Raw genomic sequence first — 57503 nt, forward strand, 5'->3', positions numbered from 1 at the left:
TCTCGTAAAGCGCCGAACCGCTCATTATATGCGTCTCCGGTACCGGAAAATCAAAAAGCCGCCAAAGCGGCGGCCTTCTGCGGCTTATCGTGTTTTTCGGTCATGAAGTCAACGAAAACGTCGCGTAGTGGCGCGCGGCAAGCCCCCTGACGCAACGCCGGCTCATGAGCGACCGGGCAAGTTGGGGAAAACCGAAAAAACCGATTCGTGTTGCACTTGGGACTCTTGTCACCGAGTCAGCGTATAGAGTAGTTGTAGTCGAGAAATAACTAGATTTCGTGCGGCGGACCCAATCACCAGATATATGTGGTGTCTGCCCCAGCAGTGGTGCTGGGTCGGGAATGGATTCTGGTTGCCGCACGCTTACAAGGAGCGCGGTCATGAACTGGACTGACGAGCGGGTAGAACTCTTGAGAAAACTGTGGTCGGAGGGTCTGAGCGCAAGCCAGATTGCCGCGCAGCTCGGAGGGGTCAGCCGCAACGCGGTCATCGGCAAGGTGCACCGGCTGAAGCTGTCAGGCCGCGGCCGTGCGACAGCGACGCCGGCACGCCAGAAGAAGGCGACGCAGGGATCGACCGTCCAGAAGTCGGTGGCGCGCGCCGCGAGCACGGCACGCCATGTCACGACTTCGATCGGCGCGACGGCCCTTCAGACGCAATTCGACGCCGAACCCGTGGCAAGACACTACATTCGCCCGGTCGAGAACGTCGTGGTCCCGATCTCACGGCATCTGCAACTCGTCGAACTGACCGAGCGCACCTGCAAATGGCCGAATGGCGATCCGCTTTCGGAGGACTTCAATTTCTGCGGCAACGAAGCCGCCGAAACCGGTCCTTACTGCAAATACCATGCCCGGGTGGCGTTCCACCCAGCGGCGGAGCGGCGGCGGAATCGCTGAGCGGAGTGAGTAGTGAGTAGTGAGTAGTGGTGATCCCACCAATCACTACTGACTACTGACTACTGACTACTGACTACTGACTACTTCACAACCATCCATTCTTGCGAAACCGCCAGTACAAAAAAGAGCAGATCAGCGCGATGATGGCCAGCACCATCGGGTAGCCATATTCCATCTTCAGCTCCGGCATGTCGGTAAAGTTCATGCCGTAGATGCCGGCGAATGCGGTTGGCACCGCCAGGATGGCCGCCCATGAGGCGAGTTTCTTCGAGATCGCCGTTTCCTGGCTCTGACCGACCAGAAGACTGGCCTCGAAGGCGAAGGCCAGCACCTCGCGCAGGCTGTCGACCTTCTCCTGGACGGTACGGATATGATCCGTCACGTCGCGGAACAGCGGGTGCATGGCCGAATGGATCTGCGGCAGCTCGGCGCTGGTCAGCCGGCGGCAGACTTCCACCAATGGCAATGCCGCGTTGCGCAGGCGCAGGAGGTCGCGGCGCAGCATGTAGAGGCGTTCGATGTCGGGACCGGTCATCGGCTTCAGCAGGACCTTGTCCTCGATCGCCTCGACCTCGTCCTCGATCTGCTCGAGCACGGGCATGTAATTGTCGACGATGAAGTCGAGAATGGCGTAGAGGACGAAATCCTCGCCCTTGGCCAGCGAATGCGGGCAGCTTTCCCAGTGCTGGCGCACGGCGGCATAGGATGTCGACGGGCCGTGCCTGACGCTGACGATGTAGCCTGAGCCGACAAACAGATGTGTCTCGCCGAAGGTGACGCGCCCTTCGATCAATTGCGCCGTGCGAGCAACGATGAACAGCGCATCGCCATATTGCTCGATCTTTGGCCGCTGGTGCGGATGCTCGGCATCCTCGATCGCCAGCTCATGAAGATGAAACTGCGCCTTGACGCGCAACAGAAGTTCGCGGTCAGGTTCAAGCAGCCCGATCCAGACGACATGCCCCGATTTCTTGGCCCATTCGCCGGCTTCCTCGATCGGAATATCGGCGATCCGGCGCCCGGCGGTATAGACACCGCAGGCGATGATGCCCGATGACGGCGGCGAGGGCTTGAACTCGCGGACATATTCCATCGCAGCCTCCCGAAAGCGTTGCCTTCCCTGGGGAACCAGCAAGTTTATCTCGGGATAGTTTAGCGCAATATGATTAAGCGTTCGAGAGGACGTGCGTTCACTTCACTGGCAGCGCCGCGGGGAGGCCGATCTTGTCCGTCTTGTCGCTCTTCGGCCGCTCGGCCGGCATCTGGTCGCCGGTGACGATGTAGTAGATGGTCTCGGCGATGTTGGTGGCGTGATCGCCGATACGCTCGATGTTCTTGGCGCAGAACAGCAGATGCGTACAGGGCGTGATGTTGCGCGGATCTTCCATCATGTAGGTCAGCAATTCGCGAAACAGCGACGTGTACATGGCATCGATCTGGTCGTCACGGTCGCGCACGAAGCCGATCTTGTCGACCGAACGCGACGCATAGACGTCGAGCACTTCCTTCAGCTGGGTCAGCGCCAGGTTGGCCAGAGCCTCCAGGCCGCGGAAAAGGCTGGTCGGCTGACGGCCGTCGGTGACGGCAGCCACCCGCTTGGCGACGTTCTTGCCGAGGTCTCCGACCCGCTCGAGGTCGGCCGAAATGCGGATGGCGCCGACGATCTCGCGCAGGTCCGTCGCCATCGGCTGGCGCTTGGCGATGATGATGATCGCCTTGTCGTCGATCTCACGCTGCCCCTCATCCAGCACGGCGTCATCGCGAATGACTTTCTGGGCCAATCCCGGATCGGCATTGACCAAGGCGGCGACCGCCTGCTCGACCATGCGCTCGGCATGGCCGCCCATCGCCGCGATGCGCTTGGAGAGATCTTTCAGTTCCTCGTCAAAGGCGCTCATTGTGTGAACGGATTGCATGGACGAAATGCCTTCCCACGGGGTGTCTTGTCTTTGAGTCGTTTCCTCGAATCCCCGCTGATACGCTAACCGGATGACAGAAAAAAGAAACGGTCCCGTGGAAAACTAGGGCAGTATCAGTGCGCCGGCAAATGGACCGAGAAGGCGGCGCCCTTGCCGACCTCGGACCTGATCGTCAGCCTGGCGTTGTGACGCGTCAGGATGTGCTTGACGATCGACAAGCCAAGACCCGTGCCTTTCTGCGTGCGGCTGGTCTCGACATCGATGCGATAGAAGCGCTCGGTGATGCGCGGGATATGCTCCTCGGGAATGCCGGGGCCAAAATCCCTGATCGTCACGTCGATGCCTGGTTCGGCACCATCTTCGCCGCGTGCGATCGACACCACGACGCGGCCGCCCGACTGGCCGTATTTGCAGGCATTTTCCAAAAGGTTCTCGAACACCTGGAACAGCTCGTCGCGATCGCCCGGCACATCGAGCGGCCCCTCGGCGAAATCGCGCTCGATGACGACATTGTTTTCCCGGGCGAGCGGTCCGAGCGAATCGATGACGCCGTCCACGGTCTGGCGCAGATCGACTTCGGTTCCCGGCTTCAGATAGGGCTTCATCTCCAGCCGCGACAGCGACAGCAGGTCATCGATCAGGCGCGCCATGCGGCCGGTCTGGTTCTGCATGATCTGGAGGAACTGCTCGCGCGCCGCCGGATCGTTGCGGGCCGGTCCGCGCAGCGTTTCGATGAAGCCCGCGATCGAAGCCAGCGGGGTGCGCAACTCATGACTGGCATTGGCGATGAAGTCCGCGCGCATGCGGTCTATGCGCCGCGCCTCGCTCTGGTCCTTGAAGACCAGCACATAGAGGTCGGTGCCATGCCCGACCGAGGACGCGCTGACCCGGTAGGCCCGTTCGACGGGCAGTTTCTCTGTGTAGTCGACAACATCCGAGGCGACGGTGCCCGACAGGACACTGTCCAGCAGCGCCTGCATTTCCGGCGCCCGGAATTTCAGCGGCAGCGATATGCCGGGCGCGATGCCGCCAAAGGCGGCAAAGGCGGCGGCGTTGGCGTGGACGATGGTGGCGGCATGGTCGAAGATGATCAGCGGATCGGCGACGGCGGCCGCCAGATATTCGCCGGACAGGCGCAGCAAGCCCACCGCCTCGATTGCCACAGCGCCCTCGGCGGAATGGCGCGCACCCGCCACCGGCAATATTGCCGCCGCCAGCAGCAGGAGCAGCGCCGGTACCAGCACGTAGGCGGAAATACCCGCGAAGCCATAGGTGATCAGGACCGCCAGGACACCGGCCGCGAGCAGCCAGCGGCTGTTCCACAGCCGGCCGGCGATCGCTTGCCCCGTGCTTTTCTGCTCCGCGCCCAGGTCAGTCATTCGCGCGCCCAGCCTCCACCGGTCACACGGCGGCGAAAACTTCCGCTGGACCGCAAATCAAAAGTGCTACAGCGTCCTTCGCGTGTCCAAATGGACGCGCGGCGCTGTAGTGGCTCCCAATAGCATGAGTCCAGACACTTAAAAGGGTTCGTCTGCATGAATAAGGCCAAGGAAAATTCCGCCACGCCAACAGGTCCGCTGAAAATCCGGATCGGCGGCAAGGAACGGGAGTTCGACATCGAGAATCCCGCGCTTCCGGACTGGGTCGAGGAGAACAAGCTGACCGCAGGCGGGTATCCCTACGACAAGAAGATGAAAGGCGAGGAGTATGACGAAACGCTCGAGCAATTGCAGATCGAGCTGGTCAAGGCGCAAGCATGGCTGCAGGCGACCGGCAAACGGGTGATGGCGCTGTTCGAGGGGCGCGACGCTGCCGGCAAGGGTGGCACGATCTTCGTGCTGCGCCAGTACCTCAACCCGCGCACGGCGCGCAACGTCGCGCTGACCAAGCCGACCCCGACGGAGTTGGGGCAATGGTATTACCAGCGCTATGCCGATCATTTCCCGACGTCGGGCGAATTCGTCACCTTCGACCGCTCCTGGTACAACCGCGCCGGCGTCGAGCCGGTGATGGGTTTTTGCACCCCAGAACAGCACGAGAAGTTTCTCGACGAGACGCCGCATTTCGAACGAATGATCGTCAATGACGGCATGCATTTCTTCAAATTCTGGCTGAACATCGGCCAGGAGACGCAGCTCGAGCGCTTTCACGATCGCCGCTACAGCCCCCTGAAGAGCTGGAAGTTCTCGCCGATCGACATTGCCGGCATCACCAAGTGGGACGATTACACCAAGGCGCGCGATAGCATGTTCGAGCACACCCACAAGGAGTTCGCGCCATGGATCATCGTGCGGGCCAACGACAAGCGCCGCGCGCGGCTGGCGGTGATGCGTCGCATCCTCCTGTCGCTGCCCTATGAGGGGCGCGATCTCGATGTCATCGGCAAGGAAGACAGGAAGATCATCGGCGAGGGACCATCATTCCTCGGCAAGCAGGACTGACGCTTTTGGTGCCGCGCAGCCAAAGGGAGCGCGGCGCAATTTGATAGACGCACTACCGATTCAGGTTTCAGGCCGATTCGACCTGAAACCATCCGACTCTAGGCCGCCAGGCGCGCGATCCGCTGCAACCGTCGCAGCGTCGCGTCGTCTTGCAGCGCCTGCTGGAACAGCGATATCTCCTCATCGATGCGCTCGCAAAGTGCCGTGGTGTTGCCCTTGAGCAGGCCGCGCGTCTGCAGCAACGCCGCAACCGGCTTTTTGACGAGCTGCCTGGCCCGGCCGAGCGTCGCCTCCTCGACGCTGTCCTCCGGGACGATCTCGGCGACGAGGCCGAGCGCCCTGGCGTCCTCGGCACGAAGCGTGTCGCCGAGGCAGAAGAAGCGGAAAGCGCCGGCATAGCCGAGCTTCTGCGGCGCCAGGATGCTGGTCGCCGCGTCCGGCACAAGGCCGAAATCGACGAACGGCACCCGGAACGTGCTTTTTTCCGACGCGATCACCATGTCGCAATGGAACAGGATGGTGCAGCCGACGCCGACGGCATCGCCGTCGACACAGGCCAGGATGGGCTTTGGAAACGTCGCCAGCATGCGGAACATGTCGGTGACGGCGGCGATCAGCTTCTGATGCTTGGTGGCATCCAGGAATTCGGAAAAGTCGCCGCCAAGACAGAAGCAGCCCGCCAGGCCGCGCAGCACGACGACCCGCACCTCGTCGTTCTCGGCGGCTTCGTGGAACGTCCTGGCAAGGCTCTCATAGGCCCGTCTGTCGAGCACCGGCCGGCCGTCATTCGACGATACGGTGACGATCAGCGCGTGGTTGCGCAGTTCAGGCTGCGGATGCGCGTTCATGACGCCCTCCTTTGGCCGAACATGTCGGGATATCCCCTGGCCAGGACGGGTGCATGATGTTTGCGGCGCGAACGCACCACGTCCAGCGTGTGCTCGTTGAAGGTGAGCAGCGTCGCCACGACCTGCTGGTTGCCATAGGTGCGCTGATAGCCCAGCGGCGTCGCCAGGAAGTGCAACTGCAGTGCGCGCAGCACCCACATCGGCTCGAACTCGATGATCACCTTGTCGACGCCGCGCTTCAGACCCCACTCGACGAAACCGGCTATCAATTCCGTGCCGACGGTCGAGACGCCGCGCCGGCCATCGCGAAAACCCGGAGCCACCGCATAGCGGGTCAACTCCCAGATGTTGGGACCCGCCGGCGGCGTTCCTTCGGAGAGATCGGTCAACACCTCGGTCAAGAGATGCGGCCGCGTGGTCGGCAACATCCGCTGATAACCCGCGACTTCATTGCCCCTGATGACGATCTGATGCACCGCCTCGTCATGATCGAACTGGTCGACCTCGAACCCGTCGGGGCGACGCAGGTCCTCCCATCCCATTTCCTCGACGAATATCCGATAGCGCAGCCGATGGACGGCCTCCCAGAGGTCGGGGCGTTCCATCAATTCTTTGGTCGAAAGACAAAAAAGCATTCCGTAGTCTCCTGTGTTTCAGGGGAAGATACGGCCGTGCTTCGATGCGAAAATTGCGTGATCACGTAGGCGAGAAGTTCTAGGCCGGCACGGCCGACCTAGCTAATGTATCCCCGCCTTATCGCCTCGGCGACTGCCTGCACCCGGTTGACGGCACCGAGTTTGCTTTTGGCGTTAAGAAGATGTTTCTCCGACGTGTGTTCGGAGATGCCGAGGATTTGCGAAATCTCCCATTCGGACTTGCCGACGGCGGCCCATTGCAGGCACTCGCGTTCGCGCGGCGTCAGTTCGATGTGATCGATGGTCGTGGCCGCCATGGTGTGGAGTTGCATGGCGCGGCCAACGGCATAGGTCGAGACCAGCGAGACCAGGCCGAACTCGGCCGCCGACAGTTCCACGGCCTCGCCACCCAGCGACACCATGACGATTTCGCCGTCGAGCGTGATCAGCGGAAAGGCCAGCCCATCGCGAAGCTTGAAGGCGCCGGCGTCGCCCATCACTTCGCCACTGCCCTTGTCGATGCGAAGCCCCTGGGCGGCTTCCCGCCACTGGAACGGCGCCTGCAGCTGTTTCATGTGACTGACGACGGGATCGTGATCGACATAGTTGCGCGTCACATAGCGCTCGAGCCATTCGACCGGCCAGTCGCAAAGCAGCACATGCTGCTTTTGCTGACCCGTGGGCGTGCGCGGCTTCGGAACGGTTCCGGCCATCAGCGCGGTCAGGCCGAACTCCGATGTTACGCCCAACAGTTTCTCGCAGACCGCAGCCGCCGTTGCGGCGTGCTGCAGCTGGTCTATGTATTCCAGCGTCCGATCGAACTGACCCATCGCAACATCAACCCCATGTTGCCTTATGCATTAAAGTCCATGGTCCACGCCTTGCCGGCACTTCGCCACCGACCAGGAATTGCAAAGCGCCCGCTTCCGGTTGTGGTTCTCGACCCTGGTACCCCACCAGGGCAGCCACCGCTGTTTGCAAACCCACCGAACCATATCCTGAAATCGAAGCGTTGAAATCAAAAAGCATTGTGCCTGTACCATTTTCGTACCAAAACCGGCACGAGAACGAGTGCGGCGGAGTTCTATCTTGGCGTTCCAATGGAGGTTCCAGGTCCTGGCAGCGGCGCTCATCGCGGCCCTGGCTTGGGTTCCCGGAGCGCGCGCGGCGGAGCCGCAGGTACCGGTGCTATGGGACGCCAAGGAGCGGCTGCCCAAGCCGGACCTTTCGGCACTGCCGCGGCTGCGGTTCCTGACGACCACGGATTTTCCGCCCTTCAATTTCCTCGACGGTGCGGGAAAGCTGTCCGGTTTCCATATCGACATGGCGCGCGCCATCTGCGCGGAACTCGGCATCGTCGACAAATGCCAGATCCAAGCCTTGCCGTGGGCGGAGCTTCAAGGCGCGCTCGAGAAAGGCGAAGGCGAAGCGATCATCGCCGGCATTGCCGCAACGCCGCAGTCACGCCAGACATACGCCTTCTCGCGCGCCTACCTGCAGTTTCCGGCACGCTTCATCATGCCCAAGAACAAGGCGCTGGCGGAACCGATCCTCGACAAATTACGCAGTAAGCGCGTCGGCGTGATATCAGGCTCAGCGCATGAACGCATGCTGCGCGACTATTTCAGCACGGTCCAGGTCGTCCCCTTCGACAAGCCGGAAGCGCTCTACGGCGACCTCAAGGCTGGCAAGATCGACGCGGCCTTCGGCGACGGCATGCGCTTCGCCTTCTGGCTCGGCGGCTCCGATGCGGCCGGCTGCTGCCGCTTTGCCGGCGGCCCCTACCTGGCGCCCGAATATCTGGGCACCGGCATGGCAATCGCCACGCGCGCCGACAATCCGGCGCTGGCCGCAGCACTCGACTACGCATTGCAGGAGATTTCGATGAAAGGCACTTTCGCCGAATTCTACCTGCGCTATTTCCCGGTCAGTTTTTTCTGAGTCGGCATAACGCTCTCTTCAGGTGAGCGTGCGAAGCCTTGCCTTGGCCGCACGGCCGATGGCCGCCACGGTCAACGTGTCGAGATCGAGCTGACGGCGGATCAGTTGCAGCACGCGCACCTCCTCCATCCGCATCTCCAGATCGACGGCGGCGACCTCGAAGGCGGCGGCGTAGGCGGTGTCGTGCAGCCGCTCCGGCAGCGCCTCCGCAACCTGGGTCAGGACCCCCTCCAGCCCACCCTTTTCCTGGAGCATCTTTTGGCAGGCCTGGGCCACGGAAACCAGCCGGTCCTGCCTGAAATCCTCGAACACCGGCCACGAGCGGACGACCTCGCCGATCCTGGCCAGTTCGATGTCGGTCATGTCCCGGTCTGAGGCCGATGTGATGACCATTAGATAGATCAGGGCTTCATGTGGGGTCGGCGACGGCATTCTTTACTCCTTGACGGGCTCCGAAGGTAGGAAGGAGAGCCCGAGGCCGCAAGGAAAAAGCGCTCCACGCGTTGACGCTCCGGCCACGCGCGCCTAGAGACCGGTTGAAAATCGACACTTGCAGCCAGAGCGGCGAATAATTTTGGAAAACAGGACCATGGCGGGATCAAACATCATCGATCTCAATCCCGAACTGCTGACGGCTGCGGCCGAGAGCAAGGCATGGCCGTTCGAGGAAGCCAAAAAGATCATCGAGCGCTACAAGGGCGCCGACTTTCCCAAAACGATCCTGTTCGAAACCGGCTATGGACCGTCGGGCCTGCCGCATATCGGCACGTTCGGCGAAGTGGCGCGCACCTCGATGGTGCGCCATGCGTTCCGCGTGCTGACGCGGGACAAGGTCGCCACCAAGCTGCTGTGCTTTTCCGACGACATGGACGGCATGCGCAAGATACCCGACAGCGTGCCGGATCGCGCAGCGCTCGAGCCGTATCTGCACAAGCCGCTGTCGTCGGTGCCCAACCCCTTCGGCGGCGACTATGCGAGCTTCGCCGACCACAACAATGCGATGCTCTGCCGCTTCCTCGACACGTTCGGCTTCGACTACGAGTTCGCCAGCGCGACGCAGTACTACAAGGCCGGCCGCTTCGATGCGATGCTGTTGCGCACCGCCGAACGCTACGACCAGATCATGGCGGTCATGCTGCCGACGCTCGGACCTGAGCGGCAGGCGACCTACAGCCCCTTCCTGCCTATCTCGCCGAAGAGCGGGCGCGTGCTTTACGTTCCCATGAAAAATGTGGACGCCAAGGCCGGCACCATCACCTTCGACGATGAAGGCACCGAAACCACGCTGCCGGTCACCGGTGGCCGGGTGAAGCTGCAGTGGAAGCCGGATTTCGGCATGCGCTGGGCGGCGCTCGGCGTCGACTTCGAGATGTTCGGCAAGGACCACCAGACCAATGCGGTGGTCTATGACCGCATCTGCAACATCCTGGGCGGGCGGGCGCCGGACCATTTCGTCTACGAGCTGTTCCTCGACGAGAACGGCCAGAAGATTTCCAAGTCGAAGGGCAATGGCCTGACCATCGACGAATGGCTGGCCTATGCACCGACCGAGAGCCTAGGGCTCTACATGTACCAGCGGCCGCGGCAGGCCAAGAAACTGTATTTCGACGTCATACCGCGGGCGGTGGACGAATATTACACCTTCCTCGCCGCCTATCCCCGTCAGGACTGGAAGGAGCGGCTGGGCAACCCGGTCTGGCATATGCATGACGGCAATCCGCCCGCCATCGACATGCCGGTGCCGTTCTCGCTGCTGCTCAACCTGGTCAGTGCCTCCAATGCGCAAAACAAGGACGTGCTGTGGGGCTTCATCTCGCGCCATGTGCAGGGCGTGACGCCGGCCACCCATCCCGAGCTCGACCGGCTGACGGCCTATGCGATCCGCTATTTCGACGATTTCGTGAAGCCGACGAAGACCTTTCGACCGGCCGACGAGGTCGAGCGCGAAGCACTGGTGGCTCTCGACAAGGCACTTGGCGACTTGCCAGCGGGCGCCAGCGGCGAGGCGATCCAAAGCGCTTCGCTCAACGTGGCGCGCAAGATCGAACGCTATCAGGATCATTCCAAGCAGAGTCCGGAAGGTGGCCCCGGCGTTTCAGGCGCCTTCTTCCAGATGATCTATCAAGTGCTGATCGGTCAGGAACGCGGCCCACGCTTCGGATCCTTCGCCGCCCTCTACGGCGTCGCCGAAACCCGCTCGCTCATTCAGAAGGCGTTGGCTGGTCAGCTGGTTTGAGGACGCCGCCGTCCTCTTCCAGGATCGAACCCGGCGCCTGAGGCGCCGGGGCGGGCGCGGCCGGCACCGCCGAGATACCGGCAAGGTTCGGCGCCGATCCGAAAATGCCTTTCTTCGCGCTCTGCGCCTTGTTGCCGGCCTCGACATAGGGCCCGCCCTTGGCGGCGCGCGCCCAGCCGTTTTCGACCAGCCATTGACCGACATCCAGCTTGCCGATCCGGCACTCCGCCGCGATCCGGTCGCGACCACCTTCCGGCGGCACCGTGCAGGCCACGGCGCGGCCGCGCAGGAAGGCGCGGAAAGCCGTGCGAGCACGGATGCCGCACGGCCAGGATTTGCCGTCGGTGGTGCAGGTCTCGTCCTGCCCGACGACATCGATGCCGGAAACGGCGACCGAATAGCCTTTCGCCTCGATCAGGCCGGCAGCCGGCGCGACCGGCTGGAACAGCTTCGTGCCGTTCCAGTCGTCGGGCATCTTCGGCTTGGGCGGCACGGCCAGCGCCAGCTTGCTCAACGGCTCGCGGGGCTCGACCCTCTCGAGCTCTCCGGCGGGCAGTTCCGGCGGCGCGACGACCTGCGGATCGATCGCCCTCGAATGCGCCTCAGGCTTTGGCGGCTGGGGAGCAGGTATGGCGGAGGTTGCAGGTTCTTCGGGCACCGTCCCGGTGTCAGCCTGCGGGATCGTATCGGCACCGGGATCGATCTGATCCACCGCCACAGTGCTTGCGCTGCCTTTCAGCGTGCGTCCTCCGGCAACGACCAGTGCCGCCATCACCGGAACCATCAGAACCGCCAGGACCAGATGAGGAAGTCGCACCCGTTGCACCTATTGGCTTGCCCAGACGATCCGCGCCACCCATTCGACCTCGCGCATGGGGATGTCGCGGTCGGGATGCTCCGGATTGAGCGAGACCAGCACGATCGACTTGACAGTCTGGCGCTCGAGCACCTTGGCCATCACCTCGCCTGATGTGGTCTTGACGACGACGCGATCACCTTTGCGGGTGGCGGCGCCCGGCTCGACGATGAGCACATCGCCGTTGCGGTAGAGCGGCAGCATGGAATCGCCCTGCACCTGCAGTGCATAGGAACTTTCGGTCGACTGCGCCGGCAATTCGACGAGATCCCAGCCCTGCCCCGCCGGAAAACCGGCATCGTCGAAGAAGCCGCCGGCGCCCGCCTGGGCAAAGCCGAGCAACGGCACGGCGCGCCGGCTGGCGGGCGATGCGCCCCGGCCTTCGATCAGTCCCGTGAATTCGTCCAGCGAAGCGCCGGTGGCCTCGATGATCTTGGCCAGCGATTCGGTCGACGGCCAGCGCGGCCGGCCGTCGGACGAGAGGCGTTTCGATTTGTTGAAGGCGGTCGAATCGAGACCCGCGCGCCTCGCCAGACCCGAGGCCGAAAGCGAATAGCGCTCGGCCAGAGCGTCTATGGCGGCCCACACGCGGTCGTGCGAGAGCATTTTGCGCGCTCCTTCGAGACAGGAAAAAATGCCTGTTCCTTCTAGTCCCTGCATACCGGTTTGTCTACCAGGCGCGGGCCTACGGCATGCACCGTGAAGGCCCAAGAGATTACAATTTCCGGGATCAGCCTGTTCCCTTGGCCAAGGCGCGCAAACCCCGATGCGAGGTCATGAAAATGCGTTCCGCCTCGGTCGGTGGCCGCGGGCTCGCCGCACCGCCAAGTGCGGCGACTACCTCGTCAATGTCGAGGAAACGGCGCGCCTTGCGGTCGTAGACCCCGGCCGTGGTCATGATCAGGGCGGCGGTCTCGCTATTGTCGAGAACGAAACGGTGTTTGCCAATGACCTGGGTGCCTTCCCAGGTCTCGATCGAGGACACCACTTCGAAGCGCCGCCACAGCCGGATCTCGCGAGCGTAGACGGCCTGCAGCCCGCCCATCATCGGCGCCCAGCCATTCTTCCTAGCCAGCGTGATGAGACCAGCGCGGACAAACAGGTCGATGCGGCCAAGATCGGCCAGCATCATGTAGCGCGCATTGTTGAGATGGACGTTGAAATCGATGTCGGTCGGCAGGCAACGAAACGCCAGCCGGCCTTCGCCGCCCATCATATAGGGACCACGCCCGCGCGCCGTGCCCAGCATGCGCGCCATGCGCGCCCAGACATACATGACGCTATGTCAGGCTGCCTGCTTCACGTCGCCCTTGGCATAGGGATCGAAGCGTTCGTAGAAGGTCTCACCTTTCTCGGCCATGTCGATGAGCAGCTTGGGCGCCTTGAACTCGGCGCCATACTTCTTCTGTAGGCTCTTGGCGATCTTGACGAATTGCTTGGCGCCGATCCCGTCGATGTAGGACAGCGCGCCACCGGTGTAGGCCGCGAAGCCGAAGGCCAGGATCGAGCCGACATCGGCCTCGCGTGGATCGGTGACGATACCCTCTTCCATCACGCGTGCCGCTTCGAGCGCGATGGTGACCAGCAGGCGCTGCTGCAGTTCCTCATAGTCGACCTTCTCGGCCGCGAGCTGCGGATAGAGGTCCTTCAACCCCGGCCACAGCTTCTTCTTCGCGGGCTTGGCCGGATAGTCGTAAAAACCCTTGCCATTCTTGCGGCCGAAGCGGCCGTGGTCGTCGACCATGATGTTGATCAGCGCCATCTGTCTGGGGTCGACGGCCTTGTGACCAAGATCCTTGATGGTCTGCTTCATGATCTTCTGGGCAAGGTCGATGGCCGTCTCGTCGGTCAGAGCCAAGGGACCGACCGGCATGCCGGCGGCCTTCGCCGCATTCTCGATCATCGGCGCCGGCACGCCTTCGATCAGCATCTTGTAGGCTTCCGACATGTAACGCAGCACGCAGCGGTTGACATAGAAGCCGCGCGTGTCGTTGACGACGATCGGCGTCTTCTTGATGGCGCGCACGAAGTCGATCGCGGTGGCAAGCGCCTTGTCGCCGGTCTTCTTGCCGAGGATGATTTCGACCAGCATCATCTTGTCGACCGGCGAGAAGAAGTGGATGCCGATGAAATTCTTCGGCCGCGCCGAATTCTTGGCCAGACCGGTGATCGGAATGGTCGAGGTGTTGGAGGCGAAGATCGCCGACGACTTCAGCACGGCTTCCGCCTGTTCGGTGGCGTTCTTCTTGACGGCTGAATCCTCGAACACCGCTTCGACGACGAGATCGCAGCCGGCGAGGTCGGCATAGTCTGCCGTCGGCGTGATCAGCGAGAGGAGCTTGTCCTTCTCCTCGGGCTTGGCGCGGCCCTTCTTGACCTGATCCGAGACCAGGCTGTCGGAATGCGCCTTGCCCTTTGCGGCCGACTCCATATCCCGATCGAGCAGCACCACCGGAATGCCGGCCTTGGCGGTGACATAGGCGATGCCGGCGCCCATGAAGCCGGCACCGAGGATGCCGATCTTCTTGAACTTGGTGTCCGGCACGCCGGCCGGGCGGCGCGCGCCCTTGTTCAGCTCCTGCAGCGACACGAACAGCGAACGGATCATCGCCGCCGCTTCCTTGCTCTGCATGATCTCGGTGAAATAGCGCTGCTCGATCCTGAGCGCGGTGTCGAAGGGCACCAGGAGGCCCTCATAGACACATTTGAGGATCGCCGCGGCGGCCGGGTAATTGCCATGGGTCTCGCGACGCAGGATGGCGATGGCCGGCGGCCACAGATTGGCGCCCGCCGCCGAATAGATCGGACCACCGGGCAGCTTGAAGCCCTTCTCGTCCCACGGCGCCACCGGCTTGAGGCCGTTCCTGATCATCGCCTTGGCGGTCTCGACCAGTTTCGCCGGTTCGGCGATCTCATGGATCAGGCCCATCGCCTTCGCCTTCTGCGGCGACAGGGTCTGGCCGGAGGTCAGCATCTGCAACGCCTGTTGCTGGTCGGTCAGCCGCGGCACGCGCTGGGTGCCGCCGGCACCGGGGAAGATGCCGATCTTCACCTCGGGGAGCGCCATCCTCACCTTGTCGGAATCGGCCGCGACGCGGCCATGGCAGGCCAGCGACATTTCGAAGGCGCCGCCCATGCAGGTGCCGTTGATCGCCGAGACCCATGGCTTGCCGCAGGTTTCCAGCTTGCGGAACAGGCCGGTCATGATGCCGGCATTGTCGAACAGCGCCTTGGTCGCCTTTTCGACATCCTTGACCTTGTCAGTGGCGAAGGTGGTCAGCATCTTCTGCAGCAGAGTGATGTCGGCGCCACCGGAGAAGGTGTCCTTGCCGGAGGTGATCACCGCGCCCTTGATGGCCGCATCGCCGGCCACCTTGTCCACGATGGCGTTCAACTCGCGCATCACCTCCTCGGTGAAGACGTTCATCGAGCGGTCCGGGCTGTTCCAGGTGACCAGCGCGATGCCGTCGGCGTCGATGTCGAGGGTGAAATTGGTGTAGCTCATCGTTCTCTCCCCGTCAGACGCGTTCGATGATGGTTGCGGTACCCATGCCGGCGCCGATGCACAGTGTCACCAGCGCGGTGTTCAAGTCGCGGCGCTCGAGTTCGTCCAGCACCGTGCCGAAGATCATCGCGCCGGTGGCCCCGAGCGGATGGCCCATGGCGATGGCGCCGCCATTGACGTTGATCTTGTCGTGCGGGATCTCGAAAGCCTGCATGTAGCGCAGCACGACCGAGGCGAAGGCCTCGTTGAGCTCGAACAGGTCGATGTCCGACAGCTTCATCTTGGCGCGCTTCAACAATTTCTCGGTGACGTCGACCGGGCCGGTCAGCATCAGCACCGGCTCGGAGCCGATGTTGGCGAAGGTGCGGATGCGCGCGCGCGGCTTGAGACCCATCGCCTTGCCGGCCTTCTTCGAGCCGAGCAGCACGGCCGCCGCGCCATCGACGATGCCGGACGAGTTGCCGGCGTGGTGGACGTGGTTGACCTCCTCGACCTCGGGATGCTTCTGCACCGCCACCGCGTCGAAGCCGCCCATTTCACCGGGCATGACAAAGGACGGATTGAGCGAGGCGAGCGACTGCATGTCGGTCGACGGCCGCATATGCTCGTCATGGTCGAGAATGGTGAGACCATTCTGGTCCTTGATCGGGATGACCGAGTTCTTGAAGCGGCCATCTGCCCAGGATTTTGCGGCGCGCTTCTGGCTCTCGACCGCGTAGGCGTCGACGTCGTCGCGCGAGAAACCGTATTTGGTGGCGATCAGGTCGGCCGAAATGCCTTGCGGTACGAACCAGCCGGGCAGGCCGACCGAAGGATCCATGAACCAGGCGCCGCCAGACATGCCCATGCCGACGCGCGACATCGATTCGACGCCGCCGGCGATGACGATTTCATCGGCGCCCTGGGCAATCTTGGCGGCGCCGAAATTGATGGCGTCCAAGCCGGAGGCGCAGAAGCGCGATATCTGCATGCCCGGTGCCTTGGTGTCGTAGCCGGCCTCGAAGGCGGCGGCACGCGGAATGACGGAACCCGCCTCGCCGACAGGATCGACGCAGCCGAAGATGATGTCGTCGACGTTGCCGGTGTCCAGCCCGTTGCGGTCGCGCAGTGCCTCGAGCGTCCTGGCGGCGAGCCGCACCGCCGGCACCTCGTGCAGCGATCCGTCCTTCTTGCCCTTGCCGCGCGGCGTGCGCACGGCGTCATAGACATAAGCTTCGGCCATTTTCATGCTCCTTGGGTTCGCTGAAAAGCTGCTCAGAGCGAGCGTCCGATCAGCAATTTCATGATCTCGTTGGTGCCGCCGTAGATGCGCTGGACGCGAGCGTCGCGGAACATGCGGGCGATCGGATATTCATTCATGTAGCCATAGCCGCCATGCAATTGAAGGCATTCGTCGACGACTTTGCCCTGCAGGTCGGAGAGCCAGTACTTGACCATCGAGGCCGTTACCGGATCCAGCCCGCCATCGATGTGGCGGGTGACGCAGTCATTGTAGAAGACCCGGCCGATGGTGGCCTCGGTCTTCAATTCAGCCAGTTTGAACTGGGTGTTCTGGAAGTCGATGATTGCCTTGCCGAAGGCCTTGCGCTCCTTGACGTAATCGATCGTCAGCGCCAGCGCCCGCTCGATCATGGCGATCGCCCCGGTGCCGATCTGAAGCCGCTCCTGCGGCAATTGCTGCATGAGCTGGACGAAGCCTTGTCCCTCTTCATGGCCGAGCAGGTTGGAGGTCGGCACACGCACGTCGTTGAAGAACAGTTCCGACGTGTCGTTGGCCTTCAGCCCGATCTTGTCAAGGTTGCGGCCACGCTGGAAGCCTTCGACCTCATCGGTCTCGACGATCATCAGCGAGGTGCCCTTGGCGCCCTTCTCCGGATCGGTCTTGGTGACGACGATGATGAAGTTGGCGAGCTGGCCGTTGGTGATGAAGGTCTTGGAGCCGTTGATCTTGTACTGGTTGCCGTCCTTCTCGGCACGGGTCTTGACACCCTGCAGGTCGGAGCCGGCGCCGGGCTCTGTCATGGCGATAGCGCCGATCAGTTCGCCGGTGGCGAGCTTGGGCAGCCATTTCTTCTTCTGCTCTTCCGAGCCGTAATGGAGGATGTAAGGGGCGACGATCGAATTGTGCAGGCCGATGCCGAAACCGTCGACGCCGACATGGCCGATCGCCTCGATGATGGCGCTCTCATGCGCGAAGGTGCCGCCCGAGCCGCCATATTCCTCCGGCATGGACGCGCAGAGCAGGCCGGCGGAACCCGCCTTCAGCCAGCTTTCGCGGTCGACCATCTCGTTCTTCTCGAACTCGTCGTAGCGCGGCGCGATCTCCTCCGACATGAAACGGGTAGCCATGTCGTAGAGCATGCCGACCTCGTCGGCCGCCCAGGCTGGTTTCGGCAAAGAGAGCACTTCGGCGGGATTTGTCGCCACGATTTCCTCCGCGTATCGACAGACAGAAAGGCTAGCGAGACCGAGTTTAGAACGCTTCCGCCGGCAGGGCCATCAGCGTATCGGCGCCGCTCGAAATACGGGCGAGGTGCGCCGAGGTTTCCGGCATGATCCGTTCCATGAAGAAGCGCGCCGTCACGACCTTGTTGTCATAGAAAGGCTGGGAGCCGTTGGCACCCGCCTTGCCCTGTGCCGCCTTGGCCATCTGGGCCCACATGTAACCCAGCGCCACGAGGCCGAAGAGATGCATATAGTCGGTCGAGGCCGCACCCGCATTGTCGGGCTTCGCCATGCCGTTCTGCAGCAGCCACATGGTCGCCGCCTGCAAATCGTTGAGGCCCTTCTTCAGACCCTTGGTGAAGGGCACCATCTTCTCGTCGGCCCGGTTCTCCTCGCAGAATTCGCCGACCTCCTTGAAGAAGGCCTGTATGGCGCGGCCGCCGTTCAAGCCGAGCTTGCGGCCGACGAGGTCGAGCGCCTGGATGCCGTTGGCGCCTTCATAGATCATGGCGATGCGGGCATCGCGCACGAACTGGCTCATGCCGTGCTCTTCGATGTAGCCGTGGCCGCCGAAGACCTGCTGCGCCATCACGGCGTGGTCGAAGCCCTTGTCGGTGAGCACACCCTTGACCACCGGCGTCATCAGGCCGGTGTAATCGTCGGCCGCCTGGCGGTCCTTATCGTCGGCGGAGCGGTGCGCGATGTCGGACTTGATCGCCGTCCACAGCGCCAGCGCGCGGCCGGCCTCGTTGAAAGCCTTCATGGTCATCAGCGAGCGGCGGATGTCGGGATGGACGATGATCGGATCGGCCTTCTTATCCGGTGCCTTCGGACCCGACAGCGAACGGCCCTGCAAGCGGTCCTTGGCGTAGGCGACGGCGTTCTGGTAGGCGATCTCCGACAGCGACAGGCCCTGCAGGCCGACGCCAAGCCGCGCCTCGTTCATCATCGTGAACATGGCCTTCAGGCCGCCATTGGCCTCACCCAGCAGCGTGCCTTCGGCCTCGTCATAATTCATGACGCAGGTCGAGTTGCCGTGGATGCCCATCTTCTCCTCGATGGAACCGCAGGAAACGGTGTTGCTCGTCTCTGGATTGCCCGACGCGTCGAGCTTGAGCTTCGGCACGATGAACAGCGAGATGCCCTTGACGCCTTCCGGTGCGCCTTCGATACGGGCCAGCACCAGATGGACGATGTTGTCCGACATGTCATGCTCACCGGCCGAGATGAAAATCTTCTGGCCTGAAATCTTGTAGGTGCCATCGCCGTTCGGCACCGCCTTGGTGCGCAACAGGCCGAGATCGGTGCCGCAATGCGGCTCGGTCAGGTTCATGGTGCCGGTCCAGGTGCCCTCGACCATCCTGGGCAGCCAGGTCGCCTTCTGCTCGTCGGTGCCGTGGGTGATGATGGCGGCAATCGCGCCTTGCGTCAGGCCCGGATACATCATCAGCGCCATATTGGCCGACACCATGTATTCCGACACTGCCTGGTGGACGGTGTAAGGCAGGCCCTGGCCGCCGAACTCGACGGGAGCCGCAAGGCCCATCCAGCCGCCTTCGCGATACTGGTCGAACGCTTCCTTGAAGCCCTTGGGCGTGGTCACCGAGCCGTCGTCGTGGCGCACGCAGCCTTCCATGTCGCCGACACGGTTGAGCGGATGCATGACGTTCTCGGCGAGCTTGGCACCTTCGGCGAGAATTGCCTCCAGCACGTCGGGCGTCGCGTCGGCGAATCCGGGAAGGTTCGAATAGCGCTGATAGCCCAGAACTTCGTTGAGCACGAACAGCGTGTCCTGGACCGGGGCCCTGTAGATCGGCATGCTTTTCCTCCACCATGCGGATTAGGCCCCGAAATCAAGCCGTGCGCGGCAAGCGGGCCAATGTCGAAGCCGCAATAGCAAATATTGACGTTTGCGTAAACGTCAATATTTTCGATGCGACAAGATTTCCGCCGCCATGCGCCCGGTGCCTGGCGTTGCGGCATTGCGCGAGGCAGCTGGAAACAGCAGGCCAAAGATAGCAAAAAGCCGCGCGGCATGGCCACGCGGCTTTGACGGTGAAGGGATCCGACAGTGTCGGAGAGTGGCTTAGCTCGCGACGCTAGCCTGCGGCGCCGTACGCTCGGCCAACATCTTGCGCACCGCAGACATCGAGCCGCTGAGCTCATTGATGGCGTCGTCGATCAGTGTCCGCTGCTTCTGCAGGCGAGCGAGCTGCTTTTCCGACTTGTCCAGCGCCAGCCGCAACTGCTTGGTGTTGGAACCCGTCGGATCGTAGAGGTCCATCATCTGCTTGACGTCGCGCAGCGAGAACCCAACCTTGCGGCCGAGCAGGATCAGCTTCAGCCTGGCCTTGTCGCGGCGCGTATAGAGACGGGTCGAACCGTCGCGCTGCGGGTTGAGCAGGCCCTTGTCTTCATAGAAGCGCAGCGTGCGCAGCGTCACGCCGTACTTTTTGGCCATTTCGCCGATTCGCGAGAGATCCTCGCCGGCTTCGACAGATGCATTATTGGTATTGGCCGCGGTCTCGCCGGCCGAGATAAGTTTCATGGTCACTGGCTTCCCCGTTTGGTGGCGTCGCGGTCCTGGACCAGGCGTCGCCTGACTGGAAGCGGGGGCGTGCTTCCGGCCGTGGTTTCGACAAACAAATCGCAAAACAGCACGGTTGACGCGCCATTTACGTTTACGTCAATTCTATACCGATAGCCGCCTCATGACGCAAGGGCGTTCTGAAAACGGTGCTTTATGCCGCACCGGACGTCGCGACAGCCAACTTCCTTGCAACTTCTTAAGTTTGGTTAACGCGTTGTTTACCACGTTGGGCGAAATGTGCGCATGTCGGCTACCCGTGGTTATCCTGTATCGAATTTTTCACGGTTTTTCGGAGCGCGGGTGAAACCCGGGAAGCTAGTCTTCCACCGTGGCATGGAAGCGCGGTCGCCTCGTTCCGGCAGGGACTTGGGGAGCTGGTCGCAAGCCGGCCAATCTGAAAGACGGACGCACCGATGAACAGCAAGCGGTCCTACCTCGATACACTCAATGCCGGCAGGCAGCGCAAGCCGCAGACCACGCTCGAGCAGTTGAACCGCTCGCTGGAGACCCTGGAACAGCGCCTGGGGCAGACGCGCGAGGACGCGACGGCACGCCCCGCTCCTCGCCAATATGGCGCCGACCCGCGTTACCCCGCCGCCGAACCGCGTTATCCCGCCGCGCAGCCGATGCCCCAGCAGCGCTGGTATGAGGATCCGCAGCCGGCACCGCGTGCGCACAACCCTGCACCCTCCCCTGCCTTCGACCAGAATTATCAGGCGATCGCGCGCGACATCGACCGCGTGCGCGGCCAGGAAGACAGCGTCGCCATGGTCGGCAAGATCGCGGGTGAACTGCGCGGCATGCGCGAGGAACTGCGCCACCAGGTGACCTCGGGCCTGCAGCGCGAATTCGACGCGCTGCGCAAGGATATCGACCGCGCCTTCCAGGCGAATGCCAAGCCCGGCGCGACAGGCAAGGGCAGCGCCGAACTCGGCTTGGAATTCGAGCGGCTTTCCGGCGCCATCAAATCGCTCTCGGAGAAGAGTGACGACAGGAGCGTCAATCTGCTGCGACTGGAACTCGAGCAGGTCAAGGCCGCGCTCGACACGCTGGCGCGTGAGGAGAGCGTGCAGAAGGTCGACCGCCGCTGGGACGATTTCGACCGCCGCTGGACGGCTTTCGAAGACCGCGTCGACGCCGACCAGCGCAAGCGCTCCGACGATCCAGCCCTTGCGGCCCTGACCGACCGGCTGGAGCAGATCAGCAACGCCGTCAACAACCTGCCGGAATCGCTGTCGCTGCGTTCGCTGGAGGAAAAGGTCCGCACACTGGCTGGGGCGGTCGACCATTTCGCCAACCAGCAGGACAATCGCGGCGGCGGCACGCTGGCCATGATCGACGAGCGGCTGGACGAGATTTCCCGCGCCATCGTAGCCTCGACAGTCGCCGCGCAGGCGAATTCAATCGACCATGAAGCCTTCGAGCGCATCGAGAAGCGGATCGACTCGCTCGCCCAGCAGATCGAGGAAGTGGCGCAGGACCGTCCCGGCAATGTCGTGCTCGACCGGCTGAACACGCTGTCGAGCCGGGTCGATGACCTCGCAGGCCGCGCCAACCTGCCCGAGCAGGCGATGGAGCGGCTCGCCAAACAGATCGCGCTGATCGCCGACAAGATCGACCAGGCGCCGGCCATGCCCGACGCCGACTATATCTTCCACGGGCTTGAACAGCGCTTCGACGTGCTGTCGGGCATGATGGAGCGTCGGCAGGGCGACGCCATCGAACAAGGCAACATGCTGTTTCGCGATCTCGAGCGCCGGCTGGACGAGGTTGCCGACCGGCTGGATCAGCGCAGCATGGCGCAGGTCGACAGCGCCGGCATCATGGACGCCATCGATGCCCGCTTCACCGCACTGGCCAAGCGCATGGAAACGCGCGCTCCCGATCCCGCCAGCGAGGCGGCGATCCGCGGGCTGGAAAGCCGGCTCGAGGATATTTCAAGCCGGCTGGACGCTTCGGCGGCCCAAGTCGCCGGCATCGATCCGGCGCTGATCCGCAGCCTGGAGGCGCAGGTCGCCGGCCTGTCGGCGCATCTTTCCAAGCCCAGCACGCCATTGCCGGACTTCGAGGACATCAGCCCGCGCCTCGACGAAATCGAGAAAGCACTGGCCGGGACCCGCGATTCCATCCTCGGCGCCGCACGCGAGGCGGCTGAGAACGCGGTGCGCTCGCTGGCCGGAACGAGCACCAATACGGCCGCGGTATCTGGCCTCGCCCAGGACCTGAAGACGCTGGAGACATTGACGCGGCGTTCCGACGAGCGAAATTCGCGCACCTTCGAGGCCATTCACGATACATTGCTCAAGATCGTCGACAGGCTGGGTTCGCTGGAAACCAGCGAACCGTCCGAAGCGGTGAGCGAACTCCTCGACGTGGCTCCAACCGAACCGAGCGGCTGGCGTGGCGCGCGGCGGCCCAAGATGGCCGTGAACGCACCGTCGATGGCCATGGACGAGCCGCAGCCGCTGACCGGCATGGCCGATCTCGACGCGCGTGCCATGGCCATATTGCGCGCCGACCCGGCATCAGGCGAGCCGGCGCTGCACGTCGAATCGGGCTTGTCTGCCCGGCCGGGCGCGCGCTCGCCCGCGGAAGCCGCCGCCGCCGCCGCGATGGCCGCACTCGGTTCCGACATCGTCGCCGGAGAGGACCAGCCGGCAGGCCGCAAGTCGATGTTCGGCGGGCTGGCGCGCGCCTTCAAGGGCAAGAAGGCGGCGGATGTTCCGCCGCTGGCCGGCTCGGCGCCGAGCGTTGATTTCCCGAGTGCCGATCTCGACGAGCCGCTCGACCCGAAAGTCGCCAACCGCCCGCTGGAACCCGGCTCTGGCGCGCCCGACCTCAACGCCATCATGAAGCGCGTGCGCGACGAGCGGGGACAGCCGGCAAAGCTCGGGGAGAGCGACGCAGCGAAATCGGATTTCATCGCCGCTGCCCGGCGCGCGGCGCAGGCGGCCGCGGCCGAGGCCGACGCCCTCAAGCGCCAGTCGACGATGAAAGGCCCGGTCAAGGCCCTCAGGATAGGCGACCTCCTCAAGGCGCGGCGCAAGCCGATCCTGATGGCGGCGGCAGCGATCATGCTGGCGCTTGCCGGCCTGCAGCTCGGCAAGGCCTTTCTTTCGGATCCCGCCCAGGTGGCAAAGAACGACGGGGCCCCGATCGCCGCCTCGCAGCCGGTAAAGACGGCATCTGTCGATACCGCAAGCCAGCCGAAAACCGAAATCCAGCCGGCGGCGACGGACAGCGCGCCGGCCCGTGCCGTCAGGCAGGCCGAACAATCCGCGCCGGCAAGCAAGGACGACATGGCGGCGCAGACCGTCATGGCCATGCCGTCTGATACGGATGCGACGCCGGATAGGGCGCCCGCCGCGCCCGCTCCGGCACCGGTTGCGTCGACCATGACTTCCGGCCCGAGCACAACCGCTCCCGACTCTATGGCATCGGCCGCGCCTGTTGCTCCGATGACCGCTGCTCCCACCGTGACGGATCCGGCCCCTGCTGCGCCAACAGCGGCAACGGCCAACGACACGACTGGCGCCGTTGCGCCCATGGACAAGGCGGCGGCGACGGCCGCGACCAAGTTCGACATCCCGGCCGATGCCGGCCCTGCCGCCTTGCGTGACGCCGCCGCTGGTGGCGACGCCAAGGCACTGTTCGAGGTGGGCTCGCGCTACGCCGAGTCGCGCGGTGTCAAGGAAGACATGCCGGCTGCCGCCAAATGGTACGAGAGGTCGGCGGAACTCGGCTTCGCACCAGCCGAATACCGCATCGGCAATTTCTACGAGAAGGGCATCGGCGTCGCGCGTGACATCAAGAAGTCGAAGACCTGGTACCAACTCGCCGCCGCGCAGGGCAACGCCAGCGCCATGCACAATCTGGCGGTGCTGTTCGCGATGGCCGCTGACGGCGTGACCGACAATGAATCGGCCGCGCACTGGTTCCAGGAGGCCGCCGACCTCGGCGTCAAGGACAGCCAGTTCAATCTCGGCATCCTCGCCGCCAAGGGCGTCGGCATGAAGCAGAACCTGGAAGAATCCTACAAATGGTTCGCACTAGTCGCCAAGACCGGCGACAAGGACGCCGCGGCCAAGCGCGACGAGATCGCCAATGCGCTGCGGCCCGAGCAGCTCGAGCGGGCGCGCGCCGCGACTGAATTGTGGAAGGCCAAGCCGCTCAACGCGGCGGCCAATTCGGTGGACATTCCCGAATCCTGGCAGGAAGGCACGCCGCAGACGACCGCCGGCATCGACATGAAGAAGGCGGTCAAGAACATCCAGCTCATCCTCAACAAGAACGGCTATGACGCCGGCGGCGCCGACGGCGTGATGGGCGACAAGACCAAGAACGCGATCATCGCTTTCCAGACCGCCAACAAGCTGCCGGCGACCGGCGCGGTCGACGAGCAACTGGTCAAGGCATTGCTGGCGCGCAAATAACGGCAGAAGCGTCGTTTCCACGACGCCCTTGCCATATATTTGCCTGTTAACTGCTTGAGTTGTCTTTTTGTTTCGGCGCGGCGGCGGGGTTTGACCACGCCGCCGCGTCGGCGCAAGAGAAAATTGGCTTTTCGATGCGATACTGTCCGCAACGGCTTTATTCGCCGACAGGCAAACTGATCGAGACTGACGGGTGGGCATCTATCTCCCGATCGCGGAAATTTCCGTAAACGTCTTCGTGCTGCTGGCCATGGGCGCCGCGGTGGGTTTCCTGTCGGGCATGTTCGGGGTGGGCGGCGGCTTCCTGATCACGCCGTTGCTGATCTTCTACAACATCCCCCCGGCGATCGCGGTCGCCACCGGCGCCAACCAGGTCATCGCTTCTTCCGTCTCCGGCGTCCTTTCGCACATGAAGCGAGGCACGCTCGACTTCAAGCTCGGCGGCGTACTCCTGGCCGGCGGCATCGTCGGCTCGACTGCCGGCATCTTCGTGTTCGGCTTCCTGCGCAAGCTAGGCCAACTCGACCTGTTCATCTCGCTCTCATACGTCGCCCTGCTCGGCACCGTTGGAACGATCATGCTGATTGAGAGCGTCAGCGTGCTGCGCGCCACGCGAAGCGGCGCCGCACCGGTGCTGAAGAAGTCTGGCCAGCACAATTGGATCCATCGCCTGCCGCTGAAGATGCGGTTCAGGGCCTCGAAGCTGTTCGTCAGTGTCATTCCAGTGCTTGGCCTTGGCGCGAGCATCGGCTTTTTGTCGTCAGTCACCGGTGTCGGTGGCGGCTTCATCATGGTCCCTGCACTGATCTATCTGCTGAAGGTGCCGACAAATGTCGTCATCGGCACCTCGCTGTTCCAGATCATCTTCACCTCGGCCTTTACCACGCTCGTCCATGCCACCACCAACCAGACGGTCGATGTGATGTTGGCCTTCCTTCTGATGGCAGGCGGCGTAGCCGGGGCGCAATATGGCGCCAAGGCCGGGCAGCGGCTGCGCGGCGAGCAATTGAGAGCCCTGCTGGCGCTGCTGGTGCTGGCGGTGGCGATCCGGCTCGCCACCGATCTGTTCGTCACTCCGCCCAACCTTTATTCGCTGTCCGGCGTGGGCCTCAACTGATGAAAGGCCTGAAAGCGTTCGCAGCCGTCGCTCTCCTGTCACTGACCGCCGCCGCGCCGGCGAAGGCGCAGACGCCGCTGACGGAAAGCATCCAGATCGGTCTCTCCACCGACGCCGTGTCGATCACCGCCGGCTTTTCCGGCGCCGACCTGACCATTTTCGGTTCGCTGGAAAATCCCGACCCCCTGGTGGCACGACAGGGCCGTTACGACGTCATCGTCGTGCTCGAAGGGCCCCCCAAGCCGGTGGTGGTGCGCCGCAAGGACCGGGTGCTCGGCGTCTGGGTCAATCTGGACTCCGAGACCTTCGAGAACGTGCCGGTATCCTACTCGGTGGCGACGACGCGGCCTCTGCAGGACATCACCGAACCCAACAGCTACAGGCAATTATCGCTCGGCGCCTCCAACCTCTACATGCAGCCCGCCGATGCCGGCGACAGCCCCGCGACGATCGAGGAATTCACCGCGGCGTTGCGCGAGCGCAAGACGGCGACCGGCCTCTACAGCGAGAATGTCGGCGGCGTGCAATTCCTGTCGCAGAACCTGTTTCGCGCCACGGTCAGGCTGGCGCCGAATGTGCCGGTCGGCACGCACAAGGCGCGCGCGTTCCTGTTCAAGAGCGGCCTGTTCGTCAAGGAGAGTTCGGCGCAGCTCGAAATCCGCAAATCGGGCTTCGAACAATCGATCTTCCGCGTCGCCCACGACTATTCGTTCCTCTACGGCGTGTTCGCCATATCGCTGGCCATGGTGACGGGCTGGCTCGGCCGGCTGGTGTTCCGCAAAGATTGATGCTCCGGGAAAAGAGGGGTTCCCCTTTTCCCGGCCATGCGATAAACCGCCGCCTCCCAGCCCAGGGGCAAACACGCACATACAATTCGCCGAAGCGGTCCGGCCATCCGGATGACAGCGCGATGCGTCGCCGCTGTTTTGCCGCCACGAAACAATGACAGGAGGCTGCAATGCATCAGGCATTCGGCGGCATCGACTTCGGCACGTCCAATTCCACGGTGGGCGTGATCCGGAACGGCAAGGCGCGGCTGGTCCCGCTGGAGGGCGAACAGCCCACTCTGCCAAGTGCCGTGTTCTTCAATTTCGAGGACGGCCATACCTTTTTCGGCCGTCGCGCGATCGGCGATTATACCGACAGCATCGAAGGCCGCCTGATGCGCTCGTTGAAGAGCGTGCTCGGCAGTTCGCTCGCCCACGAGAAGACGCGTATCAAGGCGCGCCAGATCGGCTTCATCGACATTATCGGCCTGTTCATCGGTCATCTGAGGACGCGGCTGGAGGAGGACGCCGGCGGCGTGGTGGAGAGCGTGGTGCTCGGCCGCCCGGTGCAGTTCGTCGATGATGACGCGCAAGCCGACGCGGAGGCGCAAGGCGAGCTCGAGAAGGCTGCCCGTGCCCAGGGCTTCAAGCACATCGCTTTCCAGTTTGAGCCGATCGCAGCGGCGCTCGACTACGAGCAGAAGGTGACGCGCGAAGAACTGGCGCTGATCATCGACATGGGCGGCGGCACGTCCGACTTCTCGATCGTGCGGGTCTCGCCGGAGCGGTCGCGATCGACCGACCGCAAGGACGACATCCTGGCCAGCCGCGGCATCCATATCGGCGGCACCGATTTCGACCGGCTGCTGAGCATCGCCCATGTCATGCCGCAGCTCGGCTATCTCTCCGCGACCAAGGACGGCAAGCGCAATCTGCCGGCCAGCTACTTCATCGATCTCGCCACATGGCAGCGCATCAATCTGGTCTACACCGCCAAGGCGATGACGCATCTGCGCCAAATCCGCTACGAGGCCGCGCGCGCCGACCTGGTCGACCGCTTCATCCATATCGTCGAGCACCGCTACGGGCACGCTCTGGCAGCGTTGGTCGAGAAAGCCAAGATAGAGCTGACCGACAGGTCATCCGCGGACGTGGCGGTGACGCTGCCCGACGCGGCGTTCGCCGCCGGGATCACACGCGACGGGCTGGAGGCAACGATCGCCCGGGAAATCGAGCGGGTCACCGAGACGGTGGCGCAGACCATCCGCGACGCCGGAGTCAAGCCATCCGACATCACCGCGGTGTTCCTGACCGGCGGATCGACGGCGATCCCGCTGGCAAGGCGGGAAATCCTGTCGCTGGTGCCGCAGGCTTCCGTCATAGAAGGCGATATGTTTGGATCGGTCGGGCTTGGCCTGGCGCTCGATGCGCAGCGGAAGTTCGGCTGATCCTACCCTGACCCGTTCATCTCCGCAGCCAGATGCGCCTTCAGCGCCATCTGGGCCAGGCTTGCCTGACGGTCCCGATGGGTGATCATGGCGAAGTCGCGCTTCGGCAATTCGATCGGCACGGCTCTCAGGCTCCCCTCGGCGACGGCCCGCCCGACGACGAGCTCCGAAATAATGGTCGCGCCAGCACCCGCCTCGACCGCCTGGCGAACCGCCTCGTTGCTGGGCAGCACCAGAAATATCTGCAAGTCGGCAAGTGAAATCCCCTCGCGGCGCGCCAAGTCCTCCAGCACTTCGCGCGTGCCGGAGCCGCCTTCGCGGATAATCCAGCGCAGACCGGTGATGTCTGGGCGGCCCGGTGCGGTTTCGGCGATCTTGGGATGGGAACTGGCAACGACCAGCATCAGCCGGTCGGTGTCGACCTTGGCGCGGCGCAACAAGTCGGACTCGGTGCGCCCTTCGACCAGGCCGAGATCGGCGGTTCCATCGAGCACGCTGGCCTCGACCTGCCTTGTGTTGCCGATGGTGACGCTCAGCCTGACGGCGGGATAGGCCTCGTGGAAGGAGGCCAGCCGGCGCGGCAGCCAATAGCTGGCAATGGTCAGGCTGGCGGCGATGGAGAGGCTGCCGGCGACCGTCTGCGAAACATGTTCCAGCACGTTGCGGGCGGCGGCGGCCCGCTCCAGCACGGCCTTGGCCTCGGGCAGGAACCGGTGGCCGGTCTGGGCCAGCTCGATATTGCGGCCGACGCGGTTGAACAGATGGACACCGTGCTGCTCTTCCAGCGCGCGAATGGCCGCCGACGCGGCCGACTGGGAAATGCCGAGGAGCTCGGCTGCCTTGGTCATGTGGCCGCGCTCGGCGACGGCGACGAAAATGCGCAACTGATCCAGGGTCATGCGCGTATTAAGAACCAATATCGATCGAATTTACAAGAACAACTGATTAGACGGGTCGATAGCTTTATTCTACTTTTTCAGGCGAAGTTAGAAAAAATTAGCCTGCAGGTCGCAGAGAACAAAATGATCGGGCGGTTCAGATCCCTGCTTGCGCATTGGACCCGGGGCATCCGACGGCGGTTGGCCGGTGATCGATATCACCCGGAAGAGCATTACATGCGCGGCCCCGGGCCGAAGACGCGAGCCAAATCCGCCGGCCGCGCGAGCAGCACAGGATGATGATGCAACGACCGCCGCGCGGCGCCAATTCAGCCCCTTCGCAACGTCCGCTTGCCGACACACGCGCGCCCGATGAAGGCGATGGTGTCGACACCTCGCCTGTTGTTTCCGACAGCATCGCCAAGACCACCTGCTACATGTGCGCCTGTCGCTGCGGCATCGACGTGCATATCAAGGACGGCAAGGTCCGCTACATCAACGGCAACAAGGATCATCCGGTCAATCGCGGCGTGATCTGCGGCAAGGGCAGCTCCGGCATCATGCAGCACTACAGCCCGGCCAGGCTGAAGAAACCATTGCTGCGCACCGGCCCGCGCGGCTCGGGCGATTTCCGCGAGATCGAGTGGGAGGAAGCCTTCTCGATCGCCACCGAGCGGCTGTCGAAGATCCGCCGGACCGATCCTAAAAAACTTGCCTTCTTCACCGGTCGTGACCAGTCGCAATCCTTGACGGGCTGGTGGGCGAGCCAGTTCGGCACGTCGAACTTTGCCGCCCATGGCGGCTTTTGTTCGGTGAATATGGCGGCCGGGGGCCTTTACACGATCGGCGGCTCGTTCTGGGAGTTCGGCGAGCCCGATTGGGACAACACGAAATACTTCATGCTGTTCGGCGTCGCCGAGGACCATGATTCCAATCCGATCAAGATCGGGCTGGGCAAGCTCAAGGCACGCGGCGCCAAGGTGGTGTCGATCAATCCGTGCCGGACCGGCTACAATGCGATCGCTGACGACTGGATCGGCATCCGGCCCGGCACGGACGGCCTGTTCGTGTTCGCGCTTATCCACGAACTCTTGAAGGCGGGTCGCGTCGACCTCGATTATCTGCTCCGCTACACCAACGCGCATGTCCTGGTCATTCAGGAACCTGGCGCGGCCGATGACGGGCTGTTCGTGCGCGACAGCGACGGCAATCCGCTGGCATGGGACAGAGTGGCGAAGCGTCCGGTGAGCGCCGCCGATGCCGACGCCAAACCGGCACTGACCGGCAGCTACGATGTCGATGGCCGCCGCTGCGTGCCGGTGTTCCAGCTCATTGCGGACCGCTATCTCGAGGAGAGGTACGCACCCGATGCGGTCGCGGAGCGTTGCGGCATCTCCGCCGGAACGATCCGCCGGATCGCCGCCGAACTTGCCCATGTCGCCTTCGAACAGGCGATCGAACTGCCGATCGCGTGGACCGACTGGGCAGGGCGCCGGCATGAGACCATCAAGGGACGGCCCGTTTCGATGCACGCGATGCGCGGCATCTCGGCCCATTCCAACGGCTTTCACACCTGCCGTGCCATCCATCTGCTGCAGGTGCTGCTGGGCACGGTGGATGTTCCCGGCGGCTTCCGCTTCAAGCCGCCGTACCCCAGGTCGGCGCCGCCAGGCCCGAAGCCCTGCGGCAAGGACGTAAGGCCGATGACGCCGCTCGACGGCATGCCGCTCGGTTTCGTTTGTGGACCCGACGATCTGCTGGTCGACGAAGCCGGCACGCCGCAGCGCATCGACAAGGCCTATTCCTGGGATTCGCCGCTTGCGGCGCACGGTTTGATGCACACCGTCATCCGCAATGCCTCGGCCGGCGATCCATACCCGATCGACACGCTGATGATGTACATGTCGAACATGGCCTGGAATTCCTCGATGAACACCGTCGAGACCATGGCCATGCTCACGGACCATGACGAGGCGGGCAATTACAGGATCCCCTTCATCATCTATTCCGACGCCTATTATTCCGAGACCGTGCCGTTCGCGGACCTCGTCCTGCCAGACACCACCTATCTCGAGCGTCATGACTGCATCAGCCTGCTCGACCGGCCGATCAGCCATGCCGACGGGCCGGGCGACGCCATTCGCCATCCCGTCGTCGAGCCCGACCGCGACGTCAGGCCGTTCCAGTCGGTGCTGATCGAACTCGGCGCGCGGCTCGGCTTGCCCGGCTTCGTCGATGACGACGGCTCGGCGAAGTACCGCGACTATGCCGACTACATCGTCAATCATGAACGCACGCCCGGCATCGGCCCGCTCGCCGGCTGGCGCGGCAAGGACGAAACCTCGATCGGCAAGGGCGACGTCAACCCCAACCAGTTGCAACGCTACATCGACAATGGCGGTTTCTGGCACCACGACTTCGCCGACGACCAGCGCTACTACAAGATGGCCAACCGCTCCTATCTCGATTTCGCGGTGCAACTGGGCTTCATCCCCCAGGCCGAGCCGATCGTCTTCCAGCTCTATTGCGAACCATTGCAACGCTTCCGCCTCGCCGCGCGCGGCCATGGTCCGGTGCAACCACCCGAGACAGAGCGCAACCGCATCGAGACCTACATGGACCCGCTGCCGTTCTGGTACGTGCCCTTCGAGGAAGCGGCCGTCGATCTGCAGAAATATCCGCTGCATGCGCTGACGCAGCGGCCGATGCACATGTACCATTCCTGGGGTTCGCAGAACGCGTGGTTGCGGCAGATCACCAGCCAGAACCGCCTGTTCGTACATCACCGGACGGCGGCCGGCCTCGGCCTAGCCGACGACGACTGGGTGTGGATCGAGAGCGTCAACGGCAAGGTGAAGGGGCAGATCAAGCTGGTCGACGGGGTGAACGAGAGCACGGTCTGGACCTGGAACGCGATCGGCAAAAGGCGCGGCAGCTGGGGGCTGAAGGACGATGCCGCCGAGAGCAATCGCGGCTTCCTGCTCAACCACATCATCGGTGACCAGACTTCTGCTGACGCCAGCGGCAAACGCTATTCGAATTCCGATCCGGTCACGGGACAAGCCGCGTGGTTCGATCTGCGCGTCCGCATCGTCAAATGCGCGGCTGAAGAGGCCGGCTTCACCGAACCGCAATTCGAGCGTTTTCACCAGCCGCTGCATTTCGAACCCTCGCCCGACAAGCTCACTTTCGGCGCCGGGTTCCGGCAGGCAAGAGAGGCGGCCGAATGACCTGTCTTCCCAGTCCAGGCGGCAAGAAGCTTGGCCTCGTCATCGACCTCGACACCTGTGTCGGCTGCCAGGCCTGCGTCACCGCCTGCAAGGAGTGGAACACCGGCGGCCACATGGCGCCGCTGACCGACATCCACCCTTATGGCAGCCATGTCGACGGGGTCTGGTTCAACCGCGTGCACAGCTACGAGCACATCACCGAGATGGGAGGGCGCACGGTGAACTTCCCGCGCTCCTGCCTGCATTGCGAGACGCCGGCCTGCGTCACCGTCTGCCCGACGGGCGCCTCCTACAAACGCGCCTCCGACGGCATCGTGCTGATCGACGAGGACAAGTGCATCGGTTGCAAACTGTGCAGCTGGGCCTGCCCTTACGGCGCGCGCGAGTTCGATACGGATGTCGGCGTGATGAAGAAATGCACGCTCTGCGTCGACCGCATCTACAACGACAATCTGGCCGAAGAGGACCGCGTGCCGGCCTGCGTCGCCGCCTGCCCGACCAGCGCCCGGCATTTCGGCGACCTCGGCGATCCCCAATCCCCCGTCTCGCAACTGGTGGCGGAGCGGGGCGGTGTCGACCTGATGCCCGAACTCGGCTATCACCCGACCAACAAATACCTGCCACCGCGCGCTCACACACAACGCGCCGCATCGGTGGCCGCTCCCGCGCTGGATCCGGTACAAGCCGAGGGCGGTTTTCTTGGCTGGGTCGACCGCATGCTTTCGAGCTGACCATCCATGCATCCAGCTTTTTCGGTCGTCTTCTTCACCACCGCCACGGGTGCCGGCTATGGGCTGCTCGCGCTGCTCGGCGTACTCGGCCCGCTCGGCTTCATCGCGCCCGATTTCTGGTTAGGCTTCGTCGGCATAGGACTGGCGCTCGGCCTGATCGCGGTCGGCCTGTTGTCGTCAACCGGCCATCTCGGCAGGCCTGAACGCGCCTGGCGGGCGTTCTCGCAATGGCGCAGTTCATGGCTGTCACGCGAAGGCGTCGCCTCGGTCGCCACCTTCATTCCCGCCGGCCTGTTCGGTGTGGGCTGGATCTTCCTTGGCCGGCTCGACGGCTGGGTGGCGGCCGCGGGGCTTCTGTCCACCTTCGGCGCCATCGCTACGGTCTGCATGACCGGCATGATCTATGCCTCGCTGAAGCCGATTGCGCAGTGGCACAGTCCCTATACCTTGCCCGGCTATCTTATCTTCTCGGCGATGAGCGGCTGCGTGCTAGTGAATGCCCTGCTGCAAGGCTTTGCGCTCGGCTCGACTATTCTCCTCGCCGCTTCCGTACTGCTCACCTTGCTTGGCTTGGGCTGGAAGCTGGCGACCTGGCGCCACAATGACCTGCTTGAAATCCAAACCAACGCCAACACCGCGACCGGGCTCGCCGGCGGGATGGTGCAATCCCTGGAATGGCCGCATACCGAGGAGAACTACCTGCTCAAGGAAATGGGCTTCCGCATCGCGCGCAAGCATAGCGCGAAGCTGCGCCGGATCGCGCAGGCACTGGCCTTCAGTTTGCCGATCCTGTTGCTGATCGCCGCCTTCGCCTTGCCGTGGCCGTTTGCGGCGTTGTTGTCGGCGCTCGCCGCGATCGTCCAGTTCGCCGGCATGCTGGTCGAGCGCTGGCTGTTCTTCGCCGAAGCGAAGCACACGGTCATGCTCTATTATGGACGATAGATCTCAGCCTGGCCGCAGCATCGAGCGGGAGATGGCGAAGATGCGGTCGGTGCCCAGCATGTAGGCCATCAACGATTCCAGCCGGAACAGGCCGGCATAGGCTTGGTCGAGGACGTTGAGCGAACCGGCATAGGCGCCGAAGGCCGGCATGATCATGCGGCCGCCGTCGCTGGCAAAGCAGCGCCGCCGCACCGAACGGCCTTGCTGCACGATGCGGGCGCAGGGATGCAGATGGCCCGATATTTCGCCTTCTACCCGCACCTTCGATGGCTCGTGCCGGAACAGCAGCGAACCTATGGCCAGTTCCCGCACGGTGTCGCCGGGCAGGTCCGCGGGTGCTTCGGGGTCATGATTGCCGGCGACCCAGAACCAGTCACGGCCTGCCATCAGCGCTTCCAGCCGTTCGCGAAAACTTTGATGCATGCGTTTGGCGCCGCCGCCGTCGTGAAAGGAGTCGCCCAGGCTGATGACGATCGAGGGCTGGTAGTCTGATATCACCGCCTGCAGCCGCAGCAGGGTCGTGCCGGTATCGTAGGGCGGGATCAGCGTGCCGCGCCTTGCCAGCGACGACCCCTTCTCCAGATGCAGGTCCGATACCGTCAGCAGCCTGAGACCGGGAAAATAGAGCACGCCGCGCGGATCGCAGACTGCGCGCTCGCCCGCGATGCCGACAAGGTCGGCCTCGCCGATCAGCGATGCGCGCGCCAGCGAAAAGTTCATTCGTCAACCATCCCCGGGCCCATGGCCTCTTCGACCAGCGTCGCCGCATCCATCAGCAGCGTTTCATCGGCCTCGCCATTGACCGGCATCTTGCCGATCTCGAGCATGATCGGCACGGCAAGCGGCGAAATCTGTTCGAGCGCCTTATGCATGATTCGACCCTGGATGCGCGAGAGCATGTCGGCAAGTCTGCTGACATCGAGCAGGCCGGTCGCCGCGTCGGCACGCGTCGCCTGAAGCAGGATGTGGTCCGGCTCATGGCTGCGCAGCACATCGTAGATCAGGTCGGTCGACACCGTGACCTGCCGGCCGCTCTTCTCCTGGCCGGGGTGGCGTTTTTCGATCAGGCCGGAGATCAGCGCGCAATTGCGGAAAGTGCGCTTGAGAAGCCAGCTGTCGGCCAGCCAGGCTTCGAGATCGTCGCCCAGCATATCCTGGTCGAACAGCGCGCCGAGCGACGGTTTCCTCGCTTTGAACATCGCGCCCATGTCGCCCAGTGACCATATGGCGAGCGCATAGTCGGTGGCGACGAAGCCGAGCGGCCTGGCGCCGGCCCTGTCGAGGCGACGGGTGAGCAGCATGCCCAGCGTCTGGTGCGCGAGCCTGCCCTCGAAGGGATAGGCGACCAGATAGTGGCGGTTGCCGCGCGGAAAGGTCTCGATCAGCAAATCGTCGCGCTTGGGCAGCATCGATTTGTCCGACTGGAACCGCAGCCAGTCGGCCACCTGCTCCGGCAGCTTCTTCCAGCGCTGCGGATCGTCCAGCATGATGCGGACCTGCTCGGCAAGGTAGGTCGAGAGCGGAAACTTGCCGCCGCCATAATAGGGCACCTTGGCGTCACTGCCCGGCGCGTTCGAGACGAAGCATTCATTTTCGCGGATGCCTTCGAAGCGCAGCACCTTGCCGGCGAACATGAAGGTATCGCCATGTGTCAAGGTTTCGAGGAACGCCTCCTCGATCTTGCCGAGCACGCGGCCGCCGTGCGACGCCGAGCCTTTGCTGCCGGCCTTGACGTAACGGACGTTGAGCGCCGGCACCTCGATGATGGTGCCGACATTCAGCCTGTATTGCTGGGCGACACGCGGATTGGATACGCGCCACAGTCCATCCTTGTTCAGGCGGATGCGTGCATAGCGCTCGTAATTCTTCAGCGCGTAACCGCCGGTGGCGACGAAATCGACGACGCGGTCGAATGTCGGACGATCGAGGCCGGTATAGGGTGCCGCCGTTCGCACCTCTTCATACAGGTCATCGGCGCGGAATGGCGCCCCGCAGGCACAACCCAGGACATGCTGGGCCAGCACGTCGAGCCCGCCATCGACCAGCGGCGGCGTATCCTGCGCGCCGAGATAATTGGCGTCGAGCGCGGCCCGGCATTCCAGCACCTCGAAACGGTTGGCGGGGATCAGGATCGCCTTCGACGGCTCATCCATGCGGTGGTTGGCACGGCCGATGCGCTGCGCCAGCCGGCTGGCGCCCTTCGGCGCACCGACATGCACGACCAGATCGACATCGCCCCAGTCGATGCCGAGATCGAGCGTCGAGGTGGCGACGATGGCGCGCAGCGCGTTCTCGCCCATCGCCTTCTCGACGCGCCGGCGCTGGGCGACATCGAGCGAGCCGTGATGCAGGGCGATCGGCAAGGTGTCCTCGTTGACCCGCCACAACTCCTGGAACAGCAGCTCCGCCTGGCTGCGTGTGTTGACGAACAGCAAGGTCGTCTTGTGGCGCTTGATCTCGCGGTAGATTTCCGGCGTGGCGTAGCGCGCCGAGTGCCCCGCCCAAGGTACCCGCTCCTCGGAATCGAGGATCGAGATTTCGGGCTTCGCGCCGCCCGTCACAATGATCAATTCCGCCATGCCACCCGGCGGGTTCTGGCTGACCAGCCAGCGCCGCAATTCGTCCGGCTCGGCCACAGTCGCCGACAGCCCGATCGTCTGAAGGCCAGGGACAAAGCTGCGCAGTCGCGCCAGCCCAAGCGCCAGCAGATGGCCGCGCTTCGATGTCACCAGCGAATGCAATTCGTCGAGCACGACATAGCGCAGATCCTCGAAGAAGCGTCTGGCATCGCCTGCCGCGATCAGCAGCGCCAGTTGCTCGGGCGTGGTGAGCAGGATATCGGGCGGCGCAAGTTTCTGGCGCTGGCGCTTGTGGGCGGGGGTGTCGCCGGTGCGTGTTTCGATGGACACGGGCAGGCCGATCTCCTCGACCGGCTTGCCGAGATTGCGCTCGATGTCGACGGCCAGTGCCTTCAACGGCGAAATGTACAGCGTGTGGATGCCGCGCCGCGCCTGGCCTGGTTTTCGCCTTGGCCTGACGGCCAGTTCGGTCAGCGACGGCAGGAAGCCGGCCAGCGTCTTGCCGGCGCCGGTCGGCGCGATCAACAGCACCGATTGCCCGGCTTGGGCCTTCGCCAGGAGTTCGATCTGATGGGCGCGCGGCGACCAGCCTTTCTCGCCGAACCATTTTACGAATGGCTCGGGCAGGACGACGGCGGCATTCTGGTCGGCGAGGCGAGGCAGCTCGGTCACGCGTCAGAGGTAGCGCGGCGGCAGGCAATCGCCAAGCGGAATCGGAACAAAAGGGGACCGAAAAGCCTTACGGGCGCCGGAACCCCGTCGGCGCGCCATAGAGATAGCCGATGCGGGCGATGGCTTCCTTCAGCCCTTCGCGCGACACAAGCATGGTGTGGCCGTTGGCGTGGATCATGGTTTCGGCGTCGGTCATGATGGCGACGTGACCTTTCCAGAACACCAGGTCACCGCGTCGCAGCCCCGAAAAATCAGGACCCGGCTGAAGCGGCTCGCCGATCGAAGCGGCCTGCATGTCGGTATCGCGCAACACCTCCCTGCCGGCCATGCGCATGGCCAGTTGCACCAGGCCGGAGCAATCGATGCCGAAGCCGGAAACACCGCCCCACAGATAGGGCGTGCCGAGAAACGTCTCGGCCACGGACACATAGTCGCCAGCCACTTCGCCGATCGGCCGCAGATGGCCAGCGATCATGGCTTCACCGGAGGGCAGCAGCGCATAGTGCGTGCCGCGTGTTTCGGCGGCACCCGTCACGGTTGTCGTCGATCCCATCGACAGTTGCCCGGCGATCGGAAAGCGCAGATCCGGGCCGGGATAAAGGAATGTGCGCGGCACCGAGACGATATGGGTCGACGCATGGTCCCGCCTGCCCAGCATAACGTCGGCGACATAGCCGACATAGCCGTCTCGCTCGGTCTGGATCCAGGCCCAGCCTTCTCTATCCTCGAAAACCAGGACATCGTCGCCGAACAGAGCTTGCGTGTTGATGCCCGAATCCAGCGTCGGCGCCTTGCGGATATCGGCCACCGGGACCGAAATCCGCGCTGGCCGACCCGCTACGAAACGGTCGGCAACGACCTCTCCTTTCAACCTGGCATCGGCCAGATCGGAGCGGAAGGCATGAAGGCGTGCGTCGTGGGCGGTCAAATCGGCAACCTTGTTGAATGGGCACTACAGTCAGATCGGCAGGTCGTGGGCCTTGGCAATGATACCATCGCCGAAGCGCTCGACAAATAGCGCGCCTTCGACGGTGCGCTTGATCAGGACATTGCGCTTGTCGAGCTCGTCGCGATGGCGCGACACCAGTTTCAGCGCGCCCATCGTGTCGAGCGCGCGCGTGATGACCGGCTTGGTGACGTTGAGGCGGGCGGCAAGCCCGCGTACGGTGTGCGGCGGCGGATCGAGATAGATGGTGAACAGGATCGCCGTCTGGCGCATGGTGAGATCAGGCGCGTCCTCGCGAACCTGCGACAGCATCACCTGCTGCCACAGTCGCAAGGCTTGGCTCGGGCGCATCGCAATCGACATCGCGCCATGATGACGGCAAATTGTTTCGGTTCCGTTTCAGTTTCTGCAATTTGCCGGCTCTGCTTGCGCATCAGCCATGGCGCGTCGAGATGATCCGCTCCAGCGCCCGAATCCCTTGCGCCTCGCCACCGGCGGGGCCGTAGGGGCGATCGGCGGGGTTCCAGGCGAAGATGTCGAAATGCGCCCAGCTTGCCGACTTTTCGACGAAGCGCTTGAGGAACAGCGCTGCGGTGATCGAGCCGGCGAAACCATCCGTGGTAACGTTGTTGATGTCGGCGATCTTCGACGACAATTTCGCATCGTAGGGCCGCCATAGCGGCATGCGCCACAGCGGATCCTCGACTGCCAGCGATGCCGCTGCCAGCTCCGAGGCAAGCGCCTCGTCATCGGTGTAGAAGGGCGGCAGGTCGGGGCCAAGCGCGACGCGGGCTGCTCCGGTCAGGGTCGCCATGTCGATCAGAAGCCGCGGTTCCTCCTCGTCGGCCAGCGCCAGCGCATCGCCCAGCACCAGCCTCCCTTCCGCGTCCGTATTGCCGATCTCGACCGAGATGCCCTTTCGGCTCGCCAGCACGTCGCCCGGGCGAAAGGCGTTGCCGGCAATCGAATTCTCGACCGCGGGGATCAGCACCCGCAGCCGCACCTTGAGCCCAGCCGCCATGATCATCGAGGCCAGGCCAAGCACATTGGCCGCGCCGCCCATGTCCTTCTTCATCAGCAGCATGCCCGAAGAAGGCTTGATGTCGAGGCCGCCCGTGTCGAAGCAGACACCCTTGCCGACCAGCGTCACCTTCGGCGCGCCTTGCTGCCCCCATGTCATGTCGATCAGGCGCGGCGCATCGGACGAGGCGCGACCCACGGCGTGAACCATCGGGAAATTCTGTGTGAGCAGGTCGTCGCCCTTGATGACGGAGACTTCGGCCTTGTGGGTCCCAGCCAGGGTCCGCACCGCCCTCTCCAGATCGTCCGGCCCCATGTCACTGGTCGGCGTGTTGACAAGGTCGCGAGCCAGGAAGACGCCATCGGCTATACTACGAACACGTTTTGCGTCGGCGCCGGCAGGCAGGTCGAAGCGCAGCGCCTTGCCCGGCTTCTTGCCGTAACGGGTAAAGACATAACCGCCGAGCGCCAGCGCGATCGCCGCGAGTTCAGGCTCGGCCGGGACCGAGGCGAAGTGCCAGTCGCCTTCCGGCAGAGTTTTCGACAGCGAGCCCAGACCGAGCGCGCCTTCACCCTCGCCAATGCCAAACAAGGCGCCGGCGAGTGCCCCGTTCTCACCAGGCACGACCAGCGTCTTGCCGGCCTCGCCGGAAAAGCCGTTTGCCTTGGCCCAGGCGACAATGGACGGCGACAGACCGGCCGCGTCCAGCCCGTCCCTGGCGACCAGATGGATCGGCAGCGGGTTCTTCAGCTTGTTCTCGACCAGTTCCACGGACATCAGATGTTTCTCCTGCCGGGCTCGCCCGAGTCGGCGCTTCTTAACCCTCCGTTAGGGTTAACAGAATATTTCTGCTGGAGGGAAGATGGCCACGCAATGGCCACACGCATGAATGGAGGCCCAGGGTGCCGATGCCGACCAACCGCACGATAAACATCCGGGGAAAGCGGCTCATCACCACGGCATTCACGCTGGCGCTCGCGGCAGGTGTCGCGGGATGCGCAACCGACAAGCTCACCACTGGCTCGATCGGACGCACCAGCGGCAAGCCGCTGGAGACGATGTCGGCGGGAGAACTGCACAATGCCACCGCAGCACTCGGCCAATCCTACGCCAGGAGCCCCAACGACAAGCGCATCGCGACCAACTTCGCGGCCGCGCTGCAGATGGATGGCGATGCCGACCAGTCGCTCGCCGTGATGCGCAAGCTGGCGATCGCCTATCCCAAGGACCGCGACGTACTCGCCGCCTACGGCAAGGCACTGGCCGCCAACGGCCAGTTCGAGGCGGCGCTCGATGCGGTGCGCCGCGCACAGACGCCGGAATATCCCGACTGGAGGCTGGTCTCCGCCGAAGGCGCCATACTTGACCAGCTCAACCAGAAGGATGAAGCGCGCCAGCTTTACCGCAAGGCCCTCGAACTCAAGCCCAATGAGCCTTCGATCCTTTCCAATCTCGGCATGTCCTATGTGCTGGAAGGGGATCTGCGCACCGCCGAGACCTATATGCGGTCGGCCGCCCAGCAGTCGAACGCCGATAGTCGAGTGCGCCAGAACCTGGCGCTCGTCGTCGGACTGCAGGGCCGTTTCGACGAAGCCGAAAAGATCGCCTCGCAGGAACTTTCGCCCGATCAGGCACAGGCCAACGTCGCCTATCTCAGGCAGATGCTGGCCCAGCAGAACGCCTGGAGCCAGCTGAAGGATCAGGACAAGGCGAAACCGGCGAAAACCGCCACCAACTGATTGCCGCGCGCTTACCCGCAAATCGTAAAAAGCCGCGCTCGATTGCAGCCCGGCTTTTTGTTTCTGCGGAAGGACTCTGGGTTGGTTTACTGGCTGGTCGACGCCGCCGCCCCGGAATGATCGCCGAAGATGCCGCGCTGGCTGACCTGGATGCCCGCCGGCCCCAGGATGATGGCGAACAGCACCGGCAGGAAGAACAAGATCATCGGCACGGTGAGTTTGGGCGGCAGGGCGGCCGCCTTTTTCTCGGCGGCGTTCATGCGCATGTCGCGGCTTTCCGCGGCAAGCACGCGCAGCGCGTGCGCCACCGGCGTGCCGTAGCGCTCGGCCTGGACAAGCGCCTGCGATACCGACTTGACCGATTCCAGCCCCGTGCGACTGGCCAGGTTTTCATAAGCCTGCTTGCGCTCCTGCAGATAGGAGAGCTCGGCATTGGTCAGGATGAATTCTTCCGCCAGGGCCACCGACTGCGCGCCGATCTCGTCGGCGACCTTGCGCAGTGCGGCTTCCACCGACATACCGGATTCCACGCAGATCAGCATCAGGTCGAGCGCATCCGGCCACGCCATCTGGATCGACTGCTTGCGCTTGGTCGCACGGTTGTTGACGTAGAGGACCGGCGTGTAGAAGCCGCCATAGGCAACCAGGATGCATACGAACAGCCGGACCACCAACGGCTTGTCGGGCAATCCTCCGAGCACGAAAATATAGATCAGACCGAGCGCGAAGCCGACAAAAGGAAGCACCAGGCGGAAGAACAGAAAACGCGTCAGCGGGTTCTGTCCGCGAAAGCCGGCAACCTTGAGCTTCTGCAAGGTGGCCTCGTCGGCCAACGCACGCCGTAGATCGAGCCGGTCGACAATGTTGCGCATGCCGACCGACTGTTGCTCGCGCAGACCCTTGCGGCGGCGATCGGCCTCGGTCGCTAGCCGCGCGCGCTGCTTGGCGCGAAGCTCATCACGCTCCAGCGCGACCGACTTCATGCGCGCCTTGAGCGGGTTTCCGCCAAACGCCGGCAGCAGCGTAAAGACGGTTGCGAACACGGCGATGGCAACCAGCAGCGCAATCAGGAAGCTGGGATCCGTCAGTGATTTGATGGCTTGTTCGGTCATGCCACGGCCCTAGACTTCAAAGTTCATCATCTTGCGCATCACGAAGATGCCGATCGACATCCAGACGGCGGCGAAACCGAGTATCAAATGGCCGACGCTGGTCGTGAACAGCGGCATCAGATAGTTGGGACTGGAGAGATAGACGAGAAAGGCGACGATGAAAGGCAAGGCGCCGATGATGGCGGCGGACGCTTTCGCTTCCATCGACAGGGCCGCGACCTTGGCCTTCATCTTCTTGCGGTCGCGCAACACGCGCGAAAGGTTGCCCAGCGCCTCGGAGAGATTGCCGCCGGCCTGCGACTGGATCTGGATGACGATGCCGAAGAAACTCGCCTCTGTGCATGGCATGGTTTCGGGCATGCGCAAGGTCGCGTCGGGGATCGACATTCCCATCTGCTGCGAATCGACTATCCGGCGAAACTCGGTCTTCACGGGCTCAGGCGATTCATTGGCGATCAGGCGTATGGCGTCGTTCAGCGGCAGGCCGGACTTGACCGCCCGCACGATGATGTCGAGCGCATTTGGAAATTCGTTGAGGAATGCCTTGACGCGGCGAATGCGACGAAAAGAAACGAACCAACGCGGCAGGCCGAGCGCTCCGGCGAGCAGCACGCCCGGCAAGACAATCATCGGCGCACCAGCCACGAACGCGACGATTGCCAGCGCGAGGCCGCATATGGCCGAATAGATATAGAACCGCTCGATCGGCACCTTCATCCCAGCCTGGCGAAGCTGGGCTTTCAGCGGCGGCTTCTTGACGGCGTTGTCCTTGGTCTTCTGCTTCTCGTCGAGTTCCTTCAGCGAATCCTGCACCGATTTACGGCGCTTGGCCGCGTCCGCCGCGCGGTCGCGCGTCGCCTTGACGACAGAACGGTCCGTCTCGGCGGCCTTGATCGTTTCAAGCCGCTTTCCGGCCTGTTTGTCATTGCTGATCTGGGTGAACAGGAATGCATAGGCGACCGCGCCGGCGCTGAAGCCGGCGAGCACGACAAACGCCAATACGGTGCCGTCAATTCCAAACATCGACCAGAACCTTCACGCCTGCGGATGCGTCAGTCAGCACGTTTCTCCATAGCCTCGAGCGCTGTGGCGAGACGCTGCTCCTCGCCATAGTATCGAGCCCGCTCCCAGAAATGGGGGCGGCCGATGCCGGTCGAGACGTGCTCACCCAGTAGCCTGCCGTTGGCGTCCTCGCCCTTGATGTTGTAGAGGACGATATCCTGCGTGATGATGACGTCGCCCTCCATCCCGATCACTTCGGTGATATGGGTGATGCGGCGCGATCCATCGCGCAGGCGCGCCGCCTGGATGATCACGTCGATGGAGCCGACGACGATTTCGCGCACCGTTTTCTGCGGCAGCGAATAGCCGCCCATGGCGATCATGGATTCGATACGGTTCAGGCATTCGCGCGGGCTGTTGGAGTGGATCGTCCCCATCGAGCCGTCATGGCCGGTATTCATCGCCTGCAGAAGGTCGAAGACCTCGGGTCCGCGCACTTCGCCGACGATGATGCGTTCGGGCCGCATGCGCAGGCAGTTCTTGACCAGGTCGCGCATCGTCACCTCGCCCTCGCCCTCGAGGTTGGGCGGACGCGTTTCCAGGCGCACGACATGCGGCTGCTGCAGCTGCAGTTCAGCCGAATCCTCGCAGGTGATGACGCGCTCGTCACGGTCGATGTAGTTGGTCAGGCAGTTGAGCAACGTCGTCTTGCCGGAGCCGGTGCCGCCCGAGATGACGATGTTGCAGCGAACACGGCCGATGATCTTGAGAACTTCGGCTCCTTGCGGGGAGATGGCGCCGAACTTGACCAGCTGATCCAGCGTCAGCTTGTCCTTCTTGAATTTGCGGATGGTGAGCGCGGTGCCGTCGATGGCCAGCGGCGGCGCAATGACGTTGACGCGCGACCCGTCGGGAAGACGGGCGTCGCAGATCGGGCTGGATTCGTCGACGCGGCGGCCGACCTGGCTGACGATGCGCTGGCAGATGTTGAGCAGCTGCTGGTTGTCGCGGAAGCGGATGCTGGTCTGTTCGACCTTGCCGTTGACTTCGATGTAGACGTTCTTGGACCCGTTGACCATGATGTCGGCGATGTCGTCGCGCGCGAGCAACGGCTCGAGCGGCCCATAGCCAAGCACGTCATTGCAGATGTCCTCGAGCAGTTCTTCCTGCTCGGCGATCGACATCGCGAAGTTCTTGATCGCGATGATGTCGTTGACGATGTCGCGGATTTCCTCGCGGGCGGTTTCGGGATCGAGCTTGGCGAGTTGAGACAGGTCGATCGTATCGATGAGGGCCGAGAAAACCTGGCTCTTGGTATCGTAGTAGGTTTCGCTCTTTTCGCGGCCTTTCCTTGGTTCCGGCGCCATCGGCGGCGCCTCGACCGCGCGCCTGGCGGGCGGCGCGACAGGCGCGCTCGGCTGAGGCGTGGCCGCGGGCCGGGCAAGAACCGCGGTGTCCGCCGAAACCGCGGCGGCCGGCGCGACCGGTGCCGGCTGGCGAAATTCCGGCGTGAACCGGTTGCCGTCGTCGTTGCCTCTTTTACCGAACATGACCGACTACCGACCCCATTGCGTCACTTCTTGTTGCGCGAGAGCTTGCCGAGCAGACTGCCCAGGCCAGCTTTCTTTTTCGCCCGGATTTCGCTGCGGCCGGTCAGCACATGAGCAATTTCGTTGATGGTGGCCACAACCGGGTTCTTGGCATCCATCTCGCCCAGCATGCGTCCGTTGTTCGCGGCATTGCCGAACAGCACGGGATCAAAGCCGATGACCGACATCGGTGTCAGGCCGAGCGGCTCGGCGAAATCGGATGGCGATATCTCCGGCCGCTTGGGCACGCCGGCCTGGTTGATGATCAATTTCGGCGGCGGGTCGTTCGGGCGAAGCCGCTTCAACATGTCGACCAGGTTCTTGGTGTTGCGCAGATTGGCCAGTTCCGGCGTTGCCGTGATGACGATCTCGTCGGCCTTGACCAGCGTGTTCTTGGCCCACCCGGTCCAGATATGGGGAACGTCGAGCACAAGGAGCGGCACGCTGCGCTGCGCGGTATCGACAAGTTGCACGAAGGCATCGGGATCGAAATCGTATACGCGTTCCAGCGTCGAGGGCGCCGCGAGCAGCGACAGATGCTCGGCGCATTGGGTCAGCAGCCGGTCGAGATAGACTTCGTCGATGCGCTCGGGCGAGAACACAGCCTCGGCGATGCCCTGCGCCGGATCCTGATCGAAATTGATGTTGGCGGTGCCGAAGGCGAGATCGAGGTCGGCCACAACGACCTCGGATTTGAACAGGGAGGACATTGCCCAGGCGACATTGTGGGCGATCGTGGAAGAACCGACGCCGCCCTTGGCGCCGACGAAGGCGACCGAGCGGCCGAGCGGTTCAGCTTCCGGATCGACGAAGATCGACGACACGACACTGACGACGTCGGCCATCGACACCGGCGCGATGACATATTCCGAGATGCCGGAGCGGATGAGTTCGCGATAGAGACCAACGTCGTTGTAGTGGCCGATCACCACCACTTTCGAGGATGGATCGCAATATTCCGAGAGCTGGGCGAGTTGCTCCAGCAGTTGCTTGGGTTCGCTGCGTGATTCCAGCAGAATCAGGTTCGGTGTCGGCGCCGACTGGTAGAACTCGATGGCGGTGGGAACACCGCCCATATGAACCTTGAGATGCGCCTTGGTCATGCGGCGGTCCTCGCCGGCGCGCTGGACCGGATTGGCAACGCCCTCCGTTTCGCAGAATGCCTGGATCGAAATACGTGGAACCGGCCGCAACGCCTGCATCGCGGCGACGTCCTGCAGCGAGGTATCACCGCCCTCCACGGTGGCGTCATAGGCAAGGTTGCTCATGGTCATGCTCTTTCCGTGGCCTGTTCGTGGCGTCGCTTCTTTCCGAGGGCGGCTTAGTAAGTCACTTCCGAGTTGCCGAGGAATTCAGTCGAAATGCCCCTGCTTCGGTACACGTCTATAACCGCACCACGATTTTCCGCGTCGATGGTGGTCTGCTTGCGGGGCCCGAGAAGATCATTTGGATTGGCCATCTGGGCGGCAAGATTGTTCTGGTAGGAGCAGCCGAAGTCGGCGTAGTGCTTGTTCTCAGACGTTTCCACCAGGTCAGCGGGCCAGCGTCCGCATTTGTCGGTCTGTGCCCTCACCGCGATATAAGAGACGCGAACGGGGGCCGATGCCTCGCTCGATCCAGCCTGATAGGGGACCACGACGATCCGGTTGCGCTTGACGCCGGCGGCGACCGCGAGCCGGGCGAAATCACGGCCGGCCGCTGTCGCGGCGACCTCATTGGCCGACCCGCTTGGAACCTGGATCGTCAATGCCGGAGCCGCGCTCTTGTCGTAGCCATCGAGGAAGCCAAGAAGCGTGTCGCGCTGCGAGCCGGTCATGCCACGGTCGCCGGCGCCGACAGGAAGATCGATCTTCTGGTTCTTCTCCGCGATGACGATCGGATGATTGGTGCGATAGTCATCGGGGATGGCGCCGACGGTAACGCTGTCGCGCTGGGCACAACCGGCCAGCAGAGCCGACAGCGCCACCGCCATGATCGGAAGCGCCCGCAGGCTCCGAGAACGGCCGGAGCACATCGCCATGGTCCTTGCCTTCAATGCTGACTGAGACATGTGTGCTTTCCCGTTCACTTGTAGATGAAGCCGACAACGCCGTGATAGCGGCCGTTGGGCCTGTCGGTCTGCATGGTGCCGTAGACGCGATTGACACGCCCAAGAAACATGCCGGCGCCGTCGCTCGGCGGGTTGAAATTGTCGTCCGGCTTGGCGAGATCATTGCGTGCTACCGGCCGAGCCAGATAGGGCGTGATGATGATGACGAGCTCGCTTTCGTTGCGGACGAAGTCCCTGCTGCGGAAGAGCGCACCAAGGACGGGAATCTTTGTCAACCCGGGCAAGCCGTTGACGGCCTGCCTGACATCGTCGCGAACCAAGCCGGCGATCATCATGGAACCGCCTGAGGGCAGTTCGACCGTCGTATCGGCAAGGCGCTTGCGCAGCGATAGGAGATTCGTACCTGGGCTCGTCACACCATTGGAAAGCGGCACGGATCCTTCAGTCGTTGGCTCCGAAACCGAGGTTCTGACCTTCAGGCTGATGCGGCCGGGAGACAGCACGACCGGCTGGAATTCCAGGCCGATGCCATACTCGATCTTGTCGATGGAATAGGTTGTCAGGCCAGTCTGGTTGTCGGTGGATACGTTCTGGGAGACCCCGGTCACCATGTTGTATTCGCCACCGACCTTGAAGGTCGCCTTCTCGCCGGATACGGCGGTCAAGGTCGGCTCAGCCAGCGTCTTCATGACCCCGGACTCCTCCATGGCGTTGATATAGGCCATCAGTGCCGAGTTGCCGATGCTGAGACCTGAATGCGACAGCTGCTTACCCAATCCCGAGAAATTGTCGCTGATCGCACCATAGCTGATGCCATTGCTGCCGCCGTTGCCGATCAAGTTGACGCCGAGCTGCTTCATCACGGAACGGCTGACTTCGGCCACTGTCACCTTGAGCGTTACCTGATCGTCGCCGATGATCTGCAAGAGATTGACAATTTTCGAGGTACGGCGCTGCTGGTCCGGGTTGTTGATGTCGACGCCGCTCTGGGCCGAGCCGCCGGCAGCGGTCTGCGAATATTGTCCTGTCGTCGCTTCACCGCCGGAGACGAAGATCGTCGCCAGGTCGACGGCGCGTTTCGCGTCAAGCGGCGTGTCGACGGTGCCGGTCAGGATAACGTTATCATTCAGCAGTTCCACCTTGACGGCCGAGGTCGGAAGGAAGCGCTTGATATAATCCTCCAGGCCGGCGACGTCGCGCTCGATGGCCAGGTCCAGGCTGGCGATCTGTTCGCCGTTCGGCCCAAAGACGAAGATGTTGGTTTCGCCGACGGCCTTGCCGAAGAGGTAGATACGCCTTGCGGTCCGGGTCACCGCGTCGGCAACGGAGGGGTTGGCGACAAGAATGTCATAGGCATCGCTCGGCAGGTCTATGACCACCGACTTGTTGAGGCCGAGCTTGACGCGCTGGGTGGCTGTCGTAGCCGATACCTGCGTGCTCTTCGCCTCGACGCCCTGCACATTCGCTCCAACGAGCAGCAGGCCGAATGCCGTGGCGACGATTGCCGGCAGTTTAGCGATTAGCCTCATTTCCTTGCCCCTACTTCGGAGACTTCGCCCGACTTGATCAATCTCACTGTCCCCTTGCGGCCATTGCCGGAAACGAGATAGTCGGCCTCGCCCACATTCTTTTCCTGGGTGTCCGTAATCGCCCGCAGCGCCAGTGTCAGGCGATCCGCCATCTGCTGGGCGACGGTGATGATCTCCGCCTGTTTGGGCGTCAGCTCCAACGTGGCTGTCTGGCCCACCTTGGTCTTCTTGCCCTCCTCGTCCTCCTGGATGGTCTGGTCGATTGCCAGGACGCGGATATTCTTGAGGATGGTCTCGGTGTTGAAGCCGGCGCCGCCGCTGTTGGCATCGGCCCTGCGGGTCATGATGACGTCGACGAAATCGTTTGGAAGAATGAAGCCGCCGGCCGAAGTGTCCGCCGATATCGTCGTTGCGACCGCCCGCATGCCGGAAGGCAGGATGGACGACATGAAGCTTTGTCCCTCGCCGATCAGCTTGGAGCGCCGCACGGGCTCGCCCGCATACATCGCCACGCGGGCAATCGACCCCTTCAGTTTCTCCAAAGCGTCGGGGGCGGTGGCCTTGGTGATGAAATTCGCGTTGATGCCGTCAGCGGGCCAGGATTGCCAGGTTATGTTGTTCTCGAGCGCGTTGCCCATTGCGACATCGCCCGAGAGCACAAGCACGTCCTGCAGGGACACCGCGGGCGCCTGTGGGCCAGCATCGACGACGACCTGGGGCGGCGGAGCGACCATGTTTTTCGCGACATAGCCGGCACCGCCCGCCGCGGCCACCGCCACGCTCAGAATAATCAATCGGGATGCTGGCATCTGTCCGAACCCTCGCCCTTGGCAAACCACCTAGCCAAGCCGGACTTTGCAGCGGCAATCGTCAAAACAAGGTTAATGCAATGCTTACGATCGTGATTAATTTAAGGTTTATATAAATTAGAATGGATCGCGCCGCGAGGCGCGGAAAAGCTGGGCTGCCGCTCCGCAAAGCCGGCGTCCAAGGCATGTCAGCCGAAGAAATTTAATGAATTCAGCTCGCCAGCCTTGCCAGCGCCCACACCATCAAAGGCGAATCCGGGTAGGTCAGCAGGCCACCCAGGCCCAGCGCGATCCCGTAGGGAACACCGGCTGACTCTTCCGCAAAATGACGCAGGAATGGATTGCGTCCGGTGAAAACCGCCAGCGGCGATTTCCGGTAAAGCAGGATCGCGATTGTCAGAAGGCCGCCGATGATTGTCGAGGCGACAAGATATTCGACGAGATTTACGTTGAACCCCATCCAAACGGCCGTGGCTGCCAGCAGCTTGGCATCGCCACCGCCCATGCCACCCAAGGCGAACAGACCGAACGTCACGGCCAGGACGATGGCGCCGGCGGCGAAATGCCAGCCGTAGGCCGCCCATTCCATGCCCGTCAGCGGCGCCACCAGCGTGAAGACGACGACAAGCAGCACCGGCACGCGATTGGCGATCGTCATCGACAGCATGTCGGAAATCGCGGCAAACAGCATGCAGAACGGAAAGACGACGAAGATCAGGGCTTCAAGCATCGGCGATTGTGCCTATTGTGCGGATTCCACAGAAACTCAATCTAGGCTGGTTCGATTAACGATTGATGAGGTCCGTAGTGAAAAGACGACCGTTTCCGCTGCGCCCCCCGAGACAGGTAAAACAAAACGGGGCCGCCCTGGGGCGGCCCCTGTCCAGAATGCAATCCGAGCGATCAGCAATAAGCAGATTAGCTACCGCTGCTGTTCAGCGTGCTTCCGATCGAAGTGAACTTGGCGTTGATGGCATTGCCGAGTGCGCCGGCGCCAGTGATGATGGCGAGCGCGATGAGAGCGGCGATCAGACCATATTCGATAGCGGTCGCGCCGGATTCGTCCTTCACGAAACGTGCAAAAAGGTTAGACATTCGAGAGCTCCTACTCCACGTGTTACAGCACTTCCGTCAACTTCTGTGATGGTTGATCGGATGCTGCCAATCTAGGGAGAAGCTCTTTCGATCGGCTTAATAAACAGCCTTACCGATTCCTTTCCCGGCTCGAACCAAGTGCGTGGTTAACTCCATACTAAGCGCTGGCTAATATCCCGTTTCGCGGGGAAACGCCGTAAAAGGCAAGGGCTTGGGAAAGCTTGAGACCACTGCGTGGATCCGGCCATGCGGGCAGCCATGCCGACCACTACATACGGCGGCGACGAGCCGACTTAACCGTTGGTTCACCAATCTCGTTCATGTTCCGTTGAACAGTCCGCTTGCGTGGAGCGCCTTGATGGCCGTGCCGAGATCCTCAATCCTGATTGCCGCGCTTCTTGCCGCCGCCAGCTCGATTACACCCGCCAGGGCTGGCGCCGACATCGAGGTCACCATGAATCAGGCCAAGATCGTGAAACTGTCACGCCCCGCCGACACGATCGTCGTGGGCAACCCGGCAATCGCCGATGCTTCCGTCCAGGATGCCTCGACGGTCGTGCTCACCGGCAAGGGTTTCGGTGTCACCAATCTCGTCGTTCTCGACCAGGACGGCAGCCCGATCGTCGACGCACAGGTAACCGTGGTCCGCCAGGCGGCCTCGTCGGTTCGCATTTACCGGCGCGCGGAAGTCCAGACCATGTCGTGCACGCCCTATTGCGAAAGCTCCTACAAGAGCGAGGCGGAGAAATCGTCCGAAGCCGAGATGAGCGCCAGCAAATAGGTTGCACGGAGCGCGCCATGGCCCAGGTTACCGCCTGGTTAAAACGCCCGCGCCGACTTTAACGATCATTCAAACCGGACCTCAATTGGTTTGCGCTAACACAACTGTCAGCACCGTCCAGGGATGGCAGGAACATCGCATGAGCAAGCAGTTCAGCTCTACAGGCCAGCACAAGGTGGAGCGCGCCAGGTCATTCCAACGCTTCGTGCGCGACCGGCGCGGCAGTACGGCGCTAGAGTTCGCGCTGCTTGCCATGCCGTTCGCGCTCCTCGTGTTCGCCATCCTCGAAAGCTGCATCTCGTTTGCCAGCCAGGAGGTGATGGCCAACATCACCGACGATGTCGCGCGCCGGCTGCGCACCGGCCAGTTGAAGGCCGCCGACGTCGCCGGAGACAATTTGAAGAACATGATCTGCGACAAGCTGGAAATCATCGTTTCCCAGGATTGTCCCAATCAGTTGAGCGTCGATCTTCGCCAATACACGACATTCGCCGACGCGGCCCTGGCCGGCTTCAGGATTCAGGCCGGTGACATCAAGTTGACGAACAGCGGCGCCGATGTGCCCTTTACCGTCACGGCGGGTGCGGCGGAATCAAGGAACATGCTGCGGGTCTTTTACAAATGGCCCATCATGACCGATTTGATGGCGCAGTCGATGGGAGGCAACAAGACCCTGCATTTCGCTTCGGTGACCTGGCAGAACGAGCCGTTCGACAATTGAGACCATCACGGAAGCAACAACAAGAAAAAAGGCAATGAGTATGATGCGTGCGGGGGCACATCTGGGAATTGCAGGGCTCTGGGGCAAATCGGTCCGGTTCTGGTCCAATCGCCGCGGCGTCGCGGCGGTCGAGTTCGCGCTTATCGCGCCTATCCTGCTGGTCATGTATTTCATGACCATGGAGGCTTCGCAGGCCATAGAGACGAGCAAGAAGGTCAGCCGCGTCGGCAGCATGGTCGCCGATCTCGTGACGCAACAGCCGACCATCGTCAAGGCGGACCTCGATGCCATCATGAAGATCGGCAGCGTAACCCTTCAACCATACAACCGCTCGACGCCGAACATCACCATCACCGCAATACAGGTCACCACCGATACGCCGCCCAAGGTGAACGTGGTGTGGTCACGCAAGGTGGTCAATGGCGTCTACAGTATCGCCACCGCCCTGCCCGCGACCACCACGGTTCCGACAACCCTCAAGGTCGCCGGGACCTTCCTGATCCGCGTGGAAAGCAATCTGAACTATACGCCGATCATCGGCTGGACGACGGACAGCCAGCAGAAGCTTGGAATGACCCCATCTCTCACAACGACGATCCCGATGGGCGAAACCTATTATCTGCGCCCCCGCAGGAGCGCCACGATTCCTTGCAGCGACTGCTGAAAACCTTATCGCCGACCGCCATCGACCGACACCAGGCGCACGATGGCTTCCGCCGTCGCATAATCCTTTGAAGCCACGGGCATGAAGCCGCCGGTATGCTTCGATTCCAGAAGATCGTAGACATCCGGCGTCGTCGACTTGAGGTTGGTGAGAAACACGGTCAGCCGACGCTTGGCTTCCGGATCGAGATCGCTGCGCACTGCATGGGGACCGTATCTCAGCAGAGCCGACATCCACACCACCTGAAGGGCCGACGCCGAAAGGCCTGATGCCTCGAGCCTTGCCTGCGTGCCCCCGGCCGCTCGCGGCTGTCCGTCGGCCGCTGCCTTCACCCAGCCGAACATGGCGTCGGCTTGGCCGTCGACGAGCATGGTTTCGGCCGCCGACGCCGAGGGGGCATGGACAAGGAACGGTGCATCTTCGGCGATCTCGACGTGTTCGGCGGCTAACCCCGCCAAGGGCAGAAGCGAACCGCCGACGCTGTCCGGCGGCGGCATGGCGATCCGGTGGGTCGCCATGCCAGCCAGGCCGGACAGTTTGCCATCCCTGGTCACCAGCACCGAGCGGATGCCGGCCGCACCGTCGGAATCGACGGGAGCCACGAGCGGCTCGATGCATCCGCAGCGTTGCAGCGCCGTGGCGTAGGCGGTCGCCGAATAGATGGCGTATTCGATCCGCGCATTGGCCTGTCCCTCCATCAGTGCCGCATAATCGCGGGCAACGACGAATTCGACCTTCATGCCGAGTGCATTGGTAAAGGCTTGCGTCAACACCGCCAGCCCCGGAACGGTGTTGCCGGCGCCGGGCTCGGCGACGATGCCGATGCGAAATGTGCCGATATCGTCGCGCCAATCCGCCCATGCCGGTCCACACCAGAACGCGACGTTCACAGCCATGAGGGCAATCCATGCCTCGAGCGCCGCCTTCATGACAGAACCGCCTTTGCCCTTTGTTCCGTCCATGGACATGCCCAACTCGTCGCGACACCTGATCTTTCGTGCCTGTATCTCGTTATCCCAAAACCGCTGCGCACTTTCGGACGACATGGATTCCTACTTGTCCATGTCGTTATCCCAAAACCGCTGCGCACTTTTGGGCGACATGGACTTGACTATCGCGCCAAGCCGTTGCCGTTTGGTTTCCGAATTGCCAAGGCCGCCGTGGAACCCTATGTCTGGGCGTCCACACTGGCAACAAACGACCCGATGGCGCGTGCTTTTCTCTTTGTCCTGGATTCCTTCGGCATCGGCGGCGCGGCCGACGCCGAAAGCTATGGCGACGCCGGCGCCAACACGCTGGCGCACATCGCCGAAGCTTGCGCGGAAGGGCGCGCGGATCGCGAAGGGCTCCGTCAGGGACCATTGTTCGTTCCCCATATGGCATCGCTGGGACTTGGCAAGGCAGCCGAGACGGCGACAGGACTGGGTTTTACGCATTTCGGGACGGACCTGCTCGCCAATGCCTTCCATGGCGCGGCGCAAGAGATTTCGACAGGCAAGGACACGCCCTCCGGCCACTGGGAGATCGCAGGCCTGCCGGTGCGCTTCGACTGGGGCTATTTCCCCGACACGGTTCCCGCGTTTCCGGCCGACCTGACCGAGGCGATCATCCGCGAGGGCAACGTGCCCGGCATCCTCGGCAATTGCCATGCTCCAGGAACCGAGATCATCGAGCGCTTCGGCGAGGAACACATCCGCACCGGCAAGCCGATTTGCTACACGTCGGTCGATTCCGTCCTGCAGATCGCCGCGCATGAGACCCATTTCGGTCTGGAGCGGCTCTATGAATTCTGCCAGGTGGTGCGCCGGCTGGTCGACCCGCTGAGGATCGGACGGGTGATCGCACGTCCGTTCGTCGGCGAGACATCAGCCACCTTCGAGCGGACGTACAACCGCCGCGACTACGCCGTGCCGCCACCCGAGCCGACATTGCTCGACCGGGTGACGGCGCGCGGCAGCCGCGTCATCGCCGTCGGCAAGATCGGCGACATCTTCGCTCATCGCGGGATCTCGCAAGTCCGCAAGGCTGCGGGCAACATGGCCATGTTCGACCAGGCGCTGCTCGCCATGGACGAGGCCGGCGACGGCGACCTCGTCTTCGCCAATTTCGTCGATTTCGATACCGAATTCGGCCATCGCCGCGACGTCGCCGGTTATGCCGCCGCGCTCGAGGCCTTCGACCGGAGGCTTCCGGAGGCATTTGCGAAGCTGAAGCAAGGCGACCTTCTCATCCTGACCGCCGATCATGGCAACGATCCGACCTGGCGCGGCACCGATCATACGCGCGAACGCATTCCGGTCATCGGCACTGGACCTGGCCTCAAAGGCGGCGACATAGGGCTTAGGGCGACATTCGCCGATATCGGCGAGACGGTTGCCGAACATCTCGCGCTGAGGCGCGGCCGCAACGGCATATCCTTCCATGCCTCGATTGGCGGCCATGCCTGAACTACCCGAAGTCGAAACGGTCCGGCGCGGTCTGCAGCCGGTCCTGGAAGGTGCCCATCTGGCCAAGGTCGAGATGAGACGGCCCGATCTGCGCTTCCCCTTCCCCGATCGGTTTTCGGAGCGGCTGACCGGCAGGACGATCACGGCGCTTGGGCGGCGGGCCAAATACCTGACCATGCATATTCAGGGCGGTCCGGTGCTGATCTGCCATCTCGGCATGTCCGGCTCCTTTCGCATCGAGACCGGCGACGACGGCGAGACACCGGGCGTGTTCCACCATGAACGCTCGAAGAGCGCGGCGCACGATCATGTCGTGTTCCATGTCGTTTCCGCGGCCGGCGGGCGGTCACGTGTGATCTTCAACGACCCGCGCCGCTTCGGTTTCATGCTGTTTGGTGAAGAGCCGCCGGAGACGCATCCGATGCTCGCCGGACTGGGCGTTGAACCCACCGGCAATGCGCTGGACGGCGTTCTGCTTGCCTCGTTGCTGAAAGGCCGCAGGTCGCCGCTCAAGGCAGCGCTTCTCGACCAGAGGCTGATCGCCGGTCTAGGCAATATATATGTCTCGGAGGCACTCTGGCGCGCCGGCCTGTCACCGCTGCGCGAGGCGGGCACCATCGCCAGGCCGGGCAAGAAGGCCAGGGAACAAAGCGAACGCCTCGCCGAGGCGATCCGCTCGGTCGTTTCAGATGCCATCGCGGCAGGCGGTTCTTCGCTGCGCGACTACATGCACACCGATGGATCGCTGGGTTATTTCCAGCATTCCTTCGCCGTCTACGACCGCGAAGGCGAGCCTTGCCCCAAGCCCGGCTGCGGCGGCCATGTCGAACGGATCGTGCAGAGCGGGCGCTCGACCTTCTATTGCCGGACGTGTCAGACGTGAGCTAGACCGGTGTCGAGCAAGGAGGAACAGCCAATGGCCTATGAGACGATCATCATCGAGAGGCGCGGCAAGGTCGGGCTGATCACGCTGAACCGGCCAAAGGCGCTCAATGCGTTGAATTCCCAGATTCTTGCCGAACTCGTCGCAGCCGTGAACGTTTTCTGCGCCGATCCTGGCATCGGCGCCATGGTCGTTACCGGTTCCGACAAGGCCTTTGCCGCCGGTGCCGACATCAAGGAAATGCAGGCAATCTCCTATGCGGATGCCTACAGCCAGGACTTCTTCGTCGGCTGGGAAGAGTTCACGCGGGCGCGAAAGCCGATCATCGCGGCGGTGGCCGGTTATGCGCTCGGTGGCGGCTGCGAACTTGCCATGATGTGCGATTTCATCATTGCCGCCGACACGGCGAAATTCGGCCAGCCCGAGATCACGCTCGGTGTCATTCCCGGCATGGGTGGGTCGCAACGCCTGACCCGGTTCGTCGGCAAATCGAAGGCGATGGACATGTGCCTGACCGGACGGATGATGGATTCCTCCGAGGCCGAACGTTCGGGCCTCGTGTCGCGGGTCGTCCCGGCCGGCGAGCTGGTCGAGGAGGCGGTCAAGGCGGCGGCCAAAATCGCCGATTTCTCGCTGCCGTCGGTGATGATGGCCAAGGAAGCCGTCAACCGCGCCTATGAGACGACACTTGCCGAGGGATTGCGCTTCGAACGCCGCCTTTTCCATTCGCTTTTCGCGCTCGAAGACCAGAAGGAAGGCATGGCGGCGTTCGCCGAAAAACGGAAGCCGAATTTCACCAACCGGTAGGGCATTGCGGGCCAGCGACCGAAACCCGTGGCATCGGCCAAAAAGAACGCCAGGCGGCGTTGACGCGCCGGAAAAGCTGAACTATAAGCCGCATCAACCGAGGCGGCCCCGTGGCTGCCCGTTTGTTTTTTGCGCCCTGCGGCACGCCGCGTGCGCCGACCAGATCAGAAGAGAGGCATCATGGCCAACACATCCTCGGCCAAAAAGGCAACGCGCAAGATCGCTCGCCGCGCAGCGATCAACAAGAACCGCCGCTCGCGCGTCCGCACCTACGTCCGCCAGGTCGAGGAGGCACTCGCCTCGGGCGACAAGGCTGCCGCACAGGCCGCCTTCAAGGCAGCCGAGCCGGAATTGATGCGCGCCGCGACCAAGGGCGTGATCCACAAGAACACGGCCTCACGCAAGGTGTCGCGTCTCGCCCAGCGCCTCAAGGTGCTGTCGGCCTGACATCGCCTTCTCAGGACGATCTTCTTCGAACCCGGCCGATCGTGCCGGGTTTTTTCGTTTGCCGGCAAGTACTTAAAAAGAATAGCCGAAAACAGCTGCAAATGCAGATTCAACAGTTTGAAATGGTTTGCCGGCACATTCATGCCCACTGATGATCGATACGCATGAAAAGCGTCGACTTAAAAAACCATGCCCTGCAGAAATAGCTGCAGCTTTTCAAATGGTTAGCGACAGTCATCCACAACTTGTCCACAACGCGCAGAAGGGACGGGAGGACAACCGGCTGTCAAGAGAATTATTTCAGAAAATTTCACGCCGGCCCGGCTTTTTCATATTCGTCGGAAAAGGGTTTGAATCACAATGGCTTTGTCAAAATACGCCACTGCGGCATGGCGCTCCGACGCGCCCGAGGTAACCAGATTCCTTAAAAATCCGTTAGACGTGGCCTTGCCCTATCCACAGCGATTTCGGTAATGTCGATCTATCGAAAGGGACGGGCCTCTGGCCCTAACCCAGCCTGACGCGGCAAGCTTAAATTGGCGGGATTTGCGACGCGGATCAAGTCCGCGGACGGGTATGGTTTGCTCTTTTTCGATACGGTAGGGGACTGGCGTAACTAGACATGGCAGGTAGACGGCGCGCCGGCGCTCTTTCGCCGGACGGTGTCGTATTGCCCTGACATACCCAACGCGGACTGGCTTCCATGGGCCGGCACCGGTTCCCTTGGATGGTGGGCGACGTTCATTGCC

At 63.0% G+C, this 57503-nt stretch carries 51 protein-coding genes (1 of these 51 running past the window's edge); 19 read left to right on the plus strand and 32 right to left on the minus strand.

Features of this window, described 5'->3' with window-relative positions; translation table 11 throughout:
- A protein-coding gene (locus tag LB543_RS03415; RefSeq protein ID WP_224613058.1) for an aspartate aminotransferase family protein crosses the window boundary here: on the minus strand, nt 1-25 show its 5' portion. It extends 1175 nt beyond the left edge of the window; the window shows 25 of its 1200 coding nt (coding positions 1-25); its start codon is at nt 23-25; its stop codon lies off the left edge, out of view.
- A gap of 355 nt (nt 26-380) precedes the next feature.
- Between LB543_RS03415 and LB543_RS03420 the strand changes: the two genes are divergently transcribed.
- Nucleotides 381-899 (plus strand): GcrA family cell cycle regulator, encoded by a 519-nt coding sequence (locus LB543_RS03420; RefSeq protein ID WP_224613059.1) that lies wholly within the window; start codon nt 381-383, stop codon nt 897-899.
- A gap of 85 nt (nt 900-984) precedes the next feature.
- Here LB543_RS03420 and LB543_RS03425 read toward each other — a convergent pair whose 3' ends face one another.
- From LB543_RS03425 to LB543_RS03435, 3 genes are all read right to left on the minus strand, one after another.
- Nucleotides 985-1992, minus strand: a complete 1008-nt coding sequence (locus tag LB543_RS03425; RefSeq protein WP_140757824.1) for a magnesium and cobalt transport protein CorA — start codon at nt 1990-1992, stop codon at nt 985-987.
- Between the two features lie 97 nt (nt 1993-2089).
- The gene (phoU, locus tag LB543_RS03430; protein WP_140757825.1) at nt 2090-2815 is read right to left on the minus strand and encodes a phosphate signaling complex protein PhoU; all 726 of its coding nucleotides are present in this window, start codon (nt 2813-2815) and stop codon (nt 2090-2092) included.
- A gap of 116 nt (nt 2816-2931) precedes the next feature.
- On the minus strand, nt 2932-4197 hold the full coding sequence (locus LB543_RS03435; RefSeq protein ID WP_224613060.1) for an ATP-binding protein: 1266 nt from the start codon (nt 4195-4197) through the stop codon (nt 2932-2934).
- A 156-nt stretch (nt 4198-4353) separates the two neighbouring features.
- Here LB543_RS03435 and ppk2 point away from each other — a divergent pair, with 156 nt between their 5' ends.
- Nucleotides 4354-5259, plus strand: coding sequence for a polyphosphate kinase 2 (gene ppk2, locus LB543_RS03440; protein WP_224613061.1), 906 nt, complete (start codon nt 4354-4356; stop codon nt 5257-5259).
- A 98-nt stretch (nt 5260-5357) separates the two neighbouring features.
- Here ppk2 and LB543_RS03445 read toward each other — a convergent pair whose 3' ends face one another.
- The 3 genes from LB543_RS03445 to LB543_RS03455 all read right to left on the minus strand — a co-directional run bounded on the left by LB543_RS03445 (nt 5358) and on the right by LB543_RS03455 (nt 7572).
- The gene (locus LB543_RS03445; RefSeq protein ID WP_224613062.1) at nt 5358-6107 is read right to left on the minus strand and encodes an enoyl-CoA hydratase-related protein; all 750 of its coding nucleotides are present in this window, start codon (nt 6105-6107) and stop codon (nt 5358-5360) included.
- The gene (locus tag LB543_RS03450; protein WP_140757829.1) at nt 6104-6742 is read right to left on the minus strand and encodes an acyl-homoserine-lactone synthase; all 639 of its coding nucleotides are present in this window, start codon (nt 6740-6742) and stop codon (nt 6104-6106) included. Before LB543_RS03450 ends, LB543_RS03445 begins: the two co-directional genes overlap by 4 nt.
- Nucleotides 6743-6840: 98 nt before the next feature.
- Nucleotides 6841-7572 carry a helix-turn-helix transcriptional regulator gene (locus LB543_RS03455; RefSeq protein WP_140757830.1) on the minus strand — a complete coding sequence of 244 codons (732 nt, stop codon included), beginning with the start codon at nt 7570-7572 and terminating at the stop codon, nt 6841-6843.
- A 259-nt stretch (nt 7573-7831) separates the two neighbouring features.
- Between LB543_RS03455 and LB543_RS03460 the strand changes: the two genes are divergently transcribed.
- On the plus strand, nt 7832-8683 hold the full coding sequence (locus LB543_RS03460) for a transporter substrate-binding domain-containing protein (protein WP_224613063.1): 852 nt from the start codon (nt 7832-7834) through the stop codon (nt 8681-8683).
- Nucleotides 8684-8701: 18 nt separating this feature from the next.
- Here the strand turns inward: LB543_RS03460 and LB543_RS03465 are convergent, their stop codons facing one another.
- Nucleotides 8702-9115: a tellurite resistance TerB family protein gene (locus LB543_RS03465; protein ID WP_224613064.1), complete on the minus strand. Its 414-nt coding sequence runs from the start codon at nt 9113-9115 to the stop codon at nt 8702-8704.
- A gap of 157 nt (nt 9116-9272) precedes the next feature.
- On the opposite strand from LB543_RS03465, the gene LB543_RS03470 reads away from it, so the two are divergent.
- Nucleotides 9273-10919, plus strand: coding sequence for a lysine--tRNA ligase (locus LB543_RS03470; protein ID WP_224613065.1), 1647 nt, complete (start codon nt 9273-9275; stop codon nt 10917-10919).
- Here LB543_RS03470 and LB543_RS03475 read toward each other — a convergent pair.
- The 8 genes from LB543_RS03475 to LB543_RS03510 form a co-directional block, all read right to left on the minus strand.
- Entirely contained in the window at nt 10885-11736 is an 852-nt protein-coding gene (locus LB543_RS03475) for a thermonuclease family protein (protein ID WP_411908735.1), read from the minus strand. The genes LB543_RS03470 and LB543_RS03475 overlap by 35 nt on opposite strands.
- 9 nt (nt 11737-11745) lie before the next feature.
- Nucleotides 11746-12381: a helix-turn-helix transcriptional regulator gene (locus tag LB543_RS03480; RefSeq protein ID WP_224613066.1), complete on the minus strand. Its 636-nt coding sequence runs from the start codon at nt 12379-12381 to the stop codon at nt 11746-11748.
- A 124-nt stretch (nt 12382-12505) separates the two neighbouring features.
- Nucleotides 12506-13051: a thioesterase family protein gene (locus LB543_RS03485; protein WP_224613067.1), complete on the minus strand. Its 546-nt coding sequence runs from the start codon at nt 13049-13051 to the stop codon at nt 12506-12508.
- Nucleotides 13052-13060: 9 nt separating this feature from the next.
- Nucleotides 13061-15280 (minus strand): 3-hydroxyacyl-CoA dehydrogenase NAD-binding domain-containing protein, encoded by a 2220-nt coding sequence (locus tag LB543_RS03490; RefSeq protein ID WP_224613068.1) that lies wholly within the window; start codon nt 15278-15280, stop codon nt 13061-13063.
- A 13-nt stretch (nt 15281-15293) separates the two neighbouring features.
- A complete protein-coding gene (locus LB543_RS03495; protein ID WP_140811339.1) occupies nt 15294-16502 on the minus strand; it encodes an acetyl-CoA C-acetyltransferase in 1209 nt (402 codons plus the stop codon).
- 32 nt (nt 16503-16534) lie between these two features.
- Entirely contained in the window at nt 16535-17707 is a 1173-nt protein-coding gene (locus tag LB543_RS03500; protein ID WP_224613069.1) for an acyl-CoA dehydrogenase family protein, read from the minus strand.
- A gap of 46 nt (nt 17708-17753) precedes the next feature.
- Entirely contained in the window at nt 17754-19544 is a 1791-nt protein-coding gene (locus LB543_RS03505) for an acyl-CoA dehydrogenase (RefSeq protein ID WP_224613070.1), read from the minus strand.
- 267 nt (nt 19545-19811) lie between these two features.
- Complete coding sequence (locus LB543_RS03510) at nt 19812-20273, minus strand: MerR family transcriptional regulator (protein WP_140757838.1); 462 nt, start codon at nt 20271-20273, stop codon at nt 19812-19814.
- 455 nt (nt 20274-20728) lie between these two features.
- Here LB543_RS03510 and LB543_RS03515 point away from each other — a divergent pair, with 455 nt between their 5' ends.
- The 4 genes from LB543_RS03515 (at nt 20729) to LB543_RS03530 (ending at nt 28080) form a co-directional block, all read left to right on the plus strand.
- The gene (locus tag LB543_RS03515) at nt 20729-24748 is read left to right on the plus strand and encodes a peptidoglycan-binding protein (RefSeq protein ID WP_224613071.1); all 4020 of its coding nucleotides are present in this window, start codon (nt 20729-20731) and stop codon (nt 24746-24748) included.
- Between the two features lie 193 nt (nt 24749-24941).
- The gene (locus tag LB543_RS03520; protein ID WP_140757840.1) at nt 24942-25865 is read left to right on the plus strand and encodes a sulfite exporter TauE/SafE family protein; all 924 of its coding nucleotides are present in this window, start codon (nt 24942-24944) and stop codon (nt 25863-25865) included.
- The gene (locus LB543_RS03525; RefSeq protein ID WP_140757841.1) at nt 25865-26653 is read left to right on the plus strand and encodes a TIGR02186 family protein; all 789 of its coding nucleotides are present in this window, start codon (nt 25865-25867) and stop codon (nt 26651-26653) included. The genes LB543_RS03520 and LB543_RS03525 overlap by 1 nt, the downstream gene beginning before the upstream one ends.
- A 170-nt stretch (nt 26654-26823) precedes the next feature.
- On the plus strand, nt 26824-28080 hold the full coding sequence (locus tag LB543_RS03530) for an Hsp70 family protein (protein WP_224613072.1): 1257 nt from the start codon (nt 26824-26826) through the stop codon (nt 28078-28080).
- Between the two features lie 2 nt (nt 28081-28082).
- Here LB543_RS03530 and LB543_RS03535 read toward each other — a convergent pair whose 3' ends face one another.
- Nucleotides 28083-28979 carry a LysR family transcriptional regulator gene (locus LB543_RS03535; RefSeq protein ID WP_140811345.1) on the minus strand — a complete coding sequence of 299 codons (897 nt, stop codon included), beginning with the start codon at nt 28977-28979 and terminating at the stop codon, nt 28083-28085.
- A gap of 278 nt (nt 28980-29257) precedes the next feature.
- On the opposite strand from LB543_RS03535, the gene LB543_RS03540 reads away from it, so the two are divergent.
- The 3 genes from LB543_RS03540 to LB543_RS03550 are packed head-to-tail and all read left to right on the plus strand — an operon-like array spanning nt 29258 to nt 33861.
- Nucleotides 29258-32188, plus strand: coding sequence for a molybdopterin oxidoreductase family protein (locus LB543_RS03540; protein WP_224613132.1), 2931 nt, complete (start codon nt 29258-29260; stop codon nt 32186-32188).
- Nucleotides 32185-32919: a 4Fe-4S dicluster domain-containing protein gene (locus tag LB543_RS03545; protein WP_224613073.1), complete on the plus strand. Its 735-nt coding sequence runs from the start codon at nt 32185-32187 to the stop codon at nt 32917-32919. The genes LB543_RS03540 and LB543_RS03545 overlap by 4 nt, the downstream gene beginning before the upstream one ends.
- 6 nt (nt 32920-32925) lie before the next feature.
- Entirely contained in the window at nt 32926-33861 is a 936-nt protein-coding gene (locus tag LB543_RS03550) for a dimethyl sulfoxide reductase anchor subunit family protein (protein WP_224613074.1), read from the plus strand.
- 3 nt (nt 33862-33864) lie between these two features.
- On the opposite strand, the gene pdeM is transcribed toward LB543_RS03550, so the two are convergent.
- The 5 genes from pdeM to LB543_RS03575 form a co-directional block, all read right to left on the minus strand.
- Nucleotides 33865-34581: a ligase-associated DNA damage response endonuclease PdeM gene (pdeM, locus tag LB543_RS03555; protein ID WP_224613075.1), complete on the minus strand. Its 717-nt coding sequence runs from the start codon at nt 34579-34581 to the stop codon at nt 33865-33867.
- On the minus strand, nt 34578-37112 hold the full coding sequence (locus tag LB543_RS03560; RefSeq protein WP_140811351.1) for a ligase-associated DNA damage response DEXH box helicase: 2535 nt from the start codon (nt 37110-37112) through the stop codon (nt 34578-34580). The genes pdeM and LB543_RS03560 overlap by 4 nt, the downstream gene beginning before the upstream one ends.
- A gap of 67 nt (nt 37113-37179) precedes the next feature.
- Complete coding sequence (locus LB543_RS03565) at nt 37180-38040, minus strand: NlpC/P60 family protein (protein WP_224613076.1); 861 nt, start codon at nt 38038-38040, stop codon at nt 37180-37182.
- Between the two features lie 30 nt (nt 38041-38070).
- Nucleotides 38071-38421, minus strand: coding sequence for a MarR family winged helix-turn-helix transcriptional regulator (locus tag LB543_RS03570; RefSeq protein WP_140507608.1), 351 nt, complete (start codon nt 38419-38421; stop codon nt 38071-38073).
- Between the two features lie 70 nt (nt 38422-38491).
- The gene (locus tag LB543_RS03575; RefSeq protein WP_224613077.1) at nt 38492-39856 is read right to left on the minus strand and encodes a leucyl aminopeptidase family protein; all 1365 of its coding nucleotides are present in this window, start codon (nt 39854-39856) and stop codon (nt 38492-38494) included.
- A gap of 131 nt (nt 39857-39987) precedes the next feature.
- Here LB543_RS03575 and LB543_RS03580 point away from each other — a divergent pair, with 131 nt between their 5' ends.
- Entirely contained in the window at nt 39988-40818 is an 831-nt protein-coding gene (locus tag LB543_RS03580) for a tetratricopeptide repeat protein (protein ID WP_224613133.1), read from the plus strand.
- A gap of 86 nt (nt 40819-40904) precedes the next feature.
- Here the strand turns inward: LB543_RS03580 and LB543_RS03585 are convergent, their stop codons facing one another.
- The 9 genes from LB543_RS03585 to LB543_RS03625 all read right to left on the minus strand — a co-directional run bounded on the left by LB543_RS03585 (nt 40905) and on the right by LB543_RS03625 (nt 50004).
- Nucleotides 40905-41930, minus strand: coding sequence for a type II secretion system F family protein (locus LB543_RS03585; protein WP_140757851.1), 1026 nt, complete (start codon nt 41928-41930; stop codon nt 40905-40907).
- Nucleotides 41931-41939: 9 nt separating this feature from the next.
- Nucleotides 41940-42953 carry a type II secretion system F family protein gene (locus LB543_RS03590; RefSeq protein WP_224613078.1) on the minus strand — a complete coding sequence of 338 codons (1014 nt, stop codon included), beginning with the start codon at nt 42951-42953 and terminating at the stop codon, nt 41940-41942.
- A 29-nt stretch (nt 42954-42982) separates the two neighbouring features.
- Nucleotides 42983-44482 carry a CpaF family protein gene (locus LB543_RS03595; RefSeq protein WP_224613079.1) on the minus strand — a complete coding sequence of 500 codons (1500 nt, stop codon included), beginning with the start codon at nt 44480-44482 and terminating at the stop codon, nt 42983-42985.
- A 23-nt stretch (nt 44483-44505) separates the two neighbouring features.
- Complete coding sequence (locus LB543_RS03600) at nt 44506-45795, minus strand: CpaE family protein (RefSeq protein ID WP_224594046.1); 1290 nt, start codon at nt 45793-45795, stop codon at nt 44506-44508.
- 47 nt (nt 45796-45842) lie between these two features.
- The gene (locus tag LB543_RS03605; protein ID WP_140757855.1) at nt 45843-46571 is read right to left on the minus strand and encodes a CpaD family pilus assembly protein; all 729 of its coding nucleotides are present in this window, start codon (nt 46569-46571) and stop codon (nt 45843-45845) included.
- A 14-nt stretch (nt 46572-46585) separates the two neighbouring features.
- Nucleotides 46586-48100: a type II and III secretion system protein family protein gene (locus LB543_RS03610; RefSeq protein ID WP_224613080.1), complete on the minus strand. Its 1515-nt coding sequence runs from the start codon at nt 48098-48100 to the stop codon at nt 46586-46588.
- Nucleotides 48097-48909 carry a Flp pilus assembly protein CpaB gene (gene cpaB, locus LB543_RS03615; protein WP_140757857.1) on the minus strand — a complete coding sequence of 271 codons (813 nt, stop codon included), beginning with the start codon at nt 48907-48909 and terminating at the stop codon, nt 48097-48099. The genes LB543_RS03610 and cpaB overlap by 4 nt, the downstream gene beginning before the upstream one ends.
- A gap of 211 nt (nt 48910-49120) precedes the next feature.
- On the minus strand, nt 49121-49639 hold the full coding sequence (locus LB543_RS03620) for a prepilin peptidase (RefSeq protein WP_224613081.1): 519 nt from the start codon (nt 49637-49639) through the stop codon (nt 49121-49123).
- Nucleotides 49640-49827: 188 nt separating this feature from the next.
- Nucleotides 49828-50004, minus strand: a complete 177-nt coding sequence (locus tag LB543_RS03625; protein WP_056569967.1) for a Flp family type IVb pilin — start codon at nt 50002-50004, stop codon at nt 49828-49830.
- Between the two features lie 358 nt (nt 50005-50362).
- Between LB543_RS03625 and LB543_RS03630 the strand changes: the two genes are divergently transcribed.
- The 3 genes from LB543_RS03630 to LB543_RS03640 all read left to right on the plus strand — a co-directional run bounded on the left by LB543_RS03630 (nt 50363) and on the right by LB543_RS03640 (nt 52170).
- Nucleotides 50363-50785, plus strand: a complete 423-nt coding sequence (locus LB543_RS03630) for a pilus assembly protein N-terminal domain-containing protein (RefSeq protein WP_140757859.1) — start codon at nt 50363-50365, stop codon at nt 50783-50785.
- 139 nt (nt 50786-50924) lie between these two features.
- Entirely contained in the window at nt 50925-51506 is a 582-nt protein-coding gene (locus LB543_RS03635) for a TadE/TadG family type IV pilus assembly protein (protein ID WP_224594054.1), read from the plus strand.
- Nucleotides 51507-51546: 40 nt separating this feature from the next.
- Nucleotides 51547-52170: a TadE/TadG family type IV pilus assembly protein gene (locus tag LB543_RS03640; protein ID WP_224613134.1), complete on the plus strand. Its 624-nt coding sequence runs from the start codon at nt 51547-51549 to the stop codon at nt 52168-52170.
- 5 nt (nt 52171-52175) lie between these two features.
- Here the strand turns inward: LB543_RS03640 and LB543_RS03645 are convergent, their stop codons facing one another.
- On the minus strand, nt 52176-53099 hold the full coding sequence (locus tag LB543_RS03645; RefSeq protein ID WP_224613135.1) for a phosphate/phosphite/phosphonate ABC transporter substrate-binding protein: 924 nt from the start codon (nt 53097-53099) through the stop codon (nt 52176-52178).
- Nucleotides 53100-53375: 276 nt separating this feature from the next.
- On the opposite strand from LB543_RS03645, the gene LB543_RS03650 reads away from it, so the two are divergent.
- The 4 genes from LB543_RS03650 to rpsT all read left to right on the plus strand — a co-directional run bounded on the left by LB543_RS03650 (nt 53376) and on the right by rpsT (nt 56754).
- Entirely contained in the window at nt 53376-54617 is a 1242-nt protein-coding gene (locus LB543_RS03650; RefSeq protein WP_224613082.1) for a phosphopentomutase, read from the plus strand.
- Complete coding sequence (gene mutM, locus LB543_RS03655; RefSeq protein WP_224613083.1) at nt 54610-55500, plus strand: bifunctional DNA-formamidopyrimidine glycosylase/DNA-(apurinic or apyrimidinic site) lyase; 891 nt, start codon at nt 54610-54612, stop codon at nt 55498-55500. The genes LB543_RS03650 and mutM overlap by 8 nt, the downstream gene beginning before the upstream one ends.
- Nucleotides 55501-55533: 33 nt before the next feature.
- Nucleotides 55534-56307 (plus strand): enoyl-CoA hydratase, encoded by a 774-nt coding sequence (locus LB543_RS03660; RefSeq protein WP_224613084.1) that lies wholly within the window; start codon nt 55534-55536, stop codon nt 56305-56307.
- Nucleotides 56308-56487: 180 nt separating this feature from the next.
- On the plus strand, nt 56488-56754 hold the full coding sequence (gene rpsT / locus LB543_RS03665) for a 30S ribosomal protein S20 (protein ID WP_027026587.1): 267 nt from the start codon (nt 56488-56490) through the stop codon (nt 56752-56754).
- Nucleotides 56755-57503: the final 749 nt, after the last annotated feature.

This window comes from Mesorhizobium sp. ESP7-2, assembly GCF_020164715.1.
In the GTDB taxonomy this organism is placed as follows: Bacteria; Pseudomonadota; Alphaproteobacteria; order Rhizobiales; family Rhizobiaceae; genus Mesorhizobium.

Bases quoted from the DNA above. Each gene is read 5' to 3' on its own strand.
- LB543_RS03420 (WP_224613059.1), top strand. From the start codon at position 381: ATGAACTGGACTGACGAGCGGGTAGAACTCTTGAGAAAACTGTGGTCG.
- LB543_RS03425 (WP_140757824.1), bottom strand. From the start codon at position 1,992: ATGGAATATGTCCGCGAGTTCAAGCCCTCGCCGCCGTCATCGGGCATC.
- phoU (WP_140757825.1), bottom strand. From the start codon at position 2,815: ATGCAATCCGTTCACACAATGAGCGCCTTTGACGAGGAACTGAAAGAT.
- LB543_RS03435 (WP_224613060.1), bottom strand. From the start codon at position 4,197: ATGACTGACCTGGGCGCGGAGCAGAAAAGCACGGGGCAAGCGATCGCC.
- ppk2 (WP_224613061.1), top strand. From the start codon at position 4,354: ATGAATAAGGCCAAGGAAAATTCCGCCACGCCAACAGGTCCGCTGAAA.
- LB543_RS03445 (WP_224613062.1), bottom strand. From the start codon at position 6,107: ATGAACGCGCATCCGCAGCCTGAACTGCGCAACCACGCGCTGATCGTC.
- LB543_RS03450 (WP_140757829.1), bottom strand. From the start codon at position 6,742: ATGCTTTTTTGTCTTTCGACCAAAGAATTGATGGAACGCCCCGACCTC.
- LB543_RS03455 (WP_140757830.1), bottom strand. From the start codon at position 7,572: ATGGGTCAGTTCGATCGGACGCTGGAATACATAGACCAGCTGCAGCAC.
- LB543_RS03465 (WP_224613064.1), bottom strand. From the start codon at position 9,115: ATGCCGTCGCCGACCCCACATGAAGCCCTGATCTATCTAATGGTCATC.
- LB543_RS03470 (WP_224613065.1), top strand. From the start codon at position 9,273: ATGGCGGGATCAAACATCATCGATCTCAATCCCGAACTGCTGACGGCT.
- LB543_RS03480 (WP_224613066.1), bottom strand. From the start codon at position 12,381: ATGCTCTCGCACGACCGCGTGTGGGCCGCCATAGACGCTCTGGCCGAG.
- LB543_RS03485 (WP_224613067.1), bottom strand. From the start codon at position 13,051: ATGTATGTCTGGGCGCGCATGGCGCGCATGCTGGGCACGGCGCGCGGG.
- LB543_RS03490 (WP_224613068.1), bottom strand. From the start codon at position 15,280: ATGAGCTACACCAATTTCACCCTCGACATCGACGCCGACGGCATCGCG.
- LB543_RS03495 (WP_140811339.1), bottom strand. From the start codon at position 16,502: ATGGCCGAAGCTTATGTCTATGACGCCGTGCGCACGCCGCGCGGCAAG.
- LB543_RS03505 (WP_224613070.1), bottom strand. From the start codon at position 19,544: ATGCCGATCTACAGGGCCCCGGTCCAGGACACGCTGTTCGTGCTCAAC.
- LB543_RS03510 (WP_140757838.1), bottom strand. From the start codon at position 20,273: ATGAAACTTATCTCGGCCGGCGAGACCGCGGCCAATACCAATAATGCA.
- LB543_RS03515 (WP_224613071.1), top strand. From the start codon at position 20,729: ATGAACAGCAAGCGGTCCTACCTCGATACACTCAATGCCGGCAGGCAG.
- LB543_RS03525 (WP_140757841.1), top strand. From the start codon at position 25,865: ATGAAAGGCCTGAAAGCGTTCGCAGCCGTCGCTCTCCTGTCACTGACC.
- LB543_RS03530 (WP_224613072.1), top strand. From the start codon at position 26,824: ATGCATCAGGCATTCGGCGGCATCGACTTCGGCACGTCCAATTCCACG.
- LB543_RS03535 (WP_140811345.1), bottom strand. From the start codon at position 28,979: ATGACCCTGGATCAGTTGCGCATTTTCGTCGCCGTCGCCGAGCGCGGC.
- LB543_RS03540 (WP_224613132.1), top strand. From the start codon at position 29,258: ATGATGCAACGACCGCCGCGCGGCGCCAATTCAGCCCCTTCGCAACGT.
- LB543_RS03545 (WP_224613073.1), top strand. From the start codon at position 32,185: ATGACCTGTCTTCCCAGTCCAGGCGGCAAGAAGCTTGGCCTCGTCATC.
- LB543_RS03550 (WP_224613074.1), top strand. From the start codon at position 32,926: ATGCATCCAGCTTTTTCGGTCGTCTTCTTCACCACCGCCACGGGTGCC.
- pdeM (WP_224613075.1), bottom strand. From the start codon at position 34,581: ATGAACTTTTCGCTGGCGCGCGCATCGCTGATCGGCGAGGCCGACCTT.
- LB543_RS03570 (WP_140507608.1), bottom strand. From the start codon at position 38,421: ATGTCGATTGCGATGCGCCCGAGCCAAGCCTTGCGACTGTGGCAGCAG.
- LB543_RS03575 (WP_224613077.1), bottom strand. From the start codon at position 39,856: ATGTCCGTGGAACTGGTCGAGAACAAGCTGAAGAACCCGCTGCCGATC.
- LB543_RS03580 (WP_224613133.1), top strand. From the start codon at position 39,988: ATGCCGACCAACCGCACGATAAACATCCGGGGAAAGCGGCTCATCACC.
- LB543_RS03585 (WP_140757851.1), bottom strand. From the start codon at position 41,930: ATGACCGAACAAGCCATCAAATCACTGACGGATCCCAGCTTCCTGATT.
- LB543_RS03590 (WP_224613078.1), bottom strand. From the start codon at position 42,953: ATGTTTGGAATTGACGGCACCGTATTGGCGTTTGTCGTGCTCGCCGGC.
- LB543_RS03595 (WP_224613079.1), bottom strand. From the start codon at position 44,482: ATGTTCGGTAAAAGAGGCAACGACGACGGCAACCGGTTCACGCCGGAA.
- LB543_RS03600 (WP_224594046.1), bottom strand. From the start codon at position 45,795: ATGACCATGAGCAACCTTGCCTATGACGCCACCGTGGAGGGCGGTGAT.
- LB543_RS03605 (WP_140757855.1), bottom strand. From the start codon at position 46,571: ATGTCTCAGTCAGCATTGAAGGCAAGGACCATGGCGATGTGCTCCGGC.
- LB543_RS03610 (WP_224613080.1), bottom strand. From the start codon at position 48,100: ATGAGGCTAATCGCTAAACTGCCGGCAATCGTCGCCACGGCATTCGGC.
- cpaB (WP_140757857.1), bottom strand. From the start codon at position 48,909: ATGCCAGCATCCCGATTGATTATTCTGAGCGTGGCGGTGGCCGCGGCG.
- LB543_RS03620 (WP_224613081.1), bottom strand. From the start codon at position 49,639: ATGCTTGAAGCCCTGATCTTCGTCGTCTTTCCGTTCTGCATGCTGTTT.
- LB543_RS03625 (WP_056569967.1), bottom strand. From the start codon at position 50,004: ATGTCTAACCTTTTTGCACGTTTCGTGAAGGACGAATCCGGCGCGACC.
- LB543_RS03630 (WP_140757859.1), top strand. From the start codon at position 50,363: ATGGCCGTGCCGAGATCCTCAATCCTGATTGCCGCGCTTCTTGCCGCC.
- LB543_RS03635 (WP_224594054.1), top strand. From the start codon at position 50,925: ATGAGCAAGCAGTTCAGCTCTACAGGCCAGCACAAGGTGGAGCGCGCC.
- LB543_RS03640 (WP_224613134.1), top strand. From the start codon at position 51,547: ATGATGCGTGCGGGGGCACATCTGGGAATTGCAGGGCTCTGGGGCAAA.
- LB543_RS03645 (WP_224613135.1), bottom strand. From the start codon at position 53,099: ATGAAGGCGGCGCTCGAGGCATGGATTGCCCTCATGGCTGTGAACGTC.
- LB543_RS03650 (WP_224613082.1), top strand. From the start codon at position 53,376: ATGGCGCGTGCTTTTCTCTTTGTCCTGGATTCCTTCGGCATCGGCGGC.
- mutM (WP_224613083.1), top strand. From the start codon at position 54,610: ATGCCTGAACTACCCGAAGTCGAAACGGTCCGGCGCGGTCTGCAGCCG.
- LB543_RS03660 (WP_224613084.1), top strand. From the start codon at position 55,534: ATGGCCTATGAGACGATCATCATCGAGAGGCGCGGCAAGGTCGGGCTG.
- rpsT (WP_027026587.1), top strand. From the start codon at position 56,488: ATGGCCAACACATCCTCGGCCAAAAAGGCAACGCGCAAGATCGCTCGC.